The following is a 56,501-nucleotide window of genomic DNA, read 5'->3' on the forward strand; positions in this document are numbered from 1 at the left end:
ATGCCTTCTTTTATTGGTCTAGCCATTTGCGTCGCTCACTCTCCCCTGAACAGGGAGGCTAGACGCCCCCCTCCTTGCCTTTAAGATGCTTCCGTTTGGTGTTCTCGCAGCCATTTCTTGATCTCGCGCCCCTTAATGCTTCCGCCTTCAAAGGGCATACATGCGATGAAATCCCACTTAAACACCTGATGTAACGCTTTTGCTGTATTCTCGTCTGTAAACAACGCCAGAATATTTAATGCTAGGTCTGCTGGTCCCGATCCGCCATAACCCCACTCAAAACCGCTAGGGCTATGCTCAATAAACACCTGGGGAACGTTCGTCATGGCCTCGCCGCCTGGCGTCCGTTTTAAAACAATGTCACCGTTAAAAGGAAGGTCAGCATCCTTGAAAAGCCTTCCCTGATCTTTACGCTTCTCGCGCTTACCGACTTCTTTAACCCAACATACCGGACCATAGCCCCGCTGGAGGCTCTGTTCGTCTTTCAGCTTCCGATTGCATCGACTGCACCGATCGCCCATCTTCCTTCTCCTTTCTCGCACAAAATTCACAATCACTAAAATAGGGGCTGCCGCTCGGCAACCTGCATTTTGAGCAAATTGCCGATATGGTCCGCCACTCAGCACCGCACTCGCAGCGCATAAACACCATAGGAGATTTATAGCCAACGACCTGGCCCTTTCTGCCGCATTTCAGGCAGTGTGTTCTGGTTGTCTTACCAGGTAAGCACTTCATTAGGAAACGCCTTGTTCAGCTATTTCCCCAACACAATTCAGGCAAACATTCTTACCTTTATAGGTCACGATTTCCCTTTCATTCTCATTACCACAAAATACGCAAGTGTTTTCCGGCTCATATTTTTTAATAACAATAATCCCGCCATCATTAGTGAAAATTTCCATAGGATCGCCATCTTCTATCCCGTTTACGCGGCGAATTTCCCGCGGAATAACAACTCTTCCAAGCTCATCAATACGGCGAATAATGCCAGTTGCTTTCATAATGTACATCCACTCCCTCTAAATAATCTTTTTAAACCTCCGTATTCTCGTATAAACCGTATCACCGCTAACACCGTAGATTTGGCCTATTTCCTTGTAAGTCATGGATTCTTTCATTCTCACCATGTCTTCAACGTCTTGATCAGTAAGTGCCGTCCTATGGGTTTTCTTCCTCGGCTTTTTAGCTTTACTAGATTGATTTTTCCATTTAGACGCCATGCTCATTGCTGTAGAAACGCTGTAACCCATTGCTTCAGAAACTTCTTTCCAGGAAAGTCCTGACTCTCGAAGAGCTATAATCTCTGGAACAACTGTGTCCCAAGAATTTCGCGTATGTCGACCTTCAGATAATGCACTGCAAGCTTGCTCGGGTGTCATGTATGCCGGGGAAAGTACTGCCAAAGCTAATGCGGTCCATCCCTCCACATTCATAACATTTTCTAAAGTGAACATTGCTTATATCCTCCTGATCGTATGCACATCACTAGGAAAAGTCTCTTAATTAAATTTTCAATTCCATTTTATAAATTTCAGTCCCAAAAACTCTTTCAAGAAATCCCCTAATAGCGCAAGCTGACCGATTTACATATTCCGCGATTATATGCGGCATATAGCCTTGTTCCGTCATATCTAATACGAGTCGCATTTCTTCTGGAGTCCACCGAGTATGATTATCTGCTCTTATTGGCCGCTGCTTTATTTTTAAATCAATCATCCGGCGTTTTATAGCCCCTTCGGTCCGGCAAAGCTTGATAGAAATTTCTCTGTAGCCATACTTATAGGAGCTTAAAAGCATTCTGAGATAGTCATCATCAGTTTTGGTCCATGGACTGGTCTTATATTTTCGAGCCGCAATATCAGCCCTTCGTTTTATAGGAACCCACGGCGGTTCTTTACCAAGTGCATTTGTTTCAAGTTTTGAAAAATCAAGTAAGAACTTATTCCTCTTACCCCATTTCCAAAAATCATCAATATCGATAACAGCAAACCGTTCTTTGATTACTTTTTTATAACGAATAGGGCAACCGTTATATATCCATCGCTCAAAAGTTAGAGAATGACAATTGCCCTTGCCTAGCACCTTAAATAGCTCATTGATTGTAATTTCTTTGCCACTATGCAGATGATCACCAAACCCTAAACGATTTGCTTTTAATTTAATGGCATTTATTGAACGTCCCAGCAATTTTGCTATATGAGGCAAAGATCCTTTACCCCAATGCTCTTCAAGCTTTTCAATCTCTTCCTTAGTCCAGCGACTCATGCCACTTGCACCTCCACCGGCGCGCCTTCTTCTGTAGCAGGCTGAAATTCTATCCGTTGAACAAATGCCTCTTGTACAGCCTTAACGTGGCTTATTACAAGGACCATGCCGAAACGATGGGCAACACTTTGAACCGCTTCAATAACCATAGGAAGAAACTCTTCACTCTGGCTTCCAAAACCTTCATCGATGACAAGCCAGTCAATCTTGCTACCGGCTCTGCGTGATAAAAGCTCAGCCAGGGCGAACCGAATTGCAAAATCAATGCGCAGCTGTTCACCGCCGCTATAAGTTTCATAGATCCGCTCTCCTGCCCAATCGCCGACAATAATATCTAACGTCTCGGCCATGCCACTGCGGCTCTTCAATTCTTTCTGTGTCTCGAATTTAAGATAATTGCGGCCGCCGCTCATCTGCCCCAAGATGTCATTTGCAATACGCTCTAATTCCGGTACCGCGTTTTCGATAATCAGCGCCGGTATTCCGTCTCGGCCGAAAGCTTTGACAAGAGTCTGCCACCGGTTAAGTTCTTTCGAAAGCGGCTCCATTTCTTCTACTAGGGCCTTCCGCTGCTCTTCATCAGCGGCTAGGCTTTCCAGTTTCGCCTGTACGCCGCCCAACTTAGTGATTACGTCCGTTTGCTTATCCCTAAGCTCTTTCAGCGCTTCCTGCGTAATTCTGACTCGTTCGGCCGCTTTTCCCTCCAGACTCTTGGAATCGCCAATCAGCTGAGAATATTCAGCTTCTAGCTCTAAGGCGTAGCTTGTAGCCTTTTCAATTTCCGGAGTCAGCAGATCAAGGCTTTTCTTAGCTTCCGAAGCGATTTCCTTCGCTGCCGGCAGCTGTTCTTTTTGCTGCATATAAACTTCTAAAAGTTGCTGCTTTGATTCTAAATCCGGCAAGCTTTCTAACTCTTTCCGAAGGACTGAATATTGCTCTCTCATGTTTTGGACCCGCTTTGACAGATCCGCCAGGCGCTTTTCCTGATCTGCTCGCTGAGCTTTTATATTTTTAAGGATTTCTGCTGCACCGTCTAACTGCAGGTACTGATCAGCATCCGGCTTAAGAGAAGTCATCAGGTCGCATAGGCGGCTATGTTCGGCCTCGTTGTACCCATTATCCTGAATAGCCTTTTCAGCTGTTTGTATGGCTGGTTTCAATGTATCGTTTATAATGCGTTCCTGATCAACTAACCAAGTACTGAACTCTTGTAACAATACGGGGATCTTCGCTTTCGCGGCCTTGGCATCAGCTAAAAACTTGCACTCTGCTTTTTCAATATCCAAGCAATCCGCCTGGGCCAACATCGCCGCTTTTTCTTTTAAAACATCGATTGCCAAGGTTTTTGCGGTTTTATCCTTTTTGAAAGATTCCTGTGCTGCAGTCAGATCGCGCTGCTTGATATGCAAAGCTGCTCTAAGTTCCGTGTCATGACGCTGCAGCTGATCGTACTTTTCGATATCGGCTTGAACAGCCAGATAATCCTTATAGGATTTTTCTAGTCGCGGCCGATCGGCGAGCAGCTGCTCATAATGAGCAATATCAGAAAGTACTGTATTGAGAGATTTTTGAACTTCTTCTTGTTCTGTCTTAAGGCGTTGCGCTTCCTGGACTAAGATGGTTTGCTGTTCTTTTTTTGATTTCAGAACCGTGATTTTATCCCGATTTTGTTCAAACTCGACAGCATGTGCCAAAATAACAGTCTCTTGATCTAAAAGCTTTTGAGCCGAATCAAGGCGCTGCTGCTGTCGATCACGCTCCGCTGACTTGGCGCCAACTTCTGCCCATAATGTTTTTGCCCTCTGGTCAATCTCACCGGCCTGCTGCAGTTTGACGGCCAGGGCGCTGTGTGCTACCTGGGCCTGCTGCAGCTCTCCTTCCTGGTGAGTAATCTTCGCATCGATGACAACTTTCTGATCAGATAACTGTGTCTTTTGAAACTCGAGGACGTCTTTATTTCTAAGCCGACCGTCAATGTCGTCTATTTTCGCTTTTACTTTTTCTAAAGATAAATTTGTCGCAGAAGCCTTTAGTCTAGCCTTTTCCTGAAGGGTTTCGTACTGCTCAAGTTGCAAAATCTGAGCAAGGATGGACTTTCGCTGACCAGCTGGCCGAGAAGTAAACTCGTTCGCTTTTCCTTGCAAAATCATGCTCGAGCTTGAGAACGTTTCAGCATCAAGATTTAAAAGATCGATAATCTTCTTCTGCGTTTCGGCGATCGAGGCGCCGGATTGACTTGTCCATACTTCGCCGGTTCGGCGCTGTAGCTCTAAAGTCGTTTTCCCGCTTCCTTTGGTGCTGCGCGTCCGGACCACGCGCCAAGTGTCTCCCTGGTGCTCAAAATAAAGGGCAACACTTGCCTCTTTTGTTCCTGTCCGGACCATATCATCAGCCCTAGTACCTGGCTTTGTGGTGCCAAACAGGGCGAACATAGGGGCTATTGTGAAGGCGGTACTCTTTCCCGCGCCATTAGGTCCGCATATCGCGGCCAGGGTGACGCCAGTAAGATCGATTTCAGTAAAAGCTATAGCCCCGAAATCCTGAATTACTATTTTTAGCGGCTTCATTTTTGATCACCGCCTAGATCAATAACACTGACAAAAATTTGCGGAATGGGTTTCTGCTTCTGCAAATTCCAAGACTGTTCATGCACTGCAGCTGCTTCCATAATGAGATCTAAAATCAAAGCGACCTGATCAGGTTTTCTGGCATGTACCCCTGGAGTTGAGCCGGTATAAGAAAAAATGTGCTTAGAAACTTCAGCAGCAACATTCATAGCAGCCATAATTTCACCAGTCTGTAATGGAGTTTTAAGCATCTTGGACCACCTCCAGAAATTCAGTAGCAAACCCGCCAGACTTTCCGTCCCAAAGAACAACCTGACTACCACATAAATCCCATGGTTCACTCCGAGTAACCCAAACTTTATCTTCGTTTTTTTCAGCCTCATAACAATTAACCATACGAACTTTAGTTCCAATAGGCCAATTCACGAGTTTTATTTTCCGGCTAACCTTTGACATCTATATCAACCTCCACACCACGTTTTTTTAGCTCTGCAATCCACACTGCTTTCATTTCTTCGGAACAATGGGACAATGCATCGGCCCAAGTTGGCCAACGTCCATGATCAGCATAAAAATGGTATTGATAATAAAGGCTCTGCGCATTATGCGGTAATTCCGGCGCGTGTTTTACTGCGCATTCTTGGCAAACATCAGGATTACCAGGCGGCATCAAATGAAAAGCACCGACTTTAGGAAGTTCATTAATTTGTATATTTTTTAGCCGAACATACTGGAGAATCGTATCTACTGCAGAATTTAGATAAAATACTGTTCTGCCTGGTTTTTGTTTCTGAATGTATCTTACTGGAACAGGAATTTCGTTTTCTAATTTGGCTAGAGTAACCGCAGAAATTTTAACTCCTTTAGCAGCCAATCCGTCCAAAACTTCTTGTTTGGTAATCATTCAGCCACCCCCATCAGTTCGGCCGTCATGTCCATCAGCGTAGCAATTTCGTCCTCTTCAAATCCTTGATTTATGCTCCACTTCTGAACTGCTTGAATCGGCCCAAGAGCTTCAGTGACTTCCTGGTCCCTTACCCGATCCGTCCGATCGATCGTAGCCTTTACCTCGGAGACAAAGAAGGCGCCAGCATCATATAGAGCTTTTTCGAGTGCTTTCCGATTCAATTGCTTATTTAAGTCCTCGCTGCAGCTGTAATGCAACCGGACAATACCGTTCGCAAAATCGCCAAATTTGTCATAAAAATTAAGCTTTCCGTTCACGAAATTGGCTATATCGTTCTCAGAAAGCTGTAAAGTGTGATAATCCCGCGCTGGAGTGTGAATGAATTCAGAAGTAAAAACGCCTTCATTCAGATCATGAATCCAAAAGCCAGCGTCTACTTTCTCATCATTGAAACTGAGCCGTTCAGGAGCTCCGCTGTAAAATACTTTGCCGTTTTGTTGCGGCCGATGAATATGCCCTAAGGCTACGAGATCATATCCTTCAACGGCCTCAGTCGTTAAAATAGCTTCATTCTGCATCAGAACATCTTCAAAGCCGGTGTCAGCCAGGTCATAGGTAAGATGGCCGACTAAGATAGCCGGGCTATAACTAGTTTCATCCAAAAACTTCTGGCAAGTTTCAGTTATGTGGTCCGTCATCATCTGGTGAATCACGTTGGCTGGCATCCCTTTGTATTCGGCCATTGTTGCGAAGTTAGAGCGATCCATACCTGGCAGAAGAACCATTGAAAATCCCTCTTCAAAACAATCGATATCAAACCTATCTGGCCTCGTTACAATAGTGACTTGAGATAATTGGTAATCTTTTAAAAGATCGTAGGCGCTAGCCGGATCATGGCTAGGGGTACCGGAAATTACAAGTACTTGAATTCCTGCTGCAGTCAATTTCCGAAGCCAGGCTGCAGCCGCGCGAATCTCTTTACTGGCCTTATCTAGGCTAATGTCCGCCTTACGAAACATATCTCCGGCCACGATGGCCATAACGCACTCTTCTGCGATGATCCGGTTGGCCGTCCAATCCATTACGCGGCAAATATCTTCAAATCTCGCTTGCGGCGCGGGGCCTGGATAACCAAGGCCCCAATGAATATCTGCAATATGAGCAATTTTCACGATTTATCACCGCCAGTACTTCCCACATCAAAAGCCGACATCAGTAAATCTTGCAGGCTTTCTTCATCCGTCTTCCGTATGAAATCGATTGTTTCAGATGCTTCTTTGGCAGTCAGCTCTTCAATCGGTTTCTTTTTCATGTAAAGAATAATGTCACGAATCCCTTTATCATCTATGTTCTTTTGCTTCGCCGAAGAAATAATAAAAGACAATTGTTTTTCAGTAATCTTATGATTACTGCTAGCGGCCCCGCCACCTGAGGATTGACCTTGACGCCGATCGCTCTCTTGCGGTGCATCCTTTTTCTTTTGCAGTCTTTCTTGACCGCTTTCGGGAATCTCGCCCTCGATCCAGGCTTCCATTTCATCTTCAGACTGGCTAAAGATCCCTGAACTTCTTGTTGCCGACAGAACCGCATCTACCAGGGCGCGCTTCTTAGCCATTTTCAAAACAGTATTCCATTGATCAATCAAATCCGGATTTTCTAGGCGGTACTTCACGTACTCGCTTGTTTTATCTCTGGACTCAAACGTTTGCTTAACCAGGCTATCCTTATTAATTTCCTTAGGAACTTTGCTTTCATATACCCAGCGGTACCGATACTTACTTTCGTATGTGCAGGCCTCGCCAACGCCTTCGGCAACAATTAATCCCGTCTTACGGTGAGCAATTTGCACAGTCACTTTCGCCAGATAATATCCTGTCTTAAAGTCACGTTCTTCGCTTTTCTCTTTGATCACAGGAGCAAAACCGTACAACTCACAAAGCTTTTCTGCTCCAGGCTTATACAAAGTTGGTTTATCAGTACCAGGTACAGTACCATAATCAGCATCTTTGACCATGACATCCTTGAAGAAATCCTGAACCAACGCTAATTTACCTTTCATTTCCGCCAAACGTACAGCCATTTCACCAGTTGCACCACTATCCATATCTAAAAGAGAACCATTGGCCTGATTGGCCGCCACTACTACACTGTTTTCCATAAAGCTACCTCCGATTTTTTATAATATCGATCATCCACACTTAAACCGCCTCCAAGCGCTGCGGCTTCTCTTCTTTCTGTAATGGGTTTTTTTCGCAAATACCAACGAGCTGATCTTTTAAGTCATGCATCTGCTCTTCTGTGAGCAGTAACGAAAAGTGATCGCCTGTCAAAATAGCCATATATGATTCAGGAATTAATTCTGGATCTTCACTGCGAGATACAAAAACCGCTTGTAACTTATCAGACTTTAAATCTACAGTTAGATCTCCGCCAACAAAATTCACTTCGCATACCTCCTATCGCATCTGCCAGCCGGTCCCCGCAATACGCATCGCGTTCTTGCCGCGCCGCCGGAACATTGGGCTGCGATCATAATTCGTTGATTCTTTTTTAGGCCGTGGAATTTTTGCGAGTTCGGCAAGTTCTTCCTGGCTCGCAAATCTGACTTTACAAGGACTCATATTGCTACCCTCCGCTTCATAATGCGTGGTTTTTTCTGCAACATTACCGACCAGAAAAACTGCCCATAGCCCCATTCAAACGCCTTCCGGCAGAAGCAATAATGTTGAATTAGCTCGCTGAGTTCAAAACTAGACAACTGCGGCGCCATCGCTGCATAAGTTTCTTCTGCAATCTGGAAGCCGAGTTTTTCTTGGCTGACCATAACCTTAAGCTGATCAAAACGCTTTCTTGTTGCCTCATTCATGCCCTAGCCTCCCAATATGTAGATTTCAAGGACCACCAACACAATAGCCATAAAGATGCTAAACTCGATCGGGTAATCGTATAACAGAGTGTTCAATGACATCGCCTCCATTGACGGTGCTATTTTGCCGTGCTATACTGATTCTGAAAATTATTTATTGTAGGACTTACAGAATTAGTCGTCTGCGGTGCCACGCAGGCGGCTTTTTCTTTTTCCTTGCCTTGAAGATACTTAACGATATCTAAATTAAATTTCGTATCAAGCTCCATGAGTAAATTCAAGTCTGCTTGAATACCGTCGGCCCATCGATGCGCTATAATGGCTAACTGTTCATGCTCTTCTCGATCAAGCTGTGTTTTGTCGAGCAGCAGCTCCTGCAGTACTTCAATCAAGCAGGTAGCATTAATGTGATAAAGTCGGCATCGGACTAGCAGAGATTGAATATGCCGATCAACCTTTAGATAAGCAAATATCCTGCAACCGGTTCCTTCCAGAGCCACACTCATGGCCGCCATAAAATTTATGGAGGAAATCTGCTCCCTTTTCTGTGTTGGAATAGCCCTTCTACCATTCATTGCTGCATACAACGTTTTAACTGAATACCCAATATCAGCAGCAATCATTTTCGGTGGCTTATCACAGCAAGCAATCGCTATTTCAAGTACGTCTGAGGCATTTTGTAGCATATCTGGTGATATCAGAGTCGTGATTGTAGAAATATCCACGATTCCACCTCCCTTCAGTAGAAACGGTTATCTTTTTTGCTACGGAATAAAACCCTATACTAGTAACCAAGGAGATAATTAATCCTCACTCCTCCCCCCGCTCGTCCTCCCCCAGGACGGGCTAACTTTTTAACCAAAGTACACAAACCGAGTTGCGAGACTTTTGACAAGTTCCATGTGTGGCCATCTTGGCTTAGAAGCTTGCTTTTTGGGTTTAGGATAGCAACTCTGTTGATCTTTACATGTTGGTACAAAGACTTTGCTTCCAGGCAAAACCGTCCATTCATACTCACAACGATGATGGAAGCGCCGGCCACACCGGCGACAGTACCGCATTATTCCCTCACCCAATAATTAACTTGGATCTGATCGCCTGGATAAATGATGCAGTGCGAAGGCCTGTCCTTTAAAAGCTCGTAATTCAGCTCCAAGATACCTTCGCGAAACTCTTGAAAGGTTCGCTGAGAACCAGTGTTGCGCGAGATATACTTCTGGGCTATGCCGTCGATCGTGTCACCTGTATGAACGGTGTATACATCCGATACCATTCGAGTTTCTGCCTGACGATCAGTTGCGCCCAGAGATAGGAGTATGCTCCCAGCTAGAACCATGCCGATGGCTATATCCTTAAGAGTTTTTCTATCCACCTTGCTCCCTCCACTCATCCGTATTTTTTTCTTTTAATCCGACGGAAAACGGGATCAAATCCAACTTTGTCCTCAGCCTGCTTTGCAAGCCATTCTTCAAACGGCTTCCGAGGAATAATGAAGTCTCTTCCATTCTTGAAAGCCGGAAACGATGGATCGTTATGACATAGGCCACGAATTCTTTGCTCTCCTAGCGGAGTTAATTCCGCCGCTTCTTTAGGCGTAAGTGCGATCTTTTCAGTTGTTTCTGCCATACCCACTGCTCCTTTCAAAAGAATGTATGAAATACAAGATAAATTGCTCTAATGGCTCCAAATAAAGCCACTAGATTTTCAATAAATAAGCACTTTTTCTCTTGGCTTTTGCTTAATTGATACATTTTCACCCCACCTGTGAAAAATAGTGACGCCACTTTGATGCACTCTGTCACAATCGCGCCAAAAGCTGTTTTTACTGTGCTATATTGGAAACCGAAGGAGGTATCCAACGATGACGTCCGATCTTCCAAGACTTACTATTAGGCTCGAAATCGAGAACAAATTAAAGCTAAAATTCATTGCCGATCTGGAAGACCGTTCGGTTAATCGAGAAGCACGGCGTATCCTCTTGCGCTATATTGCTGAATTTGAAGAAAAGAACGGTGAAATTGATACTGAAAAAATGAAATTTCGCGAATAAGTATCACTTGTTTGGGAAATGGTAATCATGTGTAAAAGCTGCTTTTCATAGGAAACACTTCCCTTTTACCGAATAAAAAAGGCAAAAGAAGTACAGGTAACTTATTCCTTCCACTCGAACTATGTTGTTAATCACACAGCATAGCTACCTTAGGAGGAATAAAAAATGCAAATCGACTGGTTCCCAAATCTCTTATCTTGGATTGGCTCATCCGCATTTATTGGACTTCTTGTCTTTATAGGAAACGTATTAATTAGCCAAACCAAAGAAAAAAACCGCCTTCGAGTCTGTTGCCGAATTTTATTAGTTGAGGTAAGCAGGCATAAACTATGGTTAAAATTACTCCTAGATAAAAATCCCGATGTCCCCAAACTACTTTTAAGCTCAGACATAGTGGATAGTGATTGGACTAAGCTAAAATACGACCCAGCTTTCACGTTGATTCCATTCGATAAGTTTGAACTAATTATTGATCATTACCGAGAAATCTGCGCTCTACAAAAAGTTGTTGAAGGATCTTTAGAAAAAGGTATAAATCACATAGATCCTGGTTTGATTAACAAGAAGTTAGCTGGCTGTTATAAGGCTTACAAGATACTCTATGAATTTGCAAAACCCAATACCTATCCCAAACCCGATTATGGCAAATAGGCACGCTCGCTGCTCCATCATTGCTTCATGGTGTATAAATGCTATTTTTTTTAACGAATTATCTTCAGATCCCAACATCTTATTAAAATAACACTCACTAAGAATCTGACTATTACTGATTAGCAATGTATCTCTTTCCAATTCTGTTAGGGGCTCTTTTCGTAGTAATTGCTTTACTAAATCCTCACGCCTTATCGGATTTTCTCCACCTTCACCAGCTATGTTTGTTGGTGCTTTCATCCATTCACGCTCCTTTCCGTATTTTTTGCTTCATTTTGAAGCCTTCAAGATCAAAAAAAAGATTTTCTGCTTTAGATTTCAGTAACTTAGCAATTTTTAATGCTAATCCGTAACTGGGATTTCTTGCTCCAGTTTCGATTAATCCATAATAGCTGCGAGAAATACCAACACATTCAGCTACATAAGCTTGAGTTAATTCTCTTTTTTCTCTAGCTTCTACTAAAGCTTTTCTCATATAATCACCTCCAGCTTCATTTTGAAGCATTTATTGATTTAATTATATTGCTTCATTTTGTAGCTGTCAATATTAAAAGCAACTTTTTGAAGCAATATATTTTTTTGTTTCATTTTGTAGCATATAATTATATTTAGGAGTTGATTATATGACTTTCGGGAAAAGACTTGCTGAGTTGCGTGAGCAAAGAAAATTAACACAACTCGAATTATCAAATCTAACTACAATATCAAGATCAAGGCTTTCTCTTTATGAAACAGATAAACGAGAACCGGATCTTCAAACACTTAAGCAATTGGCCGAATTTTTCGGAGTTACTCCGAATGACCTTTTAGGAACTACTGAGCCGCTTGCAGAAAAGGAACCAAAAAAGCCAAAAGATCTCTTAAAACTTCTCGAACAAGAACAAGAACTTACCTTAAATGGCGAAGCACTTGGCGAAGACGATCTTGAAATTATTAAATCAGCAATTGAACAAGGGTATCATTTAGCAAAAAAACTCAACAAAAGATCTAAAGAAAAAAAGTTGTAGTATATATGCTACACAAGAAAAGCTCTACGCCCGTTACTTCCGGAAGCTAAATTACTTGAGGTAATCGGTAAAGAGACATCGGTAAAGGAATTTAAGTAAATTTACTTTTTTCGGGATGTGGTGTACTTGTACAATATCCCCTTGCGGGTGAGAAACCTCATCAACAAAACGTGCTATTGCGATCCTTATGCGATTGCGAAGCAACTAAAAATAGAAATTATAATTACTAAAGTGCCTAAAAGAGCTCATGGATTTTGGCGTCGAATTTTGCGACGAAAAATAATTTTTGTAAGTGACGAATTAATCGAAGAGTGGCAAGTCAAGGCTGTAATCTGTCATGAAATAGGCCACATAATACTTCATCCCTACTACAAAAGTTATTGTATTGCGGGACGTATATTTCTTTCAGACAATAAAAAAGAAACTGAAGCTGATGAATTTTCAGCTGAGTTTCTTGAACACATGGGATATGAGAAAAAGTATGTACTTGATTTTTTGAAAAACGGATGGAAGTAAAACAATATTGAGTAGTATTTCCCTAGGAGGTTGTTAGAAGTGAATCTATTGTTTTCAATTCTGCTCTTCTTATCATTTATGTTTCTTGTTATTGGATTGATTTCACCTGAAAAACTATTGAAATCAGAAAAAGAAAAAACAAGAAAGCAAGTTATAAAAATGTATACCCCTTGGATAATAATTTTTCTAATTTTAACTAGCCTTACAATGCCATCCGATGATAAAAAAGAATCTCAACCTGTTGTTTCAAAATCAACGCAGCAAACGAAAGAAAATGTTACATATACTTTGGGATCAGACTTGAATGCTTTTAAAGAAAAATACCCAGAAGCTCCTGTTCCTAAAGAATGGATCATGAAAAATATTTATGATAATAAATACCTATTGAGTTTTGGTGGAAACAAAATAAGTCCGGAAAAGATTCAATCCATCGACATCAGTTTGCAAAAACGAAAATCTGATTGGCATATTACCTCTCCTGAAGAACTTCCTCTCAAAAAGATTGAAGACGTAAATAAAGTTATTGCCACATTAATACCAGCAGATAGCAAGCTAGTAAGAGAAAAAACATTCAAGGATACCACTTATAAGGCGCCTCTAGAACGCACTAAGATTTTTAGAGAATATGAGAGCAATTGGCTTGCTGAAAACTTTACTCCAGCATCCTATGCTCAAGTAAAAAATAAAAAATTATTTACAGTTATTATAGATAAAATTGACAAAGGCTTTTTGGAAATAAATATTGCCGCCGATCCTCAAGCGTGGGAAGAAATTGAAGAAGGAAGTTTTCCTAATAGCGGATGGCAAGAAGTTAAATAATAAATTATTTTAAAATAATTCTGCCCCTTTACCGGGGTAAATTTTTCACCTATTGAAGCGAACATACGTACGGGAAAGGACTGTTTATATGGCACATTTACAATTTAAAGAAAATCATCATGTTATTTTGACCAGCCAAACAAATAATCAAGTTACCTCCATCTTCGACAAAATTGCAGAAACTGATCCGATTTTTAGAAAGGTATGGGGCTGTCACAGAACACCGTCTTTTTATATGCACATTAGCATTGATCAAGAAATGGATGAAGAAGATGCTCGTCTAATCGCTGAATCAATGAAGAAAACATACTACATTGCTAAAAAAATGAATCACGAAAGATATTTAAAAAAGTTAATATCTAAACATGCGTCTACCCAGAAAGCAAAGAAAATACGCTAATTCAACCCTACAGAAAAGGAGCTGGTATCATGCCAAAAATAAAAAAACGAGCTGACGGCCGTTACCAGGCTAAAGTAATGGTCGGTCATGACGATGACGGGAAACCAATTTATAAGTACATTTATGGTAAATCTCAAGCCGAAATCGATGAAAAAAAAGAAGAAATAAAAAAGCAGAACAAATTAGGGAATTATAAAAGCATTACTCTAAGCGATTGGCTTGATGAATGGATCGAAATACTAAACGACGAGGAAACACTTGCTGAATCGACAAGAGAAGGTTATGAATCCATTTGTCGACTCCACATTAAGCCTCAGATCGGCAAACACAAGATCCAGGACATAACACCTCAACACATTCGAAAAATGCTTAAAACAAAAAAAGACGAAGGCCTCAGCCAACGTCGTCTGCAATATATCTATGTAACTTTAAATGCGGCAATCAAACAAGCTATTCGGGATGAAATTCTATCATCAAACCCTTGTGCTGCTGTAAATAAACCGCAACCAGAAGAAAAAGAGCAGCTAGTTCTCTCTGATGCTCAATTCAAAGCACTTTTAAATGAAGCAAAGGGATCTGAATACTACGTTTTATATGAACTAGCCTGGGATAGCGGTATGCGAAACGGTGAGCTCCTCGGCCTTCCTTGGCATAATGTTGATTTTAAGAAAAACACTATTAAGGTATCGCAAAAAGTAATTCGCACTCATGCCAGCGGTGTTCATATCACCGACAAGCTTAAAAGCAAAAATTCCTACAGAACGATTCCTATCACTAAAGAAGTGATGGTACTTCTAAAAAAACACAAGGCTGAACAAAGTAAAGCTATCTGCGATTATGGCCTTGGGTATCAAGGTTCTTTAGACTTGATCTTCCCTAACCCAGATGGATCACCACAAGAACCGTCAAACGTATCAAATGATTTCAAGCGGATCATTCGAAAGCTTGGGTTTGATGACAGTCTACATTTCCACGACCTTCGCCACACCCATGCAACCAACCTAGCTGAAATGGGTGTACATCCAAAAGCAATGCAGGTAAGACTCGGCCATGCGACGAGCGCTTTTACCATGGATAAATACACTCACGACACGCAAAAAATCCAAGAAGGCATCACTGAAAAATTAGAGCAAAGACGCAAACCAAAATCTGTAAGTAGTCAAAAAGTAGTCAAAGCCCGAGGGACTAAATAACGAAATAAGGCCCCGCGATCGCCGCGAGGCCTTATTTCTTGTGCACCTTTTGGTGCCGAGGACCGGAATCGAACCGGTACGGAGATCACTCTCCGACGGATTTTAAGTCCGTTGCGTCTGCCAGTTCCGCCACCCCGGCATGTGTGGAGGCGGCACCCAGATTTGAACTGGGGGATAAAGGTTTTGCAGACCTCTGCCTTACCACTTGGCTATGCCGCCATTGGAGCGGAAAACGAGATTCGAACTCGCGACCCTCGCCTTGGCAAGGCGATGCTCTACCACTGAGCTACTTCCGCATAATTGGTGCCGCAAGACAGAATCGAACTGTCGACACGAGGATTTTCAGTCCTCTGCTCTACCGACTGAGCTATCGCGGCAAATGGCGACCCGGATGGGACTTGAACCCACGACCTCCGCCGTGACAGGGCGGCATTCTAACCAACTAAACTACCGGGCCATTCATAAGTTACTTTGTTAGTATAACACCTTCAACTTACTATGTCAACAACTTTTTTTATTCATTTGAAACTCGAAAGTTATTTCCACAGCAAATAATATTATAGCAAAAAAATAAAATTAGTCAATAGTTTTCCAATCATTTTCTTATTGACGCCGCAAAACTTTTTGAATCGTCTCTAAAACCTGTGCTGGATCAAATGGCTTGACTAAAAAATCGGATGCTCCTGCCTGCAAGGCGTCGCTAATAACTGCTTTTTGACCGATTGCAGTTACCATAATAATGACGGCACTAGGAAATTCCTCTCGAATCATCCGAACTGCTTCAATCCCATCCATTTTAGGCATAGTAATATCCATTGTCGTCAGCTCAGGTTGAAATTGCCGAAAAAGCTGTACGGCCTGCTTGCCATCACCAGCTTCACCGACAATTTCATGCCCATTATCTATAAGCAGCTTTTTAAGCATCATCCGCATAAATGCCGAATCATCACATACTAATATTTTCGCCATTTAAAATTTCCGCCCTTCTCTCAGTTAACTATTAATCCGCCGCTTTAAACCGTTTCTCCAAATTGTTCAAAGTGTCTTTCAAATGAGTTTCTAGCTTTTCTTCTAATTCTTTCAAGTTTTTCGCATCAAAATCAAAAATCATTTCCGGTGTACGGTGAAGGCGAATTTCACCAAAATATTCATCCCGATAAATATTATAATACAGCAAAAAATTGCTTTCTTCGGAAAAACAGCTGTAGTCTAGAACAATGTAGGAACCATTAATTACTTTAACTGGTTCCTGCGGTGAAATAAATAAAGAAAAAGGCCCTATTGCATGAGGTAATTTTGTTCCATACTCCCATGTAGTAATCTTCGTTTGCAAAAGCACGCTTTCTAGATGATGCTCTTCAAATACAGCTAATTCGTGCAACGTATTTTCCATTCTTTCCTGCAGCAAGCTTTCAAAAGCGGCTAAGTCTGTCACGATATAACTTACATCATTATACTCAGTCAGTCCGATAATAACACGGACCATAAAATCTTTCGTCGCTTCATCATAGAAAGCAATAAATCGGCGTCTTTTAGCGGAAAACTCATAATTAAACAAAATGGTCTGCGTCCCACTCGTTTCACGTAGCGTACTCAGCTCAAACCCCAGCAAATTTTGCGGCAGTTTTTCCGGATACGTCCAAGCCTCTAGTTCTTCTTGAATTGACATAAATTCTAGCCTCATTTTATTGTAAGATAGCTTTAAAACCTTCTAAATTGAATCATCGTTAATGTATTCTTCACAAACTTGCCAAAAACCTGCTATAACGTCACCAATCTCCTTAGCTTTGCATAGTAATACATCGAATGAATTATAGCGGGAGGATATAGGATGAATTACCTAAAAAGCTTTCGTTTACTCACCTTGGTTACACTAGTATTTCTGCTGTCCGCCTGTGGTCTGAATCAAGGAACTCAGACTACGAAAACAAGCGAGGCGCCACCGCCCGCCTGGGCGCCGACCTTGTCGCCGCTTTCGTCGCAGGCAACAGTAAAGGTAGGCATGAAACAGGTCATATCTGATGCTGGTATTTTAATTGGTATGGCCAAAGGCTACTATCAAGATGTCGGCATTACCATCGAAGCGGTTCAATTTAATTCTGGTCAGGAAATGATCAACCAATTAGCAGCAGGACAACTAGATGTAGGTGCAACCGTAAGCGCCTCAGGCCTCTTCAACGCCATGTCGCGGGATATCCCGGTAAAAATTGTAGCTGATAAAGGCATTAATGTCCCTGGCAAAGGTTATTATCGGCTCGTAATACGCAAAGATTTAGCAAACAGTATTCAAAATTATCAAGATCTGCGCGGTAAAAAGCTCGCCATTGTCGGCACAGCTTCACTTGATGAAATTTCCTTAGACCGAGTATTACAGAAAGGCGGCTTAACCGAAAAAGATGTTCAGATCGAAGTTATCCGCTCTTTCAGCGATATGCTTGTTTCCCTGGCCAACAAAAGCATTGATGGCGCTATGGTCATTGAGCCATTTATTGCTCAAGGCATAGCTAAAGACCTCATTGACCCTTGGAAGGATCCCTCAGAATATGATCCAGACGCGCAAACAGCGCTTCTCGTGTTTGGCGCCAGTTTAACCAAACAGCCTGATGTAGCCAATCGCTTTATGACAGCCTATGTAAAAGCGCTCCGTGATTATAACGATGCTTTTTTCTACAATAAAAACAAAGCAGATATCGTTTCCATCCTTTGTAAATATTCTGTTATAAAAGATCCACTGTTATACGAAAAAATGTTTCCTACAGGTCTGAATCCCAACGGCTATGTCCGTCTCCACGGCATAGATCTGGATCTTGCTTGGTATCAAGAACATCAATTGATAAAAAGCCTTGCCACTTCTGATGTTGTAGATAATCGTTATGTTGATTTTGCTATAAGTAAACTGGGAGATTACCAGCCAGGAGGAAATTAATGATGAAGCTGCAAAGAGCTCAAATTCTTCACCTTCTCCCCTTACTCTCCCCTTTAACGCTCCTACTTTTCTGGGAAATCTTAGCTCGCACTGGCTTCATAGACATTCGCCTTTATTCTTCGCCCACGCTCATTGCTAGTACCTTTTTGCCGCTGCTTTACTCAGGTGAACTTGCTTATAATACACTTATCAGCGTCCAAAGAGTTCTCCTCGGCTTTCTATTAGGATCTTTGCCAGGAATTCTACTTGGCATCAGCATGGGACTGTCCCCGGTCATTCGCACTCTCATTGAACCGCTCATTGCTGCAACTTACCCCATACCGAAACTTGCCGTAATGCCGCTGATTCTCCTTGTATTCGGCATTGACGAAACGTCGAAGGTTTTCACCATAGCGATTGGCGTATTTTATCTTGTTGTCATCAATACCTTGGCAGGTGTTGTAAACATTGACAAGATTTATTTGGATGTGGCGAAAAATTTTGGCGCCAATCGAAAAGACTTTTACCTTACCGTTGCACTTCCCGGTGCTTTACCTATGATTTTTGCTGGATTAAAGTTAGGTATGGGCATGGCTCTGATCCTCATCGTAGCTGCTGAAATGTCGGCTGCAAAAGCCGGTGTCGGCTGGATGATCTGGCGTTCTTACGACATGTTTGATATTGAAACCATGTTTGTCGCGCTCATCACGCTCTCGATTCTTGGTTATATTTTTTCCCTCGTGCTCGACGGAGTCGAAAAAATCGTCCTCCCCTGGAAAAAACAGGATTACTAGGAGGTCTCGCCCTTGAACAAAAACAAACCTTGCATCATCCTTCAAGACATGGAAAAAAGGTTCGCAACACCAACTGGCTCGATTACCGCCTTAAGCAAAATTAATCTCGTCGTAAATCAGGGAGAGTTTGTCGTGATTGTCGGACCGAGTGGCTGCGGCAAAACCACATTATTACGTATTCTAGCAAATCTAGATCGGCAGAGCAGTGGTAAAATAAAAATCTTACACCAAAATCTTCACCAACCACTTACCTCTATGGTGTTTCAAGAACAATCTATTTTTCCCTGGATGACTGTGATTGAAAATGTTTCATATGGTCTGCGTCTGCGCGGCATGAAGAAAAAAGACCGCTATGAAATCGCCGACCGCTACATTTCTATGATAGGACTACAAGATTTTTCCTCAGTCTATCCACATCAGCTTTCCGGCGGAATGAAACAGCGCGTAAGTGTGGCAAGAGCTTTTGCCAATGATCCAGAGATTCTATTGATGGATGAACCCTTCGGCGCCCTTGACGAACAAAACCGCCTGATTTTACAACAAGAACTTTTAAAAATCTGGAATCAATATCAAAAAACGACTGTTTTCATTACCCACAGTATTGACGAAGCCCTGGTATTAGGGGATCGAGTCGTTCTCATGTCGGCTCATCCCGGCACCATTAAAACGATCATTCCTGTTGATCTGCCTAGACCACGGGAAATTTCAGATCTTCGCACCTCGACTCACTATCAGGAACTCTTTAAAAAAATTTGGCTCCTCCTAAAGGAAGAAGTCGTTAAAGTAAACCGACATACTCTACCACATCCCAAGGGAACATAATAGTAAACCCAAAATACTAAGAGGCCAAACAAAAAAGAGCTAGAGCGAAAATATCTCATTTCGCTTATAGCTCTTTGTATTATTCTACGCTAACCATCTTCTGTTTATCACATCATTAGTCTTTGATCTGATCGCGTTTCAGCCAATCGATTAAAATAGTTTCTCTAAAGCTTTTAATTTTTTCTAACGACTCAGGCGTCCAGTCATAAAGACCTGTACCAGTTTTGGCGCCTAGTTTTCCTGCAGCCACAGCTTCCTGCAATAATTTTGAGCCTGTTGTCTCATTGCATAAATCAGCTAACAAATAGCTGGAAATATTATTAAAAATGTCAAGTCCGCCTAAATCAGCGCTTTCCAAAGGACCTGTTGTAGCTAAACGACGGCCAAGACTATATTTCATGGTTGTATCAACCGCTTCTGGCGTAGCAATGCCCGATTCTACAATATACAAAGCTTCTCGCAGCAAAGCCAGCTGTAGTCTGTTACCGATAAAACCAAGAGCTTCCCGTTTTAAGGCAACAGGTTTTTTCTGAATGAGTTCCATGAGCTTCCAAGTGATTTGTACGGTTTCCTCAGAAGTTCCTTTACCTGGAACAACTTCGACAAGTGGAACTAGATGAGGCGGATTCCAGAAATGAGCTACGACGAATTTATCTTTGCGCTGCAATGGTTCAGCAATCGCAGTAGGACTCAAGCCAGACGTATTTGTGGCAAAAATGGTATGAGGCGCGCAAAGTTTATCAAGCTTACCCCAAATTTCCTGTTTAATAGCCAGTTCTTCGGCAACAGATTCAATAATGAAATCAGCCTTTTCAGCAACGGCTTCCAGTGTTGTTACACCTTCTACACGCGCTAAAATAGATGCTACATCATCCTCTTTTACCAAGCCATTAGCGACATAAGTTTTTAAGGCGCCTTTGATACTGTTAACGCCGCGCTCAATACTGCTTTCAGACCGACCATACATTTTTACTTCATAGCCGGCCATGGCAAAGGCCAAAGCTGTACCAAAACCCATGGTTCCAGTACCTAGGTTCCCAATGACTTTAATGTCTTTTACATCCATTCTGTCTCCCCCTCATCAACTCAGTTGCAAAAGCGTTTTGTAATTTTACAAATTATAGAATAATTATAACATTTTTAACCGATTCTTGCACTGTAAAAATTATTACGACTAAATATATTCCTTATTTTTAAATTTTCGTATAAAAAAGAGATGCATAAAATGCATCTCTTTTGAGTTTCTGGCAGGGGCAGAAGGACTTGAACCCTCAACCAATGGTTTTGGAGACCACTACTCTACCAATTGAGCTATACCCCTATGAAATTGGAGCGGAAAACGAGATTCGAACTCGCGACCCTCGCCTTGGCAAGGCGATGCTCTACCACTGAGCTACTTCCGCAATATGGCGACCCGGATGGGACTTGAACCCACGACCTCCGCCGTGACAGGGCGGCATTCTAACCAACTAAACTACCGGGCCGAACCAGCTTTTATATAATAACATATTATATATACTTTGGCAAGAACTTTTTACTAGTACTTTTTCTTCTCGCATTTACCTTAGCAGCAGCTTTGACAAAACTGCTTGGAGACAAGAACTTCCTCTAAAGATGCAGGTCTCCCTAAATAATAACCTTGCCCACAATCAACTTCTAATTTCTTTAAAATATGCCAAATGGCATCATTTTCGACAAACTCAGCAATCGTTTTCTTTCCCAACGTATGGGCTACCGCATTCATCGCTTGTACAAGAGCCTGTTGCTTGGGATTATTCTCTAGGTTTCTTACAAAGGATCCATCAATTTTCAAATAGTCAACTGGCAGCTTTCCTAAGTGAGAAAAAGAAGAGAAACCGACACCAAAATCATCTAGAGCAAAATGACAGCCGAGCTTCTTTAAACCATTAATCCATTTTTCTACTATTGATAAATCCTTGATTGTCGCACTTTCTGTAATCTCAAAACCAAGTCGATTTGGCTCTATGCCGCTTTCTAGTATAGAGCGTTCAATCCAGCTTAAGAGCCCTTCATCACTCAGGGTAAAACCTGATAAGTTCACAAAAATTCTTAACTGCGGCTGATTTTCAAGTACCGAAAGTGTTTTCGATATCACCCAGCGATCAATAGAGGCTATGAGACCACTCTTTTCCGCCACAGGAATAAAGTCAACTGGTGAAATAATATGGTCACCATCTATTAGCCGGATCAGCGCCTCATAATGAATAATGCCCTTGCCTGACTGATAAATAGGCTGAAACACTAGTTTAAACTGATCACGTCGTAATGCCTGATAAATTAAAGCCACTTTGCGATTCATTTCAAAAATACGACGACGGTCATCAATATCACTGATAAGCATAACCCGGTTTTTTCCGGCTTCCTTAGCCTGATGAACCGCGGCATCTACATAAGAAAAAATACGTTTTACTTCAACCGCTTCATCAATATAGACAATACCAATACTTGCCGTAACGCGAAGAGGAATTTTGCTGGCATCGACATAAAAGTTTTCTTTTTCTAATGTTTTTAAGAGCCTTGTAGCCATGCAGTTCGCCTTTTCCAAGGTAGTCTCATACAGAAAAATTAAAAACTCATCGCCGCCTAAACGGGCTAAAAAATCACCTTTACGCAGGTTGCGCTTCAATAATTTTACAGCCTGTTGCAATAAACGGTCACCCGCCTTATGGCCATACGAATTATTGACAAGATTAAAATTATCAAAATCAAGTAGCAGTAACGCGCTTTTTTGCGCCACACAACCATTTGTGCCTGTCTTTTTCAAATGTTCTTCTAAATAGTAGCGGTTTGGAATATCTGTAAGATAATCATAGTGGGCCAAATGCCATAGTCTTTCTTCCATCTGCTTGCGATGACTAATATCACGGATAATACTCAATAAAACAGGCACCCCAGCTACAATGCTTCGTTGCGATTGAACCTGCACGTAAAAAACCGTACCATTTTTCCGCTTATGCTTTGCTTCAAAACAAACGCCGGCGGCTCCGGCTAATTTCATCTGTTCTAAAATTAGAGCTGCTTCCGTACCGTCTTCCCGCACATCAAAAATCGTTAAAGCTGTGAGTTCTTCCGCTGAGTAGCCATAGACACGAAGCGCAGCATCATTACCTGCTAGAATTTGCCCTTCTAAAGCTATAAATAAAATAATATCTCCTGTCTTTTCTGCGAGAACCTGATATTTTTGAATCTGCGCTTCTATTTCGGCAAACAAAATCTTTTCTTGCGCCTTTCCTACCGACTCAGAATCATTTTTCTTCACAAAAAATCCTCCTACCTCGCGCTCTCAAAAAAATAAAAGACCAGGCCTGACACCTGGTCTATCTATACAGGGAGCAACCTGGCAATCATAGACATCCTGTCTTTAGACCCATAGCTTTGCGTCCTTATCTTTCGATAAGTTTGCCATATTCATTATCTTTATTTATATCATAACATGCTAATAACTGTCAATTCAGGACTTCTTAAATAGTTTACTTAAATTTTCCGACTGCCCCGTTTGGTAATAGGAGTTCCGGCTTTGCAAGCGGGACATTCTTCTGGTGCAAAAGACGCCACATCAAGATGCAACAACGCCTCAGTCGGCGCTTCAAAGGAAGCTTTACCACCGCTGCGATCCACAAGAATCCCCACCCCAGCAATAATTCCGCCTGTTGGTTTAATTGTGTCAATCACTTCCTGCACCGAGCCACCTGTTGTAACGATATCTTCCACGACGAGAACGCGTTCACCGGGATCGACGTAAAAACCGCGCCGCAGTGCCATTTTGCCGTTTTCCCTTTCCGTAAAGAGCGCTCTTGTACCAAGCTCTTTAGCCACTTCATGAGCCAAAAGAATACCGCCAGTCATCGGTCCGATAACTACGTCAATCTTAGCATCACGAAATTTTTCAGCTAAAGCTTTGCATAACGTTTCGGTATGTTTCGGCTGCTGCAGTACCTGAAATTTCTCAACATACATCATACTATGACGGCCAGAGGTCAATAGAAAATGGCCTTCTAAAATCGCCCCAGTTTGTATAAATAACTCTTTTACTTCTGCTTCAGTCATCATACCGTCTCCATTTCTGCTAGTATTTTTTCTACGGCCAAGTTCTTGTCGGCCGCCTGCGTAATAGGCCGCCCAATAACTAAATGCGTTGCCCCTGCCGTAAGAGCCGCTGCTGGCGTACTGGCGCGACTTTGATCTTGCAATGCTGCTCCGGCTGGTCGAATTCCCGGCGTGACGATCAAGAAGTCGTCGCCGCAGGCTTTTCGAATCATCGCGGCTTCATGAGGCGAAGCGACAACGCCGTCCATCCCCGCCGATTTAGCTAGCTTAGCTAACGTTAAAACTTCTTCACCAATCGCAAGCGGGCAGCCCACTTGCTTCAAAGCTACCTCGTCCATACTTGTTAATATAGTAACAGCTAAAAGTTTGGGGACCTCACGATTTTCCGCCGCAGCACTTTCCTTCACAGCTTGAGCGGCGGCCTGCATCATAGCAAAGCCGCCAAGAGAATGAAGTGTCATTAGCGAAACGCCTAACTTCGAAAGCGCTGCCGCACTTTTTGCCACAGTATTAGGAATATCATGAAGCTTCAAATCTAAAAAAATCGATTTGTTTTTGGATTGCAGATAACGCAATACCTCATTGCCTTGACTATAGTAAAACTGCATGCCTACTTTATAAAAGCTGACAGAATCGCCTAGTTCGTCAACAATCTGTTTTGCTTCCTCAAGCGTATTTACATCTAAAGCAACGATACAGCGTGAATTACTTTTCGCACTCATACCTGTTCTCCTTATCCAAATTTCACCTTACCAACAATCTCGCTAATATGGGAAATGCCCCGTTTCGCCAAATAATTGTCAAGCCCTGCCGCCACATCAACCATAGCAGAAGGATTCATAAAATTCGCTGTTCCTACGGCAACGGCGCTGGCGCCAGCCAGGAAAAACTCAACAGCATCTTCTGCTGTCATAATGCCTCCCATACCAATTACAGGGACAGAAACGGCCTGAGCTACCTGATAAACCATACGCACAGCTACAGGTTTCACAGCAGGCCCTGATAGACCTCCCATGCCGTTCCCTAGAATGGGTCGCCAGGAGTGAATATCAATGGCCATGCCCAGAAGTGTGTTAATTAAAGAGATCGCATCCGTTCCGGCTTCCTCTACCGCTTTAGCCATAGAAGCAATATCCGTAACGTTCGGCGAGAGTTTCGTAATGACCGGTTTATCTGTATTGGCTTTTACTGCCCGCACTACGCTGGCGGCGCTTTCTTCCTGAACGCCAAAAGCCATGCCGCCTTGTTTGACATTCGGGCAGGATATATTGATCTCAATACCGGCAATCGGCGCATCAGCCAGTTTAGCCGCTAATATACCGTATTCTTCTACTGTATTCGCCGAAATATTAATGATGATCGGCGTGCCATACGTAGAAACCTTCGGCAGAATTTCCGTTAAAAAAACGTCCACACCGGGATTTTCCAAACCAACAGCATTCAGCATACCTGCTGGTGTTTCGGCGATGCGATGACCGGCATTGCCAGCACGAGGTAATAGGGTCGTACCTTTGACGACAACAGCGCCTAAATCTTCGAGCGGCGCAAAATCTTGATATTCCAGACCGAAACCAAAAGTTCCCGACGCGCTCATAACTGGATTTTTCATGGAAATCCCAGCAATTTCTGTAGCTAAACGGTTCATAAAGACATCACCTCGCTGCTAAAAAAGACAGGTCCATCGGTACAAACCTTAACGCGTTTTTCGCCTTTCGCCGCACAAGTGCAGGAAAGACAAGCCCCCACGCCGCAGGCCATATATTCTTCTAAGGAAACTTGGCAAAGCACACCCGCTTCTTGCGCCGCCTTCGCCACAGCCTCCATCATAATTTTCGGACCACAAGTATAAATCATGTCATAGCCCTTTGTTAAAATTTCCGGCAATAAATCAATACACAGACCTTTTGTACCACAAGTTCCGTCATCCGTAGTAATCTGTATATCTTGGCAAACACTTTTGAAATAGTCCGGCCAAATCATTTCTTCCGCTGTTCGTCCGCCCATGACGACAGTCATGGGTTTTGGACAAAGAGATTTTGCCAGATAAATGAGCGGCGCAGTACCAATCCCGCCGCCTACCAGCAGAATTTTTTCGCCTTGCACCGCAAAAGAGTTTCCTAATGGGCCTAGCAGATCCACTAGTTCACCAATTTTTTTATCAGCCAGGGCAATAGTGCCCTGGCCTGCTAGTTTATAAATTAAAGTAATCGTTCCTTGCTTCGCATCGGCATCAGCAATACTGATGGGGCGCCGCAAAATATGAGTCGCGCCGACGGCCACATGAACAAACTGCCCCGGCTGAGCCATAGCCGCAATCTCCGGCGCTTTTAGCACAAGCTCGCGCAGAGTCGGCGCTAGAATCTTGTGAGATACAATTGCCGCTTCTTCTCGAACTTTAGCCAAAATAATCCCTTCCTTCTACATAGTCCTGTAGAGCAAGAACATAGGTAAGACGCCGTTCACGCATAACTGTAAGTACCCGCAGAACAGAATTTGCCGTATCAAGCGAAGTAAGACAAGGAATTCCATTTTCGACAGTGGCCCGACGAATCTTGTAGCCGTCACGTTCCTGTTCCTTGCCACGTGTTAACGTATTAATGACAAGATTGATTTTGCTGCTACGAATGAGATCAAGAATATGCGGCGGCGCTTCGCTGACTTTCGGCACACGACTCACGGCGATTCCTCGATCAGTCAAGTACTTCGCCGTTCCTTCTGTCGCCATGAGCTGATAGCCCAGTTCTTCAAACCCTTTGGCGATCGACAGAACTTCCGATTTATCTTTATCATTGACAGTGATCAAAACAGTTCCTTCGCGAGGAATATTCATGTTTGATCCGATCAGCGCTTTGTAAAGAGCCCGTTCATAGTGATAATCGAGACCCATAACTTCCCCAGTTGATTTCATTTCAGGTCCAAGTGAAATATCAACTTGCTGCATTTTCGCAAAGGAGAAGACTGGCGCTTTTACTGCTACATAAGGTTTTTCCGGTAACAGGCCGATTGGGCAGCCTAGCGACTTCAGTGTCGCGCCCATAGCAACGCGCGTAGCTAAGTTTACCATGGGAATGTTGGTTACTTTGCTAAGGAACGGAATGGTGCGGCTGGACCGAGGATTTACTTCGATAACATAAACCTGTTCATCCACAACTACATATTGAATATTGATCAAGCCTTTTACGTTTAATCCGGTAGCTAATTTCTTCGTATAGTCGACGATCATATTAAGAACCTTATCAGATAAGGTCTGTGCCGGATAGACAGCAATACTGTCGCCGGAATGAACCCCAGCTCGTTCAATATGCTCCATAATACCAGGAATCAAGAGATCCGTACCATCGGATATGGCGTCAACTTCGACTTCCCGTCCCTGCATGTAGCGATCCACAAGCACAGGGTGTTCATGCGACGCTTTTACGGCATGTTCCATGTAATCAATAAGCTCTTTCGTGCTATAGACAATTTCCATGGCCCGACCGCCCAACACGTAAGAAGGACGAACTACTACAGGATAGCCAATACCTTCCGCGGCAGCAATTGCTTCGTCGACATTAGTAACCGTTTCACCTTTCGGCCGTGGAATGGAGAGTTCTTCTAACAACGCATCAAATCGTTCACGATCTTCCGCTCGGTCAATATTGTCAACGCTTGTACCAAGAACCTGAATACCCCGTTTGGCCAGAGGCCCTGCCAAATTGATAGCAGTCTGACCGCCAAACTGCACAATAATGCCGTCAGGTTGTTCCTTATCAAGGATATTTAACACATCTTCGACCGTAAGTGGTTCAAAGTAAAGTCGATCTGATGTATCAAAGTCCGTGCTGACTGTTTCTGGATTATTATTGATAATCACAGATTCATAGCCGAGCTCGCGCAAGGCCCATACAGAGTGAACTGAGCAATAGTCAAATTCTACGCCTTGGCCAATTCGAATCGGTCCGGAACCGAGTACAACCACCTTTTTCCGTTCCGTCGGCTCTGCTTCATCTTCTGTAGCAGCGTAAGTTGAGTAATAGTAAGGAGTAGCCGCCTCAAACTCAGCAGCGCAGGTATCCACCATTTTGTAACGCGGAACAACACCAAGACTCTTGCGTAATTCTCTGACAGCAAACGGATCTTTACCAGCAAGTTCACCAATGGTGACATCATTAAAGCCCCATTTTTTCGCCTGATCGAGAAGACCTGCCGTAAGTTCTTCTTCGCTAAGACGCTGTTCCATTTTGATAATGTTAAGAACTTTATAGAGGAAAAACGGATCAATCTTGGTAATCTGATGAATGGCGTCGACGGAAATGCCCCGACGCAACGCTTCGGCAATCACAAAAAGTCGTTCATCGTCAGCCAGACTAATCAATTCTTTAACTTCTTTCGTTGAAAGCGAATCCAGTTCAGGCAAATGCAAGCGCTGCAAGCCAATTTCTAAGGAACGTACGGCTTTCATCAATGCGCCTTCTAATGTCCGATCTACTGACATCACTTCGCCGGTGGCTTTCATCTGGGTTCCCAGATTACGATCCGCTAAAACGAATTTATCAAAAGGCCAGCGCGGGAATTTTACGACGACATAATCAAGGGCTGGTTCAAAGGAAGCCATTGTTTTTTGCGTAACAGCATTGACGATTTCATCAAGATGATAACCAATCGCGATTTTACTAGCTACTTTCGCAATAGGGTAACCTGTTGCTTTCGAGGCCAAGGCGCTAGAGCGGCTTACCCGAGGATTTACTTCAATAACATAGTACTGTTTGCTTTTGCTATCCAAAGCGTACTGCACATTACAGCCGCCTTCAATGCCAAGGGAGCGGATAATTTTTAAAGAAGCAGTCCGCAGCATTTGATACTCAAAATCGGTAAGCGTCTGAGAAGGCGCTACGACAATACTATCGCCGGTATGAATCCCTACAGGATCAAAGTTCTCCATGTTGCAGATGGTGATGCAGTTATTGGCAGCATCGCGCAGTACTTCATATTCAATTTCTTTCCAACCAGCTACACTGCGTTCAATCAGCACCTGATGAATCAGACTGGCTTTCAAGCCGCGCTGTACAATGTCTTCCAATTCGGCTTCGCTGTAGGCAATCCCGCCGCCAGTACCGCCAAGGGTATAGGCAGGACGAACAATGACCGGATAACCAATGGAATTGGCGAAGGAAACGGCTGCTTCCAGTGTTTCCACAATATCGCTTTCTGGTATCGGCTGACCGATCTCTTGCATTGTCATTTTAAACAGTTCGCGGTCTTCTGCTTTTTTAATAGATTCCAACGGCGTACCGAGAAGGCGTACGTTAAATTCTTCAAAGACGCCTCGTTCAGCTAATTCAACCGCTAGATTTAAACCAGCTTGACCGCCAAGAGTCGGCAGAACGCCGTCAGGACGTTCTTTTTCAATGACTGCCGCTACAAAATCAGCCGTTAACGGTTCAATATAGACGCGGTCAGCAATATGCGCGTCGGTCATAATAGTAGCCGGATTACTGTTGATAAGAACAACTTCCAAGCCTTCTTCTTTCAAGGAACGACAAGCCTGCGTGCCGGCATAGTCAAATTCCGCCGCCTGACCGATAACGATCGGGCCTGAACCAATTACGAGGACTTTCGATATATCTGTATACTTAGGCATGAGACTGACCTCCTGTCAGCAAAGTCATGAATTCGTCAAAAAGATAGGTGTTTTCATCAGGCCCCGGTGAAGCTTCTGGATGATACTGCACAGAAAAAACAGGCAGTGTTTTGTGTTTTAAGCCTTCTACTGTTTTATCATTTACAGCGAAATGCGTAATTTCTAACTCTGTTTTGGTAAGCGATTCTGGATCAACCGCATAACCATGGTTCTGCGATGTAATATAAACGCGATTTTTCGCAATATCTTTTACGGGATGGTTGGAGCCGCGATGACCAAATTTCAGTTTGTACGTATCGGCGCCAAAGGCTAAGGCTAGCAGTTGATGGCCGAGACAGATGCCAAAGGTTGGCTTTTTTGTAACAATCGTTTTTACTGTCTCAATAATTTCTGGCAGATCTTTCGGGTCTCCTGGTCCGTTAGAGAGAAAAATCCCATCAGAATCGTAAGCAAGAATCGTCTCAGCCGAAGTGTTGGCAGGGACAATTGTTAGCCGACAACCGGCTCTTTGCAAAGAATCCAGTATATTTTGTTTTACGCCGAAATCCATTACGACCACATGAGGGCCTGCACCGTCCATAGTATAGGTCTCTGGCGTAGTAACCTGAGCCACTTCATCGTGAGGCAGAGTTTCCGCCATAAGCGCCTTCGCTGCTTCGTCGGAAATATCACCGGATACGATGATTCCTTTCATGGTACCTGCTGACCGGATCTTCCGTGTAACAGCCCGCGTATCAATCCCATAAATAACCGGAATGTTTTGCTCGATAAAAAACTGTTTCAAGGAATCTTCCGCCAAGTAACTATTCGGTTGCTGGCAAAGCTCGCTGATTATAAAGCCACGCACAAAAGATTTCCGCGACTGATTAAAAAGATCATTCGTACCATAGTTTCCAATTAACGGGTAAGTCATGGTAACAATCTGACCACAGTAGGAAGGATCTGTAAGCACTTCCTGATACCCCGTCATGCCTGTATTAAAAACAACTTCACCGACGGCTGCTGTTGTTCCTAGTGTTTTGCCTGTAAAAACCGTTCCATCTTCTAAGACCAGTTTTCCGATCATAGTAACACCTCTCCGTTTTCCATGATAAAGCGTCCGCCTATAATAGTACCAACCGCTTTACCAGTCAGCGTCTTCCCCTGGAAGGGAGTGCTCTTGCCTTTCGTATAAAACTCTTTACTATCGACCGTCCAAGCCTCATCAAGGTTTAGTATAGTCAAATCAGCAATTTGTCCGACTTCAATCGTCCCAGCGTCTAAATGCAGCAGTTTTGCTGGCGCTGTAGACATTTTATCAATAATCTGCAACAGAGACATTTCTTTCGTATGATACATTTCGGTTAGCACCACGCCGACAGCCGTTTCCAAACCGGAAAAGCCATTTGGCGCATCACGAAACTCGCAGTCCTTTTCCTCAAAAGCATGGGGTGCATGGTCTGTAGCAATTGCGTCAATCGTTCCATCAATGAGTCCTTGGCGTACGGCGTCGCGATGTTCAGCCGAGCGCAGCGGCGGACAAACCTTCGCCGCAGACGAGTACGTAATAACCGCTTCGTCCGTTAAGCTCAAATGATGCGGCGTAGCTTCTGCCGTCACTGCAAGGCCTTTCGCCTTTGCCTGACGGACTAAGTCAATAGCCGTCTTCGAGCTGATATGGGCAATGTGAACAGGAGCCCCCGTGTATTCTGACAGCATAATACTTTTGGCTACAGCAAGATCTTCCGCTACAGCCGGACGACCTTTCATGCCAAGTCGCGCTGATACAGCCCCTTCATGCATAATGCCGTCTTCTACTAAAGAAGCATCTTCGGCATGAGTAATAAAAATCCGGTCAAACATGGACGTATATTCAAGTCCTGTCTTAAAGAAAGAAGTCTTGCCAGGTTCAACACCATCATCAGTGATGGCTGCTGCTCCTGCTAAAATCATATCGCCGATTTCGGCCAATTCATGGCCAGTGCCGCCTTTTACAACTGAACCGATAGGAGCGACGCGAACAACACCTTCGCTAGCGGCTCTGGCCAAAATTCCTTGTATTAAAATGGAACTGTCGACAATCGGCTTTGTATTTGGCATGCAAGCAACTGTGGTAAAACCACCTGCTGCCGCAGCTCTCGTCCCTGAAGCAATATCTTCCTTTGCTTCGAGACCTGGATCACGCAGATGCACGTGCATATCAATTAAACCAGGAGTCACAACAAGACCTGTGAGATCTTTTATTTCAGCGCCTTCAGCAGTTAAGCTTTCTCCTAAAGCGACAATTTTTCCATCTTCTACTACAATGTCAAGAATGCCATCAAATTGTTTTGCGGGATTAATCACACGCCCGCCCTTAAGCAGATACTTCAATGTTTTTCCCTCCCAACGTTACCAAGAAAAGTACAGCCATACGTACAGCCAACCCGTTTTGAACCTGTTCCGCAATCATAGATTGATCCGAATAGGCCACATCGGGAGCAATTTCCAAGCCGCGATTCATCGGTCCTGGATGCATAATAAGCGCTTCAGGACTAGCCAGTTTCAGCCTGTCCCCATTCACACCAAAGATTCGCGCATATTCACGCGGTGATGGAAAAAGTCCTTTTTTCTGACGCTCTAATTGAATACGCAGTACGTTTACAACGTCGGCGTCTTTTAAGGCCTCTTCCACGTTGTAGTGAACGGTTACACCAAGTGATTCGATGTCTTTAGGCATAAGTGTTTTAGGCCCAGCTACATGGATATCGGCGCCAAACTTCTTAAGGCCCGCAATATTAGAACGGGCAACGCGGCTATGCGTAATATCGCCGACAATTACCACTTTTTTGCCTTCTAAAGAATCATATTTCTGCCGCATCGTAAAAAGATCAAGCAGACCTTGCGTCGGATGAGCGTGAGCGCCGTCACCAGCATTAATAATGACAGGTTTTACGCACTGGGTCGCTAATAAAGCAGCCCCTTCCGCACTATGACGCATGACGATCACATCCACTCCCATGGCTTCCACCGTCATGAGCGTATCACGCAGGCTTTCGCCTTTTACCACACTGCTAGTTGAAGTAGTAATATTCACAACGTCAGCGCCCAAGTACTTACCTGCCAGCTCAAAAGATGTACGCGTTCTTGTGCTTGGCTCAAAAAACAAATTAATAATCGATTTTCCTCTTAGTGTCGGCACTTTTTTGATATCGCGCTTAATGATATTTTTCATTTCTTTGGCTGTATTTAAAATAAGCTCTATTTCATCAGTTGTTAAACTTTCCAGATCAAGAATACTTTTTTGTCGTAGCGAAACTTGATTTTTTTTCATGGTCTGCCTCCTTATTTACTATAGCAATTCTATAAAAACTCTTACTGACTGCCTGATCAATCGCAAGAAAATAGTTTGAAATTTCTACATCCTTCGTGAGTAAGTCTACTAATAATTATTCATATTTTATTCATATATATACTAACAGGTTTCTTCATGTCTGGCAAGAGCATACAAAAAAGCCTTTTCATCTCTCAACACGTCATATCGGCTGAATGATAAAAAGGCTTATAATTCTTCATAGTTCCACGCTCCTTCCTAGCCTCACAGGACTAGTTTTAAAGGTTAATTTTTAACTATTATATAGCAAACTCGTTCATCTGTCAATGAAAGATCTTCGCTCTTTTAGGCTTTGTTTCTGTCGCGGTTTTTATTGCGCTGTAAGTGCTGTTTCGCTAATTTAGCTTGGTTGGTCGGCTCAATTTTGCTGCCGAATTTCGCTTGCAGCATCTTTTCCACTTCTTCAGGAGGCAATACATAAGTGTTGACGCCTTTATTGTCGGTCATGTAGCCATCTCCTTTCATCGCCTGGGAAAATCAGGCAATCGTTCTCGGGAAAATAACAAGAAGACTTCTTGTTGATTCAAGAAGTCTTAGTTTACTTTTTTTGGTGCGGTAGAGTGGATTTGAACCACCACGAGGTTGCCCCCGCCAGCCCCTCAAGCTGGTGCGTCTGCCGTTCCGCCACTACCGCATATTAAACTGGTCTTGTATGTGGTGCGGTCGAGTGGATTTGAACCACCACGAGATTGCTCTCACTAGCTCCTGAGGCTAGCGCGTCTGCCGTTCCGCCACGACCGCCCATTTTTTTATCTTGTCAGTCGACCACTCACTGTTGGTCCGCTTGCTACCGACAAATAATATTATATCCATTGCATAACAAAATGTCAACAAGAATTTTTCACTTTTTTATTTTTCCGGAAAAATTCTTACTAGGGTTTGAATCGCGGCTTGAGCCATAGCTTGGTAACCACTCTTATTAGGATGTATTCCGTCATAATTAAGCGTCCTTGGAATCTGCCCGGTCTGGTCAACCACACAACTATAAAAATCAATAAGCGGCAAGCTTGCTGCAGCGGCAAAATTCCTTAACAACATTCGATATTCTATCAGCAGCCGTTCTTCGCCTTCATCATTGCAAGGAATAGGAAGGCCCAGTATGGGCCGAATATTTGCCTGGAGCGCTGCTTGCGTCATTTCTTCCATATTACCCATGATTTCAGCAAGATCAACGCCTTCATAAATATCATTGGTGCCTCCCATCAAGATAACATAATCCGGATTTACCTGCAGTACGTCACGACGAAATCGGGCTGCCATGCCATTCGTGGTATCACCATTGATTCCCTGATTTAAGTAAGAAAACGAAAGTCTTAGCGCAGCGAGCTGAAGCCAAGAGTCTGATGGCGTATAAGGAAATCCATAGGTTAACGAATCGCCAATCGCCACAAGCTCCACGCTGCTATTCATTTTTCCCGCCACAAAACCACGCCCCTTCGCTTGCCCAGCACCTGCCTATTTTCTGCCTTCATAAAGCAGCCGATACGTTTCACGATCACGCAGAACCTTTTTGACATATTCCCGCGTTTCCTTAAAAGGTATTTCGTCAATTTCATGAAACTCATTAGACCAGCCGTATTTCTTCATCCAACTCTTTACATTGCCGCGTCCGCCATTGTAAGCAGCAAGCATGAGAACTTCATTCCCGCCAAACTCCTTTTCGACTGAGGCTAGGTACCAAGTACCAAAACGAATACTCACGACCGGATTATTCAGTTCGTCGACTGTAAAATTCGGATATTTTATTTCCTGAGCCACCCATTGCGCCGTATCGGGCATCATTTGCATGAGTCCCATCGCGCCTTTAGGCGAGCGGGCTAAATGGGAAAACTTACTTTCCGTACGAATCACAGCTGCTACTAAATAAGGATCAAGATCATGTCTTTCAGCATAGCGAAAAATTTCATTTTGATATAACAAAGGATACACATATTTCTTCTGGAACCATTCACTTTCATAAACCACATAGCTAGCAATCATAAAGATGCAAGCTAAGGTAATAATGCGTCTGGTCCATGACCATTTCCTCAAACCAATCACTCCGTTATAAACATTCCTCAAAACAGGCCTCATCATAACTTCAATTTATCTTTTGCCAATAAGACAGCCTGCTTCAACAAGGCCCTTTCCTGCGCCTGCTCCCAAAGAGCCTCCACTTGTCGGTTTAATGATGCCAGATCACCGCTATTATCAATAACCTGGTCAGCTAAACGAACTTTCTCTGACTGTGACCATTGCGCCGCCATCCGCGCCCTAGCGTCTTCTTTGGAAAAGCCATTTCTATCCATCAGACGCTGCAGTTGGACCGACGGATCTTGAATCGTCACCACCCAAACTTCATCCATCTTTTTATGCCAGCCACTTTCAAACAAAAGTGGCACATCTAGAATAACAAGCGAAATTCCCTTTGCGGCAGCCGCTTGGATCTTGCGTTGAATTTCCGCCAAAATAGGCGGATGAGTAATCGCATCTAACTGTTTACGCTTATCTTCACTGGCGAAAATTTCTCGAGCAAGCTGCTGCCTGTCTATCGCCCCATCGGCGCCAAGCACAGCCGAACCGAAAAAATACAAAATTTCATGAAAAGCCGGGGTATTCGGCTCTACCACTTGTCTGGCAATTTTATCAGCATCAATCAAACAAGCGCCTTTTGCCGCGAGTAGAGCCGCTACTGTACTTTTTCCGCAGGCAATGCCGCCAGTCAACCCAATCAAATGCATAATAACGCCTCGCTTCTATTTTTGGCAGTGGGGACAGAAATGTGTTCCGCGACCAGCAACGACAATTTTTTCAATAAGCTGGCCGCAGCGTTGGCAAGGCCGACCAGTTTGGCCATAAACCCATAAATGGTTCTGGTGTTGACCAATCTTCCCTTCACTGTTGCGATAATCACGAAAGGTCGTACCGCCATCGACAATGCCATCGTGAATCACTTGATTCACGGCGGCATATAATCTTGCTACTTCCGCCTGCGACAATTCGCAAGCGCGCCGCTCGGGATGAATCTGAGCCACAGCCAAACTTTCATCCACATAAATATTGCCAAGTCCCCCTACAATCTGCTGATTGAGCAGTAAAGATTTAATCTTTCCCTGCCTATTTTGTAGTTGACTGGCAAAATATTCAAGAGTAAAGTCCGCTGCTAAAGGTTCCGGACCTAAAGTAGCCAAACCTGATATGCGAGATATTTCCCCTTCGCTAACTACATATAAGGTGCCAAGAGTACGCGTATCTGCGTAAATCAAAACATTCCCTTGCGATAATTGAAAAACAATTCGCGTGTACGCATCGCGCCGGGCAATGGCGTCCTGATAATAAAGACGACCAGTCATTCGCAAATGAATGACGAGAATTCGTCCGTTCGAAAGCCGGAAAAGAAGGTATTTGCCTCGTCTTTCTAATGCAGTAATGGTCTGATGCAACAAATAGGCTTTGGCATCGCTAGCTTCCGGCCACTTAAACAGCCGAGGCAAGGAAATCTCTACATCTTCAATTTTTTGTCCGATCACATGTTTTTCTAACTGCAAACGAATCGTTTCTACTTCCGGCATTTCTGGCACAAAAAAATCCTCCTCATTTTGCTAGAGCCCAATTCTTTCCGAACTTCACATCAACTTCTAACGGCACCTTTAATGATACAACCTGCTCCATCGTCGTTTTTACAAGCTCGCTTACAGCTAAAACTTCTGATTCCCGCACTTCAAGCACAAGTTCATCGTGCACTTGCAGTAGCATGCGGCTCTCCAGCCCGGCTTCCTGCAGACGCTCATACACAGCAATCATAGCCTTTTTAATAATATCGGCTGCTGTTCCTTGAATGGGCGTATTCATAGCTGTCCGTTCGGCAAAAGAACGCAAGTTGAAATTTCGACTGTTAATATCAGGAAGATAACGTCTTCTGCCAAATAAAGTCGTGACGAAACCAGTTTCATGCGCTTCGGCAATTAATCGATCCATTAGTCCCTTTACGCCGCCATATAAGGAAAAATAACTATCGATATAACTAGCTGCTTCTTTTCGCGTCACATGAATATCTCGAGCCAAACCATAATCACTAATTCCATAAACAATCCCGAAATTGACGGCTTTCGCTCTGGAGCGCATCTCGCTTGTGACTTCACTTTCAGCTACACCAAAAACTTTTGCCGCCGTTTGAGCATGAATATCCTGCTTTTCTTCAAAAGCGCTGATTAAATGAGCGTCACCTGACATATGCGCTAAGACGCGTAGCTCAATCTGCGAATAATCAGCGGAAAGCAAGTAATCCCAAGGTTTCTGCGGCACAAAGAGACTGCGAATTTTCCGTCCTTCCTCCGTCCGCACAGGAATGTTTTGCAGATTAGGATCAGAACTGCTAAGTCGACCTGTTGTTGTCACAAGTTGGTTAAAGCTCGTATGAATCCGCCCTGTAGTAGGATGAATCAATGGCTTTAAGCCATCAAGATATGTCGATTTCAATTTCATGAGAGTTCGATACTCTAACAGATTAGAGATTAAAGGATGCGGATACTCTGCCGCTAAAGTTTCTAATACTTCAGCATCGGTAGAATAGCCCGTCTTAGTCTTTTTTATGACAGGAAGTTGCAATTTTTCAAATAAAATCAGTCCCAATTGTTTCGTCGAATTTACATTAAACTTCTCTCCAGCGGCTTCATAAATAGCTGCAAGCAGCAAAGTTACCTTCGCATCTATTGTCGCTGCTAAAGCGTTTAAGTTCACCTCGTCAACAAAGATTCCGGTAACCTCCAAGTCAGCTAATACTTTCAGCAACGGCAGTTCGATTGATTCGTAAAGTGACAGCAAAGAAGCGTCCGCTAGCTTTGTTTCCAGTAATGGATACAGCTTAGCTAAAGCTGCGGCACTGCGGACTGTTTTTGCGAGTTCTTCTTCTGCCGGGAGAAAAGCCTCCCCTAAATATTTTTGACTCAAAGTTGCCATATCATAGGAAGCCGCTGCAGGATCAACAAGATAAGCCGCTAAAGCAGCGTCAAAAGCAATATTGCGCAATGAAAACTGATACAGTTTTCCATATTGATAAAGATACTTTGCCTCAGAAGTAATTTTTGTAATCTGGCTATCAGACCATAACTTAAACAAAAAGGTACAATGGGTCTTTTCAACCAAATACAGAGCGTCTGCTGTAGCTATCGCAACGGCTTCTAAGGAAAGATCTGGACCTTTCCCCTGCCATAACGGAAAAAAAACAAGCTTTTCCGCTTGCCGAATCAACCTCTCTAGATGAGTACAGACTTGCTCTGAATTCACTTTTTCGTAAGTGCAGGCTATCGCATTGCTACAAACTGCCTGGTCTTCGGGCAGCTCATTGTTGCTGACAAAACGTTTAAATAAAGTTTTAAACTCCAATTCGTCAAAAAGCGTCTGGAGTCTTTCATAATCCGGCTTTATCTCACAAGCTAAATCAGCTTCGCTTAAAGGTACCTGACAGTCAATTGTCGCTAACCGTTTTGACAGTCGCGCTAAATCGGCATGTTCTGCTAACCGTTCTTTCAACTTGGCCCCAGAAACGTCAGGAATATGATTTAACAAGTTTTCTACTGTTTCAAACTCCTTGAGCAATTTGACAGCTGTTTTCTCACCAATACCAGGAACACCAGGGATATTATCTGATGCATCCCCCATCAAGCCCTTCAAATCAATGACCTGCCGCGGCGTCAATGAATACTTCTCAAATACAGCCTGATTATCAAACCATTCTAGATCGGTAATGCCGCGTTTCGTCATAAGTACCTTGACTGAATCGCTCACAAGCTGCAGCGCATCACGGTCACCTGTTACAATCAGAGCCTCTTCACCAGCGGCCTCGGCTTTAGCGGCTAAAGTTCCAATAATATCGTCAGCCTCATAGCCCGCCAATTCTAATACAGAAATGCCCAAGGTTTCCAGAACCTTTTGCATGAGCGGAAATTGCGGCGATAGCTCTGACGGAGTTGCCTGACGTTTTCCTTTGTATTCAGCATACCATTCATGGCGAAAAGTTATTTTTCCCTTGTCAAAAGCAACAACAGCCTTATCAGGCTGCAGTTCTGCTAGTAACTTCGCCAACATAGAAGTAAAGCCATAAACGGCATTTGTATATTGTCCTGCTGCTGTAGTTAATAAAGGCAAAGCAAAAAAAGCACGATACATAAGGCTGCTACCGTCAATAATGAGTATTTTTTTCTTAGGCATCGGCCCACTCCTCACAAAATAAAAATCCTTATCCTGTTTATATTGGCTACTTTCTGCTATAATCCTTTAAAAATTTATTGTTTCTCACTGCAAACTTAAAATCTGCTGATACACCTTGGGGAGGGCACTTTCTCGCCGATCTACTACAGGAAGATAAATATTCACTTTCGTGCCACCACTGCCTGCAGCATTTATATTAATAAAACCGCCATGTTCCGTAACAATTCGATGAGCTATGGGCAACCCCAATCCCATATGATCAAGTTTTGATGTATAAAAAGGTTCAAAAATCTTAGAAAGAATTTCCGGTGTAACACCAGGTCCCGTATCATTGATGGACACAACAATCATATTTAGATCGGCATGCAACCATGATTTCAAAGTAATCACACCGTCTTCGGGCATAGCTTCCAATGCATTTTGAATAATATTCACAAAAGCCTGTTGCAATAAATTGGGATCAGCATGTAAAACTGGCAAGTTTTCCGCCAACCGCTTATCAATCTCGATATTTTCTCCGCCAAAATCACGAAAATTCAGCAGCAAAGCCTCTTCTAAAATCCGATTTATTGCTACAGCATTTTGCTTGGCTACTGGCGGTTTGGCAAATAAGACAAGATCTTTAATCACTTGATTAATATAAGTCGTCTCGCCTAATAAGACTTCTAACACTTCGCGTTTTACTACGTATTGTTCATCCTGCAAGCGGTTCATCATGACCTGCAAATAGCCGCTAATCGTTGTCAAAGGCGTTCGAATATGATGAGCGACTCCTGCCGCCAGTTCACCTAATGACAACAGCATTTGCGTGGTCTGGATTTGCTTAAACGCCGCATGCACAGCCGTAACATCTTGAAGAATCACAATATAACCCATAAAAGCCCCTAGGGTACTATGAAGCCGCAGTGTATCAATGTGAACATAGCTACACCCTTCAGCAGTTGTCAGCTTAACACTGGCCGAATAGTCTTCATAACGACTCACGCGAAAAATTTTAGTGAATTTTTCACCTAAATGTTGAAAAGCCCGCTCCGCTTTTAAGCCAATCACCTGGGACCGTTTTACAAAACAAATCTGTTCTGCTTCTTGATTTATATCCATCACATATCGTTCTTGGTTTAGATATAAAATTCCCGATTTCGCAGCATTAAGGTATTCCCGTTCGTTATCCGCAATCAGCTCTGGCATGCCTTTGCCTAAAAAATCTGTCGCAATCACGGCTATCACCACCTATAGGATTCCTTTTTTCAGGTGATGATAACATTCTTGTAAAATATTGTATCTCCTGCTAAATGACTTGACAAAAAAAACAAACAAATCCGACAAAAGCAGTAAAAATAAAATGTCATCAGCAATAAGTCTGTCGAATCGCTTATAAACTCAACCGTTCTCTCTTATTTATTTATGCCTTTTCTGTCTTTTTTTATGACATCTAGTCGATAAAAAACTATGTAATAAATAAAAAAACAGGCAAGAGATCTGCATCTCTTGCCCTTCAAACTTATTTTGCAATTTCAAAACGATCCACTCTCTGCCCATCTGTTTTGCGAGCAGTCTGGCGACAAGTGAAAGCAGGATTCATGGCTTTAACAAAAGCATTCAGCCATACTTCATAAAATCCATCCATCACGTTTACTGCAATACCAGCGCGCTTCCAATTCACTTCAGCTAAGTTTTCAGCACTTTGCCAAATAACGCTTGCCGCACTTTCCTCAACAAGTTCATCGCTTTGATCGCAAGGCATTCCATTTAAACGGTAATCGCTAAGCGCTGTAAAAATGCCTTCGGCGGACGCCGTGTCATATTTTCCGGAAAGCTTCGCCGCATTGCCGCAAGCCTCGCCATGCTCGGCAAAACACGCCTGAATCCATTCTGAAGCATTGTCACAGCTATCTAGGAGTTCCTTAATGAAAGCAGCTTCTCTTGACTGCGCTAAGTGAATCTGTCGTTGTAGCCAACCGTGAATATTGCTTGTATCAATCAAGTCTTCCAGCGGCGTATCGCCGGGAGGCGTTCCATAGGCTTGCCAAACAAGGCTGCGGAGTTCTTCAGCTGTGTCGCCACAAACCTCACTAGCTTGATGAAAGAGAAGTGTTTCCCTCTCATTTACCAATTGAATCTTACTGTACAGCCAAAAATGAATATGACCTAAAAATGCGCTCATCTTACTCCTCCTTGCCAATCACTTTATTTAATTCTTTTACAAGCTCTGCTACATCAACGCCATGGATAGACGCCGCCTGAGAAATTGGTTCCGCTGTAGCAGAGGGACAACCAAGGCACCCCATGCCAAAACCTCGTAAAGTCGGTACAGTCTGAGGATAGACGCGGATAATATCACTAATCACACTATCCGGCGCAATGGGATCACCAAGTACTAGCGTTCCCTCAGTCAAGCCGCCAGGAACAGGCTGAAGCTTTTCTTCACTCATGTTTGGCTCTGCATCTTCCGCACTAACCCCTTGATAGAAAGCAGCCAAAACATCGGCCTTGAATTTCTTAAAACCGATTCGGTCAATAAACTGACCAATCCGTTCAATGTCAGCATGCTTTTCATAATAAGATAAAACAACTGATACAATTTGCAAAACTTCTTCGTGAGAAAGATCACTGATTAAGAGCTCGCCGATACGAGGATGGGCTCCCGCACTGCCGCCTACATAAACATTCCAGCCTGCATCAGTTCCGAGAACGCCAATATCCTTAATATAAATTTCCGAACAGGAATTCGGACAGCCAGCTACGCCCATTTTCAAGCGCGAAGGCATTTCTTTCTTATGGTACAGTCGATCTAATTCCAAGCCTAGTTTCACACTGTCTTGTTTGCCTCGTTTACAAAAAGAAATGCCAGGGCAAACTTTAATGCTACGAACACAGTTGGCAAAACCAATGGCCGGCTCTACACCGAGCTCCTGCCAAGCTGACTCAATATCTTCCGCCTGTAGGCTTGTAATCATAATCCGCTGCGCTGAGGTGCATTTTAAAACACCATGATATTTTTCTGCTACATCAGCTAATTTACGAAGAAACTCCGGTTTGACAAAGCCACCGGGAATATGTGGCGTAATGGCGTAAGTCCGTTTTCCGTTACGAATCTTTTGCAAATTTGCGCCTTTCGGTAACATGAAAACTCCTCCTTTTATTTCAGCTTGAAACCGCTGCACTTACTAGCGGTTTTTATCATGCAAGTAGTATAAACTGTCTATGGGTACATTATAAGAGAAAACCAGCACAAAAAAACGGAAATAGGTCACATGCTACTGTGATATTTATCACAAGGAATTTTCCAGCTTGTCCATATCAAGGATAATAATTTTATGTTCGATAAGATCAATCGTCCGTTCTTTTTTCAAAGACCCTAAAGCGCGCGTAACGGTTTCCCGCGAAGTCCCCACTAAATTGGCTAAATCTTGCCGCGTCATGTCAAGGTCAATTTCCACCCCAGCTTTTGTAGGCTTCCCATACTGCCTAGCTAGCTTTGCTAAGTTTTGGCCAGTACGTACATAGGTATCGGAAAAAGCCAGAGTTTTTATCTTCATTTGCGCATTCAACAGTTTTTGCGTCAGCACCTTAATAATATGTAACGAAATCGTGGGATGACTCATAACCGCTTTCTCAAGTTCTTTATTTTGAATCATCCCAATTACAGAATCCTCTAAAGCCACAGCTGTAGCTGGATAGCCGCCCCGGCGAAATAATAGCGCTTCGGCAAAAACTTCGCCTGGCCCTAAAATATTAATAATATGCTCACGCCCGTCAGAAGAAGCCTGGACAATTTTTACTTTACCTGATTTTACGTAGTAAAAACCCTCACCTGGTTCCCCTTCCATAAAAATAATCATACTTTTTTTATAATTTCGCGTTACCGTAAGCTCAGCAATCAGAGCTAACTCTGTCTCACCGAGTTCCTCAAAGACAGGAATATTTTTCAAAAAATCCCATAAAGCCATATTCTTCTCCTCCGGGCTTTTATTATCTAATTATAAAAGCAGTGCGAAAAAAGGGATAGTACGAGTCCAACAAATCCGCCCACCAATGCACCGTTAATTCGCACCCACTGTAAATCAGCGCCTACCTTTTCTTCGATTAGTTGATTGAGCCTCGCGTCTGACAAATGAGTCAGCACTTCATAGACTAGCTCGCCGATCCATTGGTGATGGCTGCTAACAAGTTTCTGCAAAAATTCCTGAACGAGTAGCTCAGCCTGAGACTGGCGCGGCGAATCTTGCAAAAAGCGGGACCAAAACCGTTCTAGCTCTAATACAATCCAGGCCGTAACCGGTCGCGAGAGTAACTCAGATTTCCCCTGCTTTGTCGCTCTATTTTGCGGTGATACGTCTTCAATCAAGCTTGTCACCAATCGGTCAGTCAGATCACTAAAATCAATTTCGGCCACAAGCTCTCTCTGCCACGCTAAAAAAGCACGTTGTTTCTCTTCTTGTTCAGAAAGATTTCGGAAAATTTCATAAACCTCACCCCTTAGCCATAAACGTACTGGATGCTCCGGGTTTTCCATCGCTTTTAGCATCACAATCAGTTCTTCCTGCAGCGCCCGCGCCGCATCAGCAAAATTAATCATATTAAAAGCTTTCGCTCCCTCATACAAGAGGGACTTCAGCCAGCCAAAAGCATCGTTAGATTGCGGTTTACTGGTCATTTCGCCATAAGCCGTTAAAAACTTCTCCATCTTTTGCCGTGTTTGCGGCAAAGCAATTTCTTTCTGAACCTGCTGCAAAAGGAAAAGTACCAGAGCTTGCTCTTGACCATTCTCAAGCACCTTAATACCGCTGTGACACAAAAAACCCAGGCCGTTCCAGTCTGCTAGATGCCGATCAAGCCAAACTTTTAACTGTTTTTCCACTTTTTCGCCGGAAATGCCTTGCAAAAGAGAAGCTATTTTTTGCTGCAACCACTGACGCAGCTTTTCCTTACCGCCGCGTTTTTCCATAAAGAAAATAAAGAGCTTCACAAAATGAATCTGGCGCATTTTATTGCCAAGGCTTGTGGCACTTAAAAGTTCATTCTGTACCATAGCTGCCATGGCACGAGCCATGCGCTCGCGGTTACGAGGAATTAATGCGGTATGATAAGAAAATCCTAAGGGTTTTCGAAACAAAGCGGTAACAGCAAACCAGTCAGCTACACCGCCAACCAGAGCAGCTTCTGCTACAGCTTTAAATATAGAAGCTCCCGCTGATTCATGAAACGAAATCGTTAGATATAATGATGCAAGGTAGCAAATAAAAGAAAGGGCTAGCGCCCAATTCGCAATCTTACGACGCTTTGTAAATACTTGTTGTTCTGTCATAAGCCACCTACTGCTATAAAAAATTTATCGATAAGATACAATATAATTCCTAATAGAGCACCAACCAATGATCCATTGATTCGAATCATCTGTAAGTCGTCGCCGACTTTTTCTTCGAGAAAGGTAACAAGCCGCTCATTAGTGTATTGCTCCAAACTATTACGAGCCATTTTTCCTAGTTGAAAATGATAGCGTTCAATCAGTTCATTGGCAAAGCGCCTAAGTTGTTCATTGACCTCGAGCTGTTTTTGTTCATCCGCCAATAGTGAGTTTAACCACAGCTCACCTTGATAGAGGATTTTCCCTGCCACAACCGATCCAATACCGCCTTTACCACGCAAAGCAGCTTCGCCTTCTTGCACCAAAAGCTCCAGCCACTGACGCAAAGGTAGCTGTCTGATCAAATAAGCCTTAACCTCTTCCGCTTTGCTTTGCGTCAATTCATCATGACAAAGCTTGTCCGCCCAGCTTTCGAGCCATAGACGACTCATAGCTCCAAAGGACGAATCAGGCTGTTGCAGCGTATCAAGAAAGCCAATCAATTCTTGCTGCATTTTGGTAGCGATTTCCTGGTTTGATAAATTACCAGACTCAAGCAAATCAAGAATCGCTTTGCGACCACTATGGCCCCGACTGTAAGTCTCTTTCGTTTTTACAACCATCTCCTCTAGCATCTGATGCAAAGGTTTGGCACGACAAAGTGTAATAAGTTGCGCTAAAAGAAACTGCAAAATACGTTTATCATAGTTTTGCTGTATTAGCCACCGCAAAAAGGCGCCAGCCAGCGGTCCTGCCGGTAAAGCTCTAAGCTGCCCCGCTAAAAACTTCTCAGCAAAATAGACTATTTCTGTCGTTTCAAAACGATTCTTCCCCTGCTCTACAAGCTGGTGGCAAAGCGATTCGAGAAAATCTTTTCCTGGCGGACTTGTCAAATAAAGAGCTATGGTGCGAACTAAATTTTGCCCAGCTAGTTTTGCTTTTAAATGCTCCTTTGTTAAAAGCGTATTTTCCAACATATCGATGAGTTCCTGAAAAATCCGTTCTCTGTTTCGTGGTATAATCTCCGTGCGAAAAGCAATGCCGAGCGGACGACGAAACAGTGCCGTTACAGCAAACCAATCGGCTATGCCGCCAACAAGAGCCGCACTAGCCGCGCCCAAAAGTAAACCACCTGCCAAGGATTCCCGATAGGGAAGACTTACTAGAAATAAGCCCGCAAAAAAAAGTAACAGCCCTGTAGCTTTCCTGCCTTTACTTTTCATATATTACCCCGCTTTATTGTTATAAACTATTTCCAAGAGCGACTTTCTTCAAGCCCTGTGTTTCATAGATCTGAAGAGTCATGGAAGTACTTTGGCCCCAGCCATTCATTTTCAACGTATACTCTCCGGGTAAAAATAGAAGCTGATAAAATTGAAATTTGTGGCTGCGCCCATCCCAGCGTTGAATCCACCGATCACCTTGCCAAAGCTCATAGGTTAAATCAGGCAGGTCACCGGCAGTTGTAGCCAAGCGTAAGAGTTCTAACGCTCTTCCATCCGAAAAAGCGGACTGCTCTACGGTGATTGTCGCTACCTGAAGCTGCAATACCGTATGAAAGTCCCACGCCTTTCGCCATGGCGCACTGCTTCCATCTTGATAAACTAAAGTTCCTTCTGCTGCGACATGATAGGTCTTATTCCAAGCCAAGGGCTCGCGGGGAATCAAAAAAGCATGTTTTTTCTCTGACTCCATCGTTTCCATGGATGAATCGACTTGATAACAAGCCACATTCAAACCATTTTCATCTGTAAGAATTGCCTGTTTCAAACGCAACTCTCGCACCTTACTGCTATGAACACTTACAGTAATGGGATAGCCTGTCACAATATTTTCTTTGTTCCAAAACCGCAAGGGATTCGGAACTTCACTAACAAGCCAGCCAAGTTTTGCATCCTTCTGTCCATCATAAGGATAAACTACAAGCCGTTCGTCCTTTGCTGCTTGTTCCGTTCCAGTTGCTAAAACTAAAATATTATAATTGCCGTCTTTTTCTCCAAAGCCGACACCAATGTCGTTAAAATTAGGATTTACTAATAGCAAGCGATGATAGGGGCTGTCCCACAATCCCATAACACCTTGCTTTACTGTAAAAGCGCCGCCAGGATCAAGCGCTTCACCGACAGTACCAAAATAACCAAAATAAGCGCCTCTTTCGCCAATGTCACGACCAATAAACCCACTGCGACCTAGCTGTTCACGGTGGATATCAAGGGTAATCCTTTGGGGATAATTGCGAGTAATGTAGTCGCCATGCCCTTGCGCAGCCTTTGCCAGACGAAAATCCTCCTTAAACGGAGTAAGACCAGCTGCTTGCCGATAGGAATTAAGAGTTTGCACTGTTTCATGGCGCAACGAGGTCACTGTTTCACTAGTTTCACGATCAGAAAGCACCGCCGGAGCGGCAATTGCCAGCCCCCAAAACGCCAAATACACTAGAAGACTCATCAAATAACAAGATCCAATATATTTCCAGCGCTTATTCATCAACAAGCCTCCTGAAAACAATTTTTCTACGCCTCTATTCTTTGACGATTTACAAAGTGGACTACTGTAAGATCACAGGCTTTTGCTAGCGCGTCGGCCTCTTCTAAGGCCCGTCCAACTTCGCTGATCCGGTGGGCGTCAGAACCAAGCGTTACATAACGCCCCCCAACTTCCCGAAAACGCTGGTAAATGGGCATAAGCTGCTGCACCGTCTCTTGCTCGGTAAAGCGCCGCGTATTTATTTCCAGGGCAATATCTTTTTTCGCAACAAGCCGCAACACTTCATCAATCATCTCAGGAAATTCAGAGTAGTGGATCTCCGGATCGGAGTAAGGTGCGTAGCGCGCTATATAGTCAATATGCCCTAAGCTATCAATACAATCAAAAGCACTCAGGCATTCCCACATTGCCTGAAAATATCTTTCATAGGCTTCCTTCTTACTTCTTCCTTCATAAAAGGGATTATAATAAAGATCCTTCTGATCCACGACATGAATCGAGCCAAGAACAAAATCAAAGGGATAGTCTTTAATCATTTGACGAAATTCTTCGAGGCAATCAAGACGCAAACCAATTTCAATGCCTAGAAGAATTTGCTTGGAACGATATGGCCCAAATTTAGTAAAATAATCCGACGGCGAAAAAACAAATTGGTTCGGTTTCGGATATTTTAAATCCATATGCTCTGTAACAATAACTCCCTGTCCATAGTTTTGAACCCAGTCTTTTAGTTCCTTAAACTTCATTTCCGAATCTGTGGAAAATTCTGTATGTAAATGAGTGTCGTAAAGCATAGCTTCCTCCTCTTAATGGTTTACTACTAACAACTTAAGAACCTTCAATGCGCTGCAAGACAAGTCCTGACTCCTGACAGTCAAAAACCTCGGGCGAAAGCTTACGTAAATCTTCAATTCGCCAGCCATTTCCCTCTTTTGCCAAAAGAGCTAACGCTTCTTCTAATGAGCTTGCCAAAACAGCTGCTGTCGCGGCTGTATAAAAATCCTGATGAACGCAAGGCTCCTCAATCATGCTATAACTATGAAATTTTCGATTATGGCGCCACAAATAAAGTTTCACTTGCCTCACCTCGTTTTATTGACTTGAGTATTACTTGTAGTATTATAATAGCATTGATTGTAGAGCCTTACAAATGAAAAGAGCGCCACTGCAGGCGCCCATGCTTCGTGGTATACTTCTTATTTAGCATGTAGAACTTTCTTCTTCTGCCCAGAAAAAGAGCAGCACTAGAATGATGATGATAATAACCCAGTTGTTTCCTCCGCGAAAGCCGCCGCCGCAAAAGCCCATAAAGACTTCCTCCTTTTTGCCTCTGTCTCATTACAGTGTATCCTATGCATAGAGAAGGTGCGGGGTTCCGCAATCTAAGACCATATTTTGACCACAACAACTCCTTTTTAGCCAGCTATAATATACATGTTTCACGCTGGTATAACTCCTGGAATAGCCATCGAAGATCAAATAGTCAGTAAGCTTTTCTCTAACAGTCTGTTGCTTTATTATGCCGATGCCTTCATATTTCCAGAAAGACTTATTACGCTTACAAATCCAAATGATAGCATTCGTGAAATCTCCAACACTTCGGATTTAAAAATGCTGCAAAAATTTTAGATCCATTATTAAAATAGAAACGAGGTCAGTGGATTAGTATTCCACTGACCTCATTCTTTTATTTATCTGCTAATTATTCATAGAATATATAATAATCGCTTGCTTAGAGTACTATCATTTTACGTAATAACTATTTTCCTTATCTAATAATGCCTGATTCCAGAAAATACCTGCCTCATTGAACCTTGGCTCAATAATCAGCTGCCCCTTAGTATCCATATATCCCCATTTACCGTTCTTTTTAACTGCTAACAAATCAAAGGATCCGCCCATAAGGTCTGATGAACTGCTATACTCCGCCGGAACAACCCATTTTCCGGCAGTATCAATTAGGCCCCACTTGCCATAAGCTTTAACCTTAGCAAAACCGCAGAAGAAGCCAAGTTTTTCTTGTAACGCTTCCGTCTCAGGAAAACCTACCTCATCATAGCGGAAAGCAATAACCGTTTTCCCTTCGGTATCAATAAACCCCCACTTCTCGCCTATTCTAACGGCGGCCAAACCATCATTGCCAAAACTTGAAACTTCATCAAATTTTAACAAAGTCAAAGGCTTACCCGTTGTATCAATAAATCCCCATTTATCATCTTTTTTGACCTGGGCAAATCCTCTCCGAAAAGCTGACATCTTGTCATATTGGGCCGGTACGATAAATGCCCCCGTCCTGTCTGCAGCTCCCCATTTTCCCTTTACATTAACAACAGCGAGTCCATCATGAAACTCTCCTGTAAAATCATTTTTAGTCGAAAGAACTTCTTTACCGGTTTTATCAATATATCCTCGTTTCGTATTCTCTGGCAAAAGGTCATTAGTACGGATATCTACCACACCTGCAGTAGCCCCTACCACTACCATGACCGCGTCAAAAATGTTGAACGATCTTTTTACAACTCTGACTTCTGCTAATCCGTTCTTAAATGGAAAAACACTATCGTAGTCAGAAGCTAACACGGTGCCACTGCGATCAATGTAACCCCAGTTTTTATCAGTCTTAACCATAGCAAAACCGTCTTGAAATCCATTGCTTACTTCAGGAAACTGCTCTTTGATAATCATTGCACCAGTTTTATCAATAAAGCCATACTTTCCCTTTCTTTTGACAGCAGCCAATCCTTCGTTGAATTTCAAAGCATCTTCAAATTGAAAGGGGATAATCACTTTACCATTATTGTCAATATAACCCCATTTTCCATCGCTCTTTACCGGTGCTATCCCATCGCCAAACAGCCCTGCTTCCTTATAGCCAGGAATGGTTAACATTTCTTTTATTTTGTAATAACCCCATTTACCACTATTTTTAACAACAGCAATATTTTCGCTTATACCAGCTACTTCATCATATTCTACCGGGACAACAATTTTCCCTTGCGTATCGTAATATCCCCACTTACCTTTATACTTTACTGCTACGAAACCATCCTTAAAAATTCCCACCTCATCAAACTGACAAGGTATCACCATGACTCCTTTTTTATCATAAAAGCCCCAGCCCAGTTCCGTTTTTACTGCTATTAAACCATCTTGGAAGGCTCTGATTTCTTTACATTCGGCTGGAATTACAAATTGCCCTTGCGGATTAATAAACCCCCACTTGCCATTGAGCTTTACACCAGCTAACGCAATATCAGAAGAGTTGCGATTATCCTGAGTTGGTTCCCCCTGCACCACAGGTTCAGTAATTATCGGATCAGCTGCACTGTTTTCAATTTGTGCAGCTGCTTTTACAGGAAAACTGCCTAATAAACATACATAAACAGTAATTAATCCGACAAAAATTTTAGTCCATTCTGTTAACCTCATGCTAATAGTTCACTCCTATTCCTAAATTTTCCTACAACAACAAAAGACATTATATTCCAATTCATACTAATTTGCAATGTTTTTTTGCAAGATAAATACAATTTTCGACATTTAATCAAATGCCTTTTATGTTATAGATAAGCGTTAAAAAAGCCGTTACCCTGACAAAGTCAACTGGATGCGGCTTGTATCTTGCATTCATTAAGAGCATTCATTAGTAATAGTTTTTGCAGTATAGCAGCATCAGAAATATCCCAGTTAGGTGCGTTCTTCAATACATAATTTAAATATGCATAAGGATTAAGATGATTTTTCTTCGCCGTTTCCACCAGACTATAAATTATACTACTAGCTGTTGCATCTCGCGACGTATTAGTAAACATAAAATTTTTGCGACCAATTATAAACGGCTTAATACTTCGCGCAATACAGTTGTTATTAATTTCAAGCTAAATGCTCTATCTTTCGTACTCTTCGAGTTAGGAACAGACTTAAGACGCTCTGAACTACTAGCGTTTCATTGAAAAATATGGATTTTAGCAAAAAAACTTTAACGATCGAAGGTAGTGTAACAAAATTAAGAAAGACTGCGTATCTTTTCTACCAATAACAAAAACGATTCATCTAATCGTTTTGCTACTAGACATAGTGATTGAAGAATTGAAGCAGTATAAATCAGAGCAAGGACCAACTACGCCTGATGACATCGTTTTTAAGAACCGTAAAGGAGGCTACATTCGTCCTTCCACTTTTAGCTATACAGTTCCATTATACTTGGCTAAAAAACGCAGGACTGCCTCATACTCGCTTTCACGATCTAAGGCATACTCATGCTACAGATACGCTTCAACAAGATGCTGTAAATAAATTTGATGATATTCTGCAAATGACTACGCCTAAAACTCACAAAAAATAATTTGCCATAGCACTCCGGTAGCACTTTTAAACATGAAAAAAGACTTCCCAAACTGGGAAGCCTTAATCTTGTTGGTGCCGAAGGCCGGACTCGAACCGGCACGAGGAGACCTCGTCTGATTTTGAGTTTAAAGAGCAGCATTTTTACAACTAATATGTAATGGAAACAAGTCGTTTTTAACAGCTTCTGATCACTATTCTATTATCACTAGCCTCCACTATAATACCCTTTTTTTATCTACATAGTCGTATTGGTAGTCGTACGACTATTTATCCTTATCAATCATGCCTTCTTCTAATAAACCTCGTAACTTCTCAGTCGCTTGCTCTTGCATGCCAGGAACAAGATGGCTATACGTATCCAAAGTTGTAGTAATGGTAGCATGACCCAATCTTTCTTGTACTACTTTGGGATGTGTGCCAAGTTTTAAGAGTAATGTAGCATGTGTATGACGCATATCGTGAAATCTAACTACTGGTAGCCCCGCATCCCTCAATACATCTTGAAAGCAGCTTAGAAACCATCGAGGATCTATACATTTTCCGTTTTCATGACAGAACACCAAGCCACCATTAAGATAGCTTTGTCCCCACAGCTCTTTCTCTTCTTCTTGTTTACACTGCAATGTTTGCAGTTCAGCAATAACTTCAGGCGGAATAGGAATACTGCGAATAGACCGCTTTGTTTTTGGTGTAGAGAAAACTAAACCATCTTCTTTCGTCCGAATAAGAGATTGTCGAACCATGATAACGCCATTATCCAGATCAACATCTTGCCACCGTAATCCCAGTAGCTCTCCTCTCCTAAGCCCTGTCGCCCACTCTAATAAAAATGCTGAATAGTATTTAGAGTACTTATGTTGTTTAGCCACCCTTAGAAATCGATTTACTTCCGCTGCCGTTAATGGTCTCATTTCGGGAGTAATTGATTTAGGCTTGTCTACCATTTCCATAATATTGCGCTCAATAACATTTTCTTTTACAGCTTGCTTTAAAGCATGATTTAAGACAATATGAATGTATTCTACGCTACGCTTAGCCAGCCCTCCTTTCCCATCTTTTCGTCCTGATGATAACTTATCACGATATAGCTTTTGTATCATCGCAGGACGTAAATCGGCAAGAACAATATCACCTATGCTAGAAGTAATATGCTGATCAATTAAATAACAGTAGCTTTCCCATGTAGACTGCTTAACTTTTATCTTAATATTGTTTTTCCACTGTTCAAGCCATTGTTTAACCGTCAGCTTTTCAATAATAGAAGCTTCTGCACCGCCACTTTCTTCTGCTTGCTCCAAATTTATAAGATACCGTTTGTGTTTTTCTATAACCTCAGCTCTTGTTTTCCCATAGAAGGACTTTCTCTTCTGTTTCCCGTTGGCATCGGTTCCAATTGTGATTTTGTATTCCCACGTGCCATTTGGTCGCTTGTATATCACGCCCTCGCCATTTCCACGTTTTCGTGCCATAATTTACTCCTTTGCAAATTTCGCTTGGTCAAATAAAGGGTGCAACAGCTACAAAACGATAGCATCATTGCACCCTAGAAGTATGTTTTTAGTTCGCTTGTACGGCTGAGTTATGATCGATCCACTCCCGCAACGAGTCACGAGGTATCATAAAAGCTCTGCCCAATCGAATATGTGGCATCGATCCCCCTCTGCACAAACCTCTTATTACATCTGTGCCGTACCCTAGAAGCTTCGCTGTTTGGATTGTATTTAGCATTATCGGTAAATCATCCCAAGATTTGCTTTGATTCATCAAATTTCTCTCCTTTCAACTATAAAACTAATCCATATTCCTTATACCAACTTTAAAGTTAGGCTTTATACGTAGTTAATAATCTTATTACACCTTAAACCCCATCAGATAAAATAATACCTATCTAAGAAAGCCCGCATACCCTTGAGTAAACTAAACTCTTTATCTATATATTTTCAATACCCTGTGCAGTGCGTTCTTCGAACCGTTGCTTAAAAGTTTCAAATGACATTGCTTTAAATTCAACCTTGCTTAGGTCACTTTTATCTATGCCTTCTGGAAGAAGAGTAATTCCTCTTATGGGAATGCCCATCTCTTTAAATTTTTGGAAATCATGCTTTGCTGATTCAACGCTTTTAAAAATACCATTTAACTCTTCCTTTGTTTTAAAGAACTCGACAATTCTCATTAATTCATTTTCATCTTTAAATTCTAATTGAATACCTTGCATCTTAGTCATACTTGCATCTCCCTTATAATTGTATTAGAAATTCCGATTCATTTGCAATGCAAAAAAATTATTATAGCGAAACTTATCACCTCCAATGACTTTGATTTTTAAACGTGGTTTACATCGCCTTTATTTGCAAAGGAAATTCCGATTCATTTTTAATACAAAAAAAATAGCTAATTTTACCTAGTCCAAGATATACCCATTCTGATTTTACCTTCCGCATCAGGATAGTTTATAGTCCTGTTAAAGCGCCCATCTTCTCCAAGAGTATATAGAACCCCAACCCGCGCGTCAAGATTGCCTATCTCCAGCTCTGCTTTAGCCTTATAAGCCAGCCAATAAAAAGCACCTAAAAACAAATCAGTTTCTGTAGAATAGCGTCTTTCCACCAGTTCTTCAGTCCATACATCATTCTCGATAGCTAAAGCAACTTCTCTAAATTGAGCAATGCGTGCTAGTGAAAATCCAAAATCAGGGCCGTGCATCATTTTGTAACTTGCAATAAATTGCACAACTGTCTCATTAGGATAATCAGTAATCTTACCCTGTCCTCTTCCTGCACCTGACCTTTCAGGTTTTGGAATGACCCTCGCCGCATCGTAAGTCAGTAAAGTGCGTGGTGTTATCTTAATATATTTCGTCTTACCAGTAACTGAATCGATAGAAGGGCTTTTCGCTTCAACAGCAGCTATAACTTCTGTAGGTGTCATTATAACTCCTTTCAAATGAACCAGAATTTCGTTTGCATTATTACAATATCATATTTATTTTTAAATGTCAAGCATAAATAAAAAATTCCATGACCCACACTGGAACCATGGAATTCTCTTGCTAATGATAACTATTTATTTACCAAGCCACTCCCTTAGGCCATCGCGTTTTACCTTGTATCGACTCCCAATTTTAATCTTTGGAAAATCACCTAGCTGCATCAATTGATATGTCTTTACAATTCCTATGCGAAGAATTTCACTAGTTTCTTTTACTGAGAGTAATAACGGTAAACCGTCCCAATCATGAATTGTCATCTATGTCTTCCTCCGTTAATAAGGCAATCATTGCTTCGTTCGATCTGTATTTCATAGCATAAACAAAAGCCGACCGCCCCAAGTAATCCCTTGCTGCAGAATTAGCACCATTTTCTAAAAGTATATAAATAAGGTTTTCAGCATTTAAACGAGCAGCAATCATTAAAGGCGTAATACCAGTTTTATCACACTTATTCGGATCGGCACCATTTTTCAAAGCGAGTTCAACAGCCTTTAAATCAGCTTTACTTACTGCTGTTAAAAACTGCTTGTCTACTGTTTTCATAAGAAAAGATCTCCTTATATATTTCATTATAAAGTCGCATACGTACAGAACAAGGAACCTTATTAAAATCCTGAGCATCATACCATTGTTGTATTCTCTCGTCCGGAAGCTGAACTTGATATAAGTACGCTAAGCCCACTATATCTCTCGCTTTCTTTAAACACCTAGCATATACTCTATCTATCGGAACTCTAGGCCACTTTTTTTCCAGATATTCTTGAGCCATTTTAAAAAGCCTATTTCTTACGAGCTTTAAATATAGAGTCTCTTCTGCCTCAGTTCTTGCTAAAGCATCTGCGCCATACTCTAGTAGCAAATTCATTACCTCAACACTCTCTGCATAATGCAAGGGAGTCGCCTTTAGGTATTCTCCAACAAGATTTACTTCTGCACCATTTTCTAAAAGCCATTTAGCAATTTCATAACAATTCCATCTTACAGCGATAAACAACATGGTTTCTTTTTCTTCGTTTGCATAGTTTATATCAAGGTCTTCTGTAAATTTCTCTTTAAGGGTCTTTAAATCATTGATTCCTACCAAGAAGAATAACTCTTCATACAATTCCGTCTTATCCATTTATATGTGTACCGTCCTGTTCTTTAAGTATTTTTTCATTAAGACTATTGCAGTAGGCTAAAATACTTTCCTCAGCTTCCTGCTCTGACTTATAAAATTGCTGTAACATCTTATAATACGTACGATAATGTAACCCTTTTGGTCTTCCCTCCAAAACATAACACTCATTACATGCAGTAATGATCCCTATTTTTAGTAATTTTTTCCTTATTCTTTGCATTTTGTTGAGCCGAGTTAAAATAGGGTCATTCCCCTCACTGCGACTCTGATAGTTTAGATTTAAGCAACGTCTACAAAGAAAGCACCGCGTATCCGACAGGCATCTTTGCAATACAGGCTGATATAACTTTCCTACCCGTCTGCTGCATTTCGGACAAATAAACCAAGGACGTTTTCCTCCAAAGAAGAGGGGCGTATAGGACAGAAAGACTATAAATCCCAAGCCCTCCTCCTCATTATTCTTTCGATCATCCTTTTTACAATAAAGCTTTAGGCGATCCAACTCACTACTAATTAAAACCTCTGCGTAAATCGACTTATCAAGGGGATGCTGCCACATCAGTGTATATGTACGTATGCAGCCAATGCCACCACTGCGATTCAATGAGTTTACATCAAGAACTATACAATCTTCTACATAGGCTGGAGGATTCATAAAATGCTTTATCATCGCTGTTCTAAAAATCGCCTCCGCATGAAATCATTAGGAAATTTTCAGTCGAGGGCCTCTGCAACGACAGCAATCTCATCAGTTATACCCATAACTAAATTAAGCCCCAATCCTTGCCACATTGTGCTTCCATTTGCTCCGCTACGGATACTATGGAAGCCTTTTTCTTTTAGATAGCCTCCGAATTGCCTCTGACTATAACAATACTCTCCTGTATCATTACACCATTCCGTATAGGTGCGATAAAGATCACTAGCTGCTATACGGCTCGCTGGACTAACTTGTAGGCAATCGGTTATAAAAGCATTCATCCAATCCATTTCTAAGCGATATTCGTCCGTTGCTTCTTTCACAGCGTTTGGAATCTCCAAACCGCTTTGTTGCCATTTAATGCAGCCCTCAACAGCCCATCGCAAAATGCCAGGCAGTTCTTCTTGCAGTTTCCGCTCTAATTCCGGGTCTCTTTCTTGTTCAGGAATCGTAACAGTGAACGGAATTAATCGAATCCGTCGCCAGATTCCGTTGTCTGTTCCCTTAACCTGTGGCTTAT

Annotated in this window: 64 protein-coding genes, 10 tRNA genes and 1 riboswitch (2 of these 75 cut by a window edge); of the genes, 10 read left to right on the top strand and 64 right to left on the bottom strand. The window is 42.6% G+C overall.

Translation table 11 applies throughout. The features are described 5' to 3' along the window. From AC0MXB_RS15265 to AC0MXB_RS15340, 16 genes are all read right to left on the bottom strand, one after another. Positions 1–26 carry the beginning of a DUF4373 domain-containing protein gene (locus AC0MXB_RS15265; RefSeq protein WP_474040590.1) on the bottom strand. Its footprint begins 985 nt before the window's first position, so only the first 26 of its 1,011 coding nucleotides appear in the window; the start codon lies at positions 24–26; its stop codon lies off the left edge, out of view. Between the two features lie 54 nt (positions 27–80). Next, the gene (locus AC0MXB_RS15270; RefSeq protein ID WP_474040591.1) at positions 81–521 is read right to left on the bottom strand and encodes a DUF6166 domain-containing protein; all 441 of its coding nucleotides are present in this window, start codon (positions 519–521) and stop codon (positions 81–83) included. Positions 522–734: 213 nt separating this feature from the next. Next, positions 735–1,001: an AbrB/MazE/SpoVT family DNA-binding domain-containing protein gene (locus AC0MXB_RS15275; protein WP_474040592.1), complete on the bottom strand. Its 267-nt coding sequence runs from the start codon at positions 999–1,001 to the stop codon at positions 735–737. A gap of 18 nt (positions 1,002–1,019) precedes the next feature. Further along, positions 1,020–1,454 carry a helix-turn-helix transcriptional regulator gene (locus AC0MXB_RS15280; RefSeq protein ID WP_474040593.1) on the bottom strand — a complete coding sequence of 145 codons (435 nt, stop codon included), beginning with the start codon at positions 1,452–1,454 and terminating at the stop codon, positions 1,020–1,022. Positions 1,455–1,503: 49 nt separating this feature from the next. Further along, positions 1,504–2,265 carry a hypothetical protein gene (locus AC0MXB_RS15285; protein WP_474040594.1) on the bottom strand — a complete coding sequence of 254 codons (762 nt, stop codon included), beginning with the start codon at positions 2,263–2,265 and terminating at the stop codon, positions 1,504–1,506. Next, the gene (locus AC0MXB_RS15290; RefSeq protein WP_474040595.1) at positions 2,262–4,832 is read right to left on the bottom strand and encodes an AAA family ATPase; all 2,571 of its coding nucleotides are present in this window, start codon (positions 4,830–4,832) and stop codon (positions 2,262–2,264) included. The genes AC0MXB_RS15285 and AC0MXB_RS15290 overlap by 4 nt, the downstream gene beginning before the upstream one ends. After that, positions 4,829–5,083, bottom strand: coding sequence for a hypothetical protein (locus AC0MXB_RS15295; protein WP_474040596.1), 255 nt, complete (start codon positions 5,081–5,083; stop codon positions 4,829–4,831). Before AC0MXB_RS15295 ends, AC0MXB_RS15290 begins: the two co-directional genes overlap by 4 nt. Continuing rightward, positions 5,076–5,288, bottom strand: a complete 213-nt coding sequence (locus tag AC0MXB_RS15300) for a hypothetical protein (protein ID WP_474040597.1) — start codon at positions 5,286–5,288, stop codon at positions 5,076–5,078. The genes AC0MXB_RS15295 and AC0MXB_RS15300 overlap by 8 nt, the downstream gene beginning before the upstream one ends. Further along, complete coding sequence (locus AC0MXB_RS15305) at positions 5,275–5,736, bottom strand: hypothetical protein (protein WP_474040598.1); 462 nt, start codon at positions 5,734–5,736, stop codon at positions 5,275–5,277. The genes AC0MXB_RS15300 and AC0MXB_RS15305 overlap by 14 nt, the downstream gene beginning before the upstream one ends. Beyond that, entirely contained in the window at positions 5,733–6,911 is a 1,179-nt protein-coding gene (locus AC0MXB_RS15310) for a metallophosphoesterase family protein (protein WP_474040599.1), read from the bottom strand. Before AC0MXB_RS15310 ends, AC0MXB_RS15305 begins: the two co-directional genes overlap by 4 nt. After that, the gene (locus AC0MXB_RS15315; protein WP_474040600.1) at positions 6,908–7,897 is read right to left on the bottom strand and encodes a hypothetical protein; all 990 of its coding nucleotides are present in this window, start codon (positions 7,895–7,897) and stop codon (positions 6,908–6,910) included. The genes AC0MXB_RS15310 and AC0MXB_RS15315 overlap by 4 nt, the downstream gene beginning before the upstream one ends. Before the next feature lie 40 nt (positions 7,898–7,937). Then, complete coding sequence (locus AC0MXB_RS15320) at positions 7,938–8,183, bottom strand: hypothetical protein (RefSeq protein ID WP_474040601.1); 246 nt, start codon at positions 8,181–8,183, stop codon at positions 7,938–7,940. Positions 8,184–8,356: 173 nt separating this feature from the next. Beyond that, entirely contained in the window at positions 8,357–8,605 is a 249-nt protein-coding gene (locus tag AC0MXB_RS15325) for a hypothetical protein (protein ID WP_474040602.1), read from the bottom strand. Positions 8,606–8,724: 119 nt separating this feature from the next. Beyond that, positions 8,725–9,330, bottom strand: coding sequence for a hypothetical protein (locus AC0MXB_RS15330; protein ID WP_474040603.1), 606 nt, complete (start codon positions 9,328–9,330; stop codon positions 8,725–8,727). A 335-nt stretch (positions 9,331–9,665) separates the two neighbouring features. Next, complete coding sequence (locus AC0MXB_RS15335; protein ID WP_474040604.1) at positions 9,666–9,977, bottom strand: LysM peptidoglycan-binding domain-containing protein; 312 nt, start codon at positions 9,975–9,977, stop codon at positions 9,666–9,668. Positions 9,978–9,991: 14 nt separating this feature from the next. Further along, a complete protein-coding gene (locus AC0MXB_RS15340; protein ID WP_474040605.1) occupies positions 9,992–10,231 on the bottom strand; it encodes a helix-turn-helix domain-containing protein in 240 nt (79 codons plus the stop codon). Positions 10,232–10,466: 235 nt separating this feature from the next. Between AC0MXB_RS15340 and AC0MXB_RS15345 the strand changes: the two genes are divergently transcribed. Together AC0MXB_RS15345 and AC0MXB_RS15350 are read left to right on the top strand one after the other, a co-directional pair. Then, the gene (locus tag AC0MXB_RS15345; RefSeq protein ID WP_474040606.1) at positions 10,467–10,655 is read left to right on the top strand and encodes a hypothetical protein; all 189 of its coding nucleotides are present in this window, start codon (positions 10,467–10,469) and stop codon (positions 10,653–10,655) included. A 165-nt stretch (positions 10,656–10,820) separates the two neighbouring features. Beyond that, the gene (locus AC0MXB_RS15350) at positions 10,821–11,306 is read left to right on the top strand and encodes a hypothetical protein (RefSeq protein WP_474040607.1); all 486 of its coding nucleotides are present in this window, start codon (positions 10,821–10,823) and stop codon (positions 11,304–11,306) included. A gap of 244 nt (positions 11,307–11,550) precedes the next feature. On the opposite strand, the gene AC0MXB_RS15355 is transcribed toward AC0MXB_RS15350, so the two are convergent. Then, the gene (locus tag AC0MXB_RS15355; protein WP_474040608.1) at positions 11,551–11,781 is read right to left on the bottom strand and encodes a helix-turn-helix transcriptional regulator; all 231 of its coding nucleotides are present in this window, start codon (positions 11,779–11,781) and stop codon (positions 11,551–11,553) included. 148 nt (positions 11,782–11,929) lie between these two features. Here AC0MXB_RS15355 and AC0MXB_RS15360 point away from each other — a divergent pair, with 148 nt between their 5' ends. The 5 genes from AC0MXB_RS15360 (at position 11,930) to AC0MXB_RS15380 (ending at position 15,241) form a co-directional block, all read left to right on the top strand. Then, the gene (locus tag AC0MXB_RS15360; protein WP_474040609.1) at positions 11,930–12,313 is read left to right on the top strand and encodes a helix-turn-helix domain-containing protein; all 384 of its coding nucleotides are present in this window, start codon (positions 11,930–11,932) and stop codon (positions 12,311–12,313) included. Between the two features lie 126 nt (positions 12,314–12,439). Further along, positions 12,440–12,829: an ImmA/IrrE family metallo-endopeptidase gene (locus tag AC0MXB_RS15365; protein WP_474040610.1), complete on the top strand. Its 390-nt coding sequence runs from the start codon at positions 12,440–12,442 to the stop codon at positions 12,827–12,829. Between the two features lie 39 nt (positions 12,830–12,868). Beyond that, positions 12,869–13,648: a hypothetical protein gene (locus AC0MXB_RS15370; RefSeq protein ID WP_474040611.1), complete on the top strand. Its 780-nt coding sequence runs from the start codon at positions 12,869–12,871 to the stop codon at positions 13,646–13,648. An 88-nt stretch (positions 13,649–13,736) separates the two neighbouring features. Further along, the gene (locus AC0MXB_RS15375; RefSeq protein ID WP_474040612.1) at positions 13,737–14,048 is read left to right on the top strand and encodes a hypothetical protein; all 312 of its coding nucleotides are present in this window, start codon (positions 13,737–13,739) and stop codon (positions 14,046–14,048) included. A 29-nt stretch (positions 14,049–14,077) separates the two neighbouring features. Continuing rightward, entirely contained in the window at positions 14,078–15,241 is a 1,164-nt protein-coding gene (locus AC0MXB_RS15380) for a site-specific integrase (protein WP_474040613.1), read from the top strand. Positions 15,242–15,291: 50 nt separating this feature from the next. On the opposite strand, the gene AC0MXB_RS15385 is transcribed toward AC0MXB_RS15380, so the two are convergent. From AC0MXB_RS15385 to AC0MXB_RS15415, 7 genes are all read right to left on the bottom strand, one after another. Next, positions 15,292–15,380 (bottom strand) — tRNA-Leu (locus AC0MXB_RS15385). 5 nt (positions 15,381–15,385) lie between these two features. Further along, positions 15,386–15,460: transfer RNA gene (locus AC0MXB_RS15390), tRNA-Cys, on the bottom strand. A gap of 2 nt (positions 15,461–15,462) precedes the next feature. Further along, positions 15,463–15,537: transfer RNA gene (locus tag AC0MXB_RS15395), tRNA-Gly, on the bottom strand. Positions 15,538–15,542: 5 nt separating this feature from the next. Further along, positions 15,543–15,618: transfer RNA gene (locus AC0MXB_RS15400), tRNA-Phe, on the bottom strand. Between the two features lie 3 nt (positions 15,619–15,621). After that, positions 15,622–15,698: transfer RNA gene (locus tag AC0MXB_RS15405), tRNA-Asp, on the bottom strand. A 146-nt stretch (positions 15,699–15,844) separates the two neighbouring features. Further along, a complete protein-coding gene (locus AC0MXB_RS15410) occupies positions 15,845–16,210 on the bottom strand; it encodes a response regulator (protein ID WP_474040614.1) in 366 nt (121 codons plus the stop codon). A 31-nt stretch (positions 16,211–16,241) separates the two neighbouring features. After that, the gene (locus AC0MXB_RS15415; RefSeq protein WP_474040615.1) at positions 16,242–16,910 is read right to left on the bottom strand and encodes a hypothetical protein; all 669 of its coding nucleotides are present in this window, start codon (positions 16,908–16,910) and stop codon (positions 16,242–16,244) included. Positions 16,911–17,072: 162 nt separating this feature from the next. On the opposite strand from AC0MXB_RS15415, the gene AC0MXB_RS15420 reads away from it, so the two are divergent. From AC0MXB_RS15420 to AC0MXB_RS15430, 3 genes are read left to right on the top strand one after another with little or no spacing between them, the layout of a single operon-like run. After that, entirely contained in the window at positions 17,073–18,167 is a 1,095-nt protein-coding gene (locus AC0MXB_RS15420) for an ABC transporter substrate-binding protein (RefSeq protein ID WP_474040616.1), read from the top strand. Further along, on the top strand, positions 18,167–18,940 hold the full coding sequence (locus AC0MXB_RS15425) for an ABC transporter permease (RefSeq protein ID WP_474040617.1): 774 nt from the start codon (positions 18,167–18,169) through the stop codon (positions 18,938–18,940). The genes AC0MXB_RS15420 and AC0MXB_RS15425 overlap by 1 nt, the downstream gene beginning before the upstream one ends. Positions 18,941–18,952: 12 nt before the next feature. After that, entirely contained in the window at positions 18,953–19,762 is an 810-nt protein-coding gene (locus tag AC0MXB_RS15430) for an ABC transporter ATP-binding protein (RefSeq protein WP_474040618.1), read from the top strand. A gap of 115 nt (positions 19,763–19,877) precedes the next feature. On the opposite strand, the gene AC0MXB_RS15435 is transcribed toward AC0MXB_RS15430, so the two are convergent. From AC0MXB_RS15435 to AC0MXB_RS15630, 40 genes are all read right to left on the bottom strand, one after another. Continuing rightward, a complete protein-coding gene (locus AC0MXB_RS15435) occupies positions 19,878–20,828 on the bottom strand; it encodes a 3-hydroxyacyl-CoA dehydrogenase family protein (RefSeq protein ID WP_474040619.1) in 951 nt (316 codons plus the stop codon). A 179-nt stretch (positions 20,829–21,007) separates the two neighbouring features. After that, positions 21,008–21,083, bottom strand: a tRNA-Trp gene (locus tag AC0MXB_RS15440). Positions 21,084–21,090: 7 nt separating this feature from the next. Then, a tRNA-Gly gene (locus AC0MXB_RS15445) sits at positions 21,091–21,165 on the bottom strand. 4 nt (positions 21,166–21,169) lie between these two features. Beyond that, positions 21,170–21,246, bottom strand: a tRNA-Asp gene (locus AC0MXB_RS15450). An 80-nt stretch (positions 21,247–21,326) separates the two neighbouring features. After that, positions 21,327–23,042, bottom strand: coding sequence for a putative bifunctional diguanylate cyclase/phosphodiesterase (locus AC0MXB_RS15455; protein ID WP_474040620.1), 1,716 nt, complete (start codon positions 23,040–23,042; stop codon positions 21,327–21,329). A gap of 69 nt (positions 23,043–23,111) precedes the next feature. After that, positions 23,112–23,197: riboswitch (cyclic di-GMP riboswitch) on the bottom strand. A gap of 60 nt (positions 23,198–23,257) precedes the next feature. Beyond that, entirely contained in the window at positions 23,258–23,830 is a 573-nt protein-coding gene (pyrE, locus tag AC0MXB_RS15460) for an orotate phosphoribosyltransferase (protein ID WP_474040720.1), read from the bottom strand. Then, the gene (gene pyrF, locus AC0MXB_RS15465) at positions 23,830–24,552 is read right to left on the bottom strand and encodes an orotidine-5'-phosphate decarboxylase (protein WP_474040621.1); all 723 of its coding nucleotides are present in this window, start codon (positions 24,550–24,552) and stop codon (positions 23,830–23,832) included. The genes pyrE and pyrF overlap by 1 nt, the downstream gene beginning before the upstream one ends. A gap of 11 nt (positions 24,553–24,563) precedes the next feature. Further along, positions 24,564–25,475 carry a dihydroorotate dehydrogenase gene (locus tag AC0MXB_RS15470; RefSeq protein ID WP_474040622.1) on the bottom strand — a complete coding sequence of 304 codons (912 nt, stop codon included), beginning with the start codon at positions 25,473–25,475 and terminating at the stop codon, positions 24,564–24,566. Further along, positions 25,472–26,233, bottom strand: a complete 762-nt coding sequence (locus tag AC0MXB_RS15475; protein ID WP_474040623.1) for a dihydroorotate dehydrogenase electron transfer subunit — start codon at positions 26,231–26,233, stop codon at positions 25,472–25,474. Before AC0MXB_RS15475 ends, AC0MXB_RS15470 begins: the two co-directional genes overlap by 4 nt. Beyond that, entirely contained in the window at positions 26,226–29,450 is a 3,225-nt protein-coding gene (carB, locus tag AC0MXB_RS15480; RefSeq protein WP_474040624.1) for a carbamoyl-phosphate synthase large subunit, read from the bottom strand. The genes AC0MXB_RS15475 and carB overlap by 8 nt, the downstream gene beginning before the upstream one ends. After that, on the bottom strand, positions 29,443–30,516 hold the full coding sequence (carA, locus tag AC0MXB_RS15485) for a glutamine-hydrolyzing carbamoyl-phosphate synthase small subunit (protein WP_474040625.1): 1,074 nt from the start codon (positions 30,514–30,516) through the stop codon (positions 29,443–29,445). The genes carB and carA overlap by 8 nt, the downstream gene beginning before the upstream one ends. Next, the gene (locus AC0MXB_RS15490) at positions 30,513–31,802 is read right to left on the bottom strand and encodes a dihydroorotase (RefSeq protein ID WP_474040626.1); all 1,290 of its coding nucleotides are present in this window, start codon (positions 31,800–31,802) and stop codon (positions 30,513–30,515) included. The genes carA and AC0MXB_RS15490 overlap by 4 nt, the downstream gene beginning before the upstream one ends. Beyond that, positions 31,786–32,742, bottom strand: coding sequence for an aspartate carbamoyltransferase catalytic subunit (locus tag AC0MXB_RS15495; protein ID WP_474040627.1), 957 nt, complete (start codon positions 32,740–32,742; stop codon positions 31,786–31,788). The genes AC0MXB_RS15490 and AC0MXB_RS15495 overlap by 17 nt, the downstream gene beginning before the upstream one ends. A gap of 345 nt (positions 32,743–33,087) precedes the next feature. Next, the gene (locus tag AC0MXB_RS15500; protein WP_474040628.1) at positions 33,088–33,249 is read right to left on the bottom strand and encodes a hypothetical protein; all 162 of its coding nucleotides are present in this window, start codon (positions 33,247–33,249) and stop codon (positions 33,088–33,090) included. Between the two features lie 101 nt (positions 33,250–33,350). Further along, a tRNA-Leu gene (locus AC0MXB_RS15505) sits at positions 33,351–33,436 on the bottom strand. 21 nt (positions 33,437–33,457) lie between these two features. Further along, positions 33,458–33,543: transfer RNA gene (locus AC0MXB_RS15510), tRNA-Leu, on the bottom strand. 108 nt (positions 33,544–33,651) lie between these two features. Next, positions 33,652–34,224, bottom strand: coding sequence for a GDSL-type esterase/lipase family protein (locus AC0MXB_RS15515; RefSeq protein WP_474040629.1), 573 nt, complete (start codon positions 34,222–34,224; stop codon positions 33,652–33,654). A gap of 33 nt (positions 34,225–34,257) precedes the next feature. After that, positions 34,258–34,875: a lytic transglycosylase domain-containing protein gene (locus tag AC0MXB_RS15520; protein WP_474040721.1), complete on the bottom strand. Its 618-nt coding sequence runs from the start codon at positions 34,873–34,875 to the stop codon at positions 34,258–34,260. Beyond that, complete coding sequence (coaE, locus tag AC0MXB_RS15525; RefSeq protein WP_474040630.1) at positions 34,875–35,522, bottom strand: dephospho-CoA kinase; 648 nt, start codon at positions 35,520–35,522, stop codon at positions 34,875–34,877. The genes AC0MXB_RS15520 and coaE overlap by 1 nt, the downstream gene beginning before the upstream one ends. A 15-nt stretch (positions 35,523–35,537) precedes the next feature. Next, positions 35,538–36,353, bottom strand: coding sequence for a DNA-formamidopyrimidine glycosylase (gene mutM / locus AC0MXB_RS15530; RefSeq protein WP_474040722.1), 816 nt, complete (start codon positions 36,351–36,353; stop codon positions 35,538–35,540). A gap of 22 nt (positions 36,354–36,375) precedes the next feature. Continuing rightward, on the bottom strand, positions 36,376–38,991 hold the full coding sequence (polA, locus tag AC0MXB_RS15535) for a DNA polymerase I (RefSeq protein WP_474040631.1): 2,616 nt from the start codon (positions 38,989–38,991) through the stop codon (positions 36,376–36,378). 84 nt (positions 38,992–39,075) lie between these two features. Next, positions 39,076–40,209, bottom strand: a complete 1,134-nt coding sequence (locus AC0MXB_RS15540; RefSeq protein WP_474040632.1) for a two-component system sensor histidine kinase NtrB — start codon at positions 40,207–40,209, stop codon at positions 39,076–39,078. Between the two features lie 283 nt (positions 40,210–40,492). Continuing rightward, on the bottom strand, positions 40,493–41,155 hold the full coding sequence (locus tag AC0MXB_RS15545; RefSeq protein ID WP_474040633.1) for a hypothetical protein: 663 nt from the start codon (positions 41,153–41,155) through the stop codon (positions 40,493–40,495). A gap of 1 nt (position 41,156) precedes the next feature. After that, entirely contained in the window at positions 41,157–42,116 is a 960-nt protein-coding gene (locus AC0MXB_RS15550) for a DUF1858 domain-containing protein (RefSeq protein ID WP_474040634.1), read from the bottom strand. A 147-nt stretch (positions 42,117–42,263) separates the two neighbouring features. Further along, entirely contained in the window at positions 42,264–42,941 is a 678-nt protein-coding gene (locus tag AC0MXB_RS15555; RefSeq protein ID WP_474040635.1) for a Crp/Fnr family transcriptional regulator, read from the bottom strand. Positions 42,942–42,967: 26 nt separating this feature from the next. Continuing rightward, positions 42,968–44,299, bottom strand: a complete 1,332-nt coding sequence (locus AC0MXB_RS15560) for a DUF445 domain-containing protein (RefSeq protein WP_474040636.1) — start codon at positions 44,297–44,299, stop codon at positions 42,968–42,970. Beyond that, the gene (locus AC0MXB_RS15565) at positions 44,296–45,561 is read right to left on the bottom strand and encodes a DUF445 domain-containing protein (protein ID WP_474040637.1); all 1,266 of its coding nucleotides are present in this window, start codon (positions 45,559–45,561) and stop codon (positions 44,296–44,298) included. The genes AC0MXB_RS15560 and AC0MXB_RS15565 overlap by 4 nt, the downstream gene beginning before the upstream one ends. 19 nt (positions 45,562–45,580) lie before the next feature. Further along, entirely contained in the window at positions 45,581–46,825 is a 1,245-nt protein-coding gene (locus AC0MXB_RS15570) for a CAP domain-containing protein (protein ID WP_474040638.1), read from the bottom strand. Positions 46,826–46,851: 26 nt separating this feature from the next. Beyond that, entirely contained in the window at positions 46,852–47,619 is a 768-nt protein-coding gene (locus tag AC0MXB_RS15575) for a histidinol phosphate phosphatase (RefSeq protein WP_474040639.1), read from the bottom strand. 34 nt (positions 47,620–47,653) lie between these two features. After that, entirely contained in the window at positions 47,654–47,902 is a 249-nt protein-coding gene (locus AC0MXB_RS15580; RefSeq protein WP_474040640.1) for a hypothetical protein, read from the bottom strand. 666 nt (positions 47,903–48,568) lie between these two features. Beyond that, on the bottom strand, positions 48,569–50,254 hold the full coding sequence (locus AC0MXB_RS15585; RefSeq protein ID WP_474040641.1) for a WG repeat-containing protein: 1,686 nt from the start codon (positions 50,252–50,254) through the stop codon (positions 48,569–48,571). Between the two features lie 170 nt (positions 50,255–50,424). After that, complete coding sequence (locus AC0MXB_RS15590; RefSeq protein WP_474040642.1) at positions 50,425–50,637, bottom strand: transposase domain-containing protein; 213 nt, start codon at positions 50,635–50,637, stop codon at positions 50,425–50,427. 798 nt (positions 50,638–51,435) lie between these two features. Continuing rightward, positions 51,436–52,641: a tyrosine-type recombinase/integrase gene (locus AC0MXB_RS15595; protein WP_474040643.1), complete on the bottom strand. Its 1,206-nt coding sequence runs from the start codon at positions 52,639–52,641 to the stop codon at positions 51,436–51,438. Between the two features lie 88 nt (positions 52,642–52,729). After that, the gene (locus AC0MXB_RS15600; protein ID WP_474040644.1) at positions 52,730–52,936 is read right to left on the bottom strand and encodes a helix-turn-helix domain-containing protein; all 207 of its coding nucleotides are present in this window, start codon (positions 52,934–52,936) and stop codon (positions 52,730–52,732) included. 166 nt (positions 52,937–53,102) lie between these two features. Next, the gene (locus AC0MXB_RS15605; protein ID WP_474040645.1) at positions 53,103–53,396 is read right to left on the bottom strand and encodes a hypothetical protein; all 294 of its coding nucleotides are present in this window, start codon (positions 53,394–53,396) and stop codon (positions 53,103–53,105) included. A 173-nt stretch (positions 53,397–53,569) separates the two neighbouring features. After that, a complete protein-coding gene (locus AC0MXB_RS15610; RefSeq protein WP_474040646.1) occupies positions 53,570–54,100 on the bottom strand; it encodes a hypothetical protein in 531 nt (176 codons plus the stop codon). Positions 54,101–54,235: 135 nt separating this feature from the next. Then, positions 54,236–54,418: a helix-turn-helix domain-containing protein gene (locus tag AC0MXB_RS15615; protein ID WP_474040647.1), complete on the bottom strand. Its 183-nt coding sequence runs from the start codon at positions 54,416–54,418 to the stop codon at positions 54,236–54,238. After that, complete coding sequence (locus tag AC0MXB_RS15620; RefSeq protein ID WP_474040648.1) at positions 54,405–54,704, bottom strand: ankyrin repeat domain-containing protein; 300 nt, start codon at positions 54,702–54,704, stop codon at positions 54,405–54,407. The genes AC0MXB_RS15615 and AC0MXB_RS15620 overlap by 14 nt, the downstream gene beginning before the upstream one ends. Then, the gene (locus AC0MXB_RS15625; RefSeq protein WP_474040649.1) at positions 54,664–55,281 is read right to left on the bottom strand and encodes an ankyrin repeat domain-containing protein; all 618 of its coding nucleotides are present in this window, start codon (positions 55,279–55,281) and stop codon (positions 54,664–54,666) included. The genes AC0MXB_RS15620 and AC0MXB_RS15625 overlap by 41 nt, the downstream gene beginning before the upstream one ends. A gap of 714 nt (positions 55,282–55,995) precedes the next feature. After that, positions 55,996–56,501, bottom strand: the 3' end of a protein-coding gene (locus AC0MXB_RS15630) for a phage/plasmid primase, P4 family (protein WP_474040650.1). 1,699 nt of this gene lie beyond the right edge of the window; 506 of the gene's 2,205 nt are visible here — the last part of the coding sequence; the start codon falls outside the window, past its right edge; it ends in the stop codon at positions 55,996–55,998.

This window comes from Pelorhabdus sp. sgz311001, assembly GCF_055901755.1.

Excerpts from the sequence above, each read along its gene's own strand:
- AC0MXB_RS15410 (WP_474040614.1), bottom strand. The coding sequence starts at position 16,210 with ATGGCGAAAATATTAGTATGTGATGATTCGGCATTTATGCGGATGATG.
- AC0MXB_RS15415 (WP_474040615.1), bottom strand. The coding sequence starts at position 16,910 with ATGTCAATTCAAGAAGAACTAGAGGCTTGGACGTATCCGGAAAAACTG.
- polA (WP_474040631.1), bottom strand. The coding sequence starts at position 38,991 with ATGCCTAAGAAAAAAATACTCATTATTGACGGTAGCAGCCTTATGTAT.
- pyrE (WP_474040720.1), bottom strand. The coding sequence starts at position 23,830 with ATGACTGAAGCAGAAGTAAAAGAGTTATTTATACAAACTGGGGCGATT.
- AC0MXB_RS15275 (WP_474040592.1), bottom strand. The coding sequence starts at position 1,001 with ATGAAAGCAACTGGCATTATTCGCCGTATTGATGAGCTTGGAAGAGTT.
- AC0MXB_RS15340 (WP_474040605.1), bottom strand. The coding sequence starts at position 10,231 with ATGGCAGAAACAACTGAAAAGATCGCACTTACGCCTAAAGAAGCGGCG.
- AC0MXB_RS15345 (WP_474040606.1), top strand. The coding sequence starts at position 10,467 with ATGACGTCCGATCTTCCAAGACTTACTATTAGGCTCGAAATCGAGAAC.
- coaE (WP_474040630.1), bottom strand. The coding sequence starts at position 35,522 with ATGCATTTGATTGGGTTGACTGGCGGCATTGCCTGCGGAAAAAGTACA.
- AC0MXB_RS15625 (WP_474040649.1), bottom strand. The coding sequence starts at position 55,281 with ATGGATAAGACGGAATTGTATGAAGAGTTATTCTTCTTGGTAGGAATC.
- carB (WP_474040624.1), bottom strand. The coding sequence starts at position 29,450 with ATGCCTAAGTATACAGATATATCGAAAGTCCTCGTAATTGGTTCAGGC.
- AC0MXB_RS15555 (WP_474040635.1), bottom strand. The coding sequence starts at position 42,941 with ATGGCTTTATGGGATTTTTTGAAAAATATTCCTGTCTTTGAGGAACTC.
- carA (WP_474040625.1), bottom strand. The coding sequence starts at position 30,516 with ATGATCGGAAAACTGGTCTTAGAAGATGGAACGGTTTTTACAGGCAAA.
- AC0MXB_RS15290 (WP_474040595.1), bottom strand. The coding sequence starts at position 4,832 with ATGAAGCCGCTAAAAATAGTAATTCAGGATTTCGGGGCTATAGCTTTT.
- AC0MXB_RS15585 (WP_474040641.1), bottom strand. The coding sequence starts at position 50,254 with ATGAGGTTAACAGAATGGACTAAAATTTTTGTCGGATTAATTACTGTT.
- AC0MXB_RS15325 (WP_474040602.1), bottom strand. The coding sequence starts at position 8,605 with ATGAATGAGGCAACAAGAAAGCGTTTTGATCAGCTTAAGGTTATGGTC.
- AC0MXB_RS15350 (WP_474040607.1), top strand. The coding sequence starts at position 10,821 with ATGCAAATCGACTGGTTCCCAAATCTCTTATCTTGGATTGGCTCATCC.
- AC0MXB_RS15545 (WP_474040633.1), bottom strand. The coding sequence starts at position 41,155 with ATGAGCGCATTTTTAGGTCATATTCATTTTTGGCTGTACAGTAAGATT.
- AC0MXB_RS15360 (WP_474040609.1), top strand. The coding sequence starts at position 11,930 with ATGACTTTCGGGAAAAGACTTGCTGAGTTGCGTGAGCAAAGAAAATTA.
- AC0MXB_RS15550 (WP_474040634.1), bottom strand. The coding sequence starts at position 42,116 with ATGTTACCGAAAGGCGCAAATTTGCAAAAGATTCGTAACGGAAAACGG.
- AC0MXB_RS15270 (WP_474040591.1), bottom strand. The coding sequence starts at position 521 with ATGGGCGATCGGTGCAGTCGATGCAATCGGAAGCTGAAAGACGAACAG.
- AC0MXB_RS15620 (WP_474040648.1), bottom strand. The coding sequence starts at position 54,704 with ATGAAAACAGTAGACAAGCAGTTTTTAACAGCAGTAAGTAAAGCTGAT.
- mutM (WP_474040722.1), bottom strand. The coding sequence starts at position 36,353 with ATGCCGGAAGTAGAAACGATTCGTTTGCAGTTAGAAAAACATGTGATC.
- AC0MXB_RS15575 (WP_474040639.1), bottom strand. The coding sequence starts at position 47,619 with ATGCTTTACGACACTCATTTACATACAGAATTTTCCACAGATTCGGAA.
- AC0MXB_RS15355 (WP_474040608.1), bottom strand. The coding sequence starts at position 11,781 with ATGAGAAAAGCTTTAGTAGAAGCTAGAGAAAAAAGAGAATTAACTCAA.
- AC0MXB_RS15565 (WP_474040637.1), bottom strand. The coding sequence starts at position 45,561 with ATGAAAAGTAAAGGCAGGAAAGCTACAGGGCTGTTACTTTTTTTTGCG.
- AC0MXB_RS15500 (WP_474040628.1), bottom strand. The coding sequence starts at position 33,249 with ATGACCGACAATAAAGGCGTCAACACTTATGTATTGCCTCCTGAAGAA.
- AC0MXB_RS15570 (WP_474040638.1), bottom strand. The coding sequence starts at position 46,825 with ATGAATAAGCGCTGGAAATATATTGGATCTTGTTATTTGATGAGTCTT.
- AC0MXB_RS15610 (WP_474040646.1), bottom strand. The coding sequence starts at position 54,100 with ATGACACCTACAGAAGTTATAGCTGCTGTTGAAGCGAAAAGCCCTTCT.
- AC0MXB_RS15285 (WP_474040594.1), bottom strand. The coding sequence starts at position 2,265 with ATGAGTCGCTGGACTAAGGAAGAGATTGAAAAGCTTGAAGAGCATTGG.
- AC0MXB_RS15380 (WP_474040613.1), top strand. The coding sequence starts at position 14,078 with ATGCCAAAAATAAAAAAACGAGCTGACGGCCGTTACCAGGCTAAAGTA.
- AC0MXB_RS15495 (WP_474040627.1), bottom strand. The coding sequence starts at position 32,742 with ATGAAAAAAAATCAAGTTTCGCTACGACAAAAAAGTATTCTTGATCTG.
- AC0MXB_RS15305 (WP_474040598.1), bottom strand. The coding sequence starts at position 5,736 with ATGATTACCAAACAAGAAGTTTTGGACGGATTGGCTGCTAAAGGAGTT.
- AC0MXB_RS15435 (WP_474040619.1), bottom strand. The coding sequence starts at position 20,828 with ATGGATGTAAAAGACATTAAAGTCATTGGGAACCTAGGTACTGGAACC.
- AC0MXB_RS15560 (WP_474040636.1), bottom strand. The coding sequence starts at position 44,299 with ATGACAGAACAACAAGTATTTACAAAGCGTCGTAAGATTGCGAATTGG.
- AC0MXB_RS15315 (WP_474040600.1), bottom strand. The coding sequence starts at position 7,897 with ATGGAAAACAGTGTAGTAGTGGCGGCCAATCAGGCCAATGGTTCTCTT.
- AC0MXB_RS15590 (WP_474040642.1), bottom strand. The coding sequence starts at position 50,637 with ATGTTTACTAATACGTCGCGAGATGCAACAGCTAGTAGTATAATTTAT.
- AC0MXB_RS15375 (WP_474040612.1), top strand. The coding sequence starts at position 13,737 with ATGGCACATTTACAATTTAAAGAAAATCATCATGTTATTTTGACCAGC.
- pyrF (WP_474040621.1), bottom strand. The coding sequence starts at position 24,552 with ATGAGTGCGAAAAGTAATTCACGCTGTATCGTTGCTTTAGATGTAAAT.
- AC0MXB_RS15300 (WP_474040597.1), bottom strand. The coding sequence starts at position 5,288 with ATGTCAAAGGTTAGCCGGAAAATAAAACTCGTGAATTGGCCTATTGGA.
- AC0MXB_RS15280 (WP_474040593.1), bottom strand. The coding sequence starts at position 1,454 with ATGTTCACTTTAGAAAATGTTATGAATGTGGAGGGATGGACCGCATTA.
- AC0MXB_RS15605 (WP_474040645.1), bottom strand. The coding sequence starts at position 53,396 with ATGACTAAGATGCAAGGTATTCAATTAGAATTTAAAGATGAAAATGAA.
- AC0MXB_RS15615 (WP_474040647.1), bottom strand. The coding sequence starts at position 54,418 with ATGACAATTCATGATTGGGACGGTTTACCGTTATTACTCTCAGTAAAA.
- AC0MXB_RS15420 (WP_474040616.1), top strand. The coding sequence starts at position 17,073 with ATGAATTACCTAAAAAGCTTTCGTTTACTCACCTTGGTTACACTAGTA.
- AC0MXB_RS15425 (WP_474040617.1), top strand. The coding sequence starts at position 18,167 with ATGATGAAGCTGCAAAGAGCTCAAATTCTTCACCTTCTCCCCTTACTC.
- AC0MXB_RS15595 (WP_474040643.1), bottom strand. The coding sequence starts at position 52,641 with ATGGCACGAAAACGTGGAAATGGCGAGGGCGTGATATACAAGCGACCA.
- AC0MXB_RS15295 (WP_474040596.1), bottom strand. The coding sequence starts at position 5,083 with ATGCTTAAAACTCCATTACAGACTGGTGAAATTATGGCTGCTATGAAT.
- AC0MXB_RS15470 (WP_474040622.1), bottom strand. The coding sequence starts at position 25,475 with ATGAACCGTTTAGCTACAGAAATTGCTGGGATTTCCATGAAAAATCCA.
- AC0MXB_RS15600 (WP_474040644.1), bottom strand. The coding sequence starts at position 52,936 with ATGAATCAAAGCAAATCTTGGGATGATTTACCGATAATGCTAAATACA.
- AC0MXB_RS15520 (WP_474040721.1), bottom strand. The coding sequence starts at position 34,875 with ATGAGGCCTGTTTTGAGGAATGTTTATAACGGAGTGATTGGTTTGAGG.